53 protein-coding genes and 1 riboswitch (2 of these 54 cut by a window edge) are annotated in these 57671 nt (G+C 41.5%); of the genes, 6 read left to right on the forward strand and 47 right to left on the reverse strand.

Translation table 11 applies throughout. From position 1 onward, the window contains the following. A protein-coding gene (locus AB4298_RS03685) for a D-hexose-6-phosphate mutarotase (RefSeq protein WP_371985773.1) crosses the window boundary here: on the forward strand, positions 1 to 266 show its 3' portion. It extends 583 nt beyond the left edge of the window; 266 of the gene's 849 nt are visible here — the last part of the coding sequence; its start codon lies beyond the left edge, outside the window; its stop codon occupies positions 264 to 266. Between the two features lie 87 nt (positions 267 to 353). On the opposite strand, the gene AB4298_RS03690 is transcribed toward AB4298_RS03685, so the two are convergent. Further along, positions 354 to 704, reverse strand: coding sequence for a hypothetical protein (locus AB4298_RS03690; RefSeq protein ID WP_248998414.1), 351 nt, complete (start codon positions 702 to 704; stop codon positions 354 to 356). Positions 705 to 1051: 347 nt separating this feature from the next. Between AB4298_RS03690 and AB4298_RS03695 the strand changes: the two genes are divergently transcribed. The 3 genes from AB4298_RS03695 to AB4298_RS03705 all read left to right on the forward strand — a co-directional run bounded on the left by AB4298_RS03695 (position 1052) and on the right by AB4298_RS03705 (position 5017). After that, the gene (locus AB4298_RS03695; RefSeq protein WP_371985774.1) at positions 1052 to 4330 is read left to right on the forward strand and encodes an intermembrane phospholipid transport YdbH family protein; all 3279 of its coding nucleotides are present in this window, start codon (positions 1052 to 1054) and stop codon (positions 4328 to 4330) included. A 181-nt stretch (positions 4331 to 4511) separates the two neighbouring features. Further along, positions 4512 to 4673 carry a YnbE family lipoprotein gene (locus tag AB4298_RS03700; protein ID WP_248998544.1) on the forward strand — a complete coding sequence of 54 codons (162 nt, stop codon included), beginning with the start codon at positions 4512 to 4514 and terminating at the stop codon, positions 4671 to 4673. A 23-nt stretch (positions 4674 to 4696) separates the two neighbouring features. Next, positions 4697 to 5017, forward strand: a complete 321-nt coding sequence (locus tag AB4298_RS03705) for a YdbL family probable chaperone protein (RefSeq protein ID WP_248998412.1) — start codon at positions 4697 to 4699, stop codon at positions 5015 to 5017. A 161-nt stretch (positions 5018 to 5178) separates the two neighbouring features. On the opposite strand, the gene AB4298_RS03710 is transcribed toward AB4298_RS03705, so the two are convergent. The 25 genes from AB4298_RS03710 to hinT form a co-directional block, all read right to left on the reverse strand. Next, positions 5179 to 5763 (reverse strand): GDYXXLXY domain-containing protein, encoded by a 585-nt coding sequence (locus AB4298_RS03710; RefSeq protein WP_371985775.1) that lies wholly within the window; start codon positions 5761 to 5763, stop codon positions 5179 to 5181. Beyond that, positions 5760 to 6905, reverse strand: coding sequence for a DUF4401 domain-containing protein (locus AB4298_RS03715; protein ID WP_371985776.1), 1146 nt, complete (start codon positions 6903 to 6905; stop codon positions 5760 to 5762). The genes AB4298_RS03710 and AB4298_RS03715 overlap by 4 nt, the downstream gene beginning before the upstream one ends. Next, entirely contained in the window at positions 6892 to 7956 is a 1065-nt protein-coding gene (locus AB4298_RS03720; RefSeq protein WP_371985777.1) for a DUF2157 domain-containing protein, read from the reverse strand. The genes AB4298_RS03715 and AB4298_RS03720 overlap by 14 nt, the downstream gene beginning before the upstream one ends. A gap of 188 nt (positions 7957 to 8144) precedes the next feature. Further along, positions 8145 to 9296, reverse strand: coding sequence for an AI-2E family transporter (locus AB4298_RS03725; protein ID WP_248998408.1), 1152 nt, complete (start codon positions 9294 to 9296; stop codon positions 8145 to 8147). A 10-nt stretch (positions 9297 to 9306) separates the two neighbouring features. Further along, complete coding sequence (locus AB4298_RS03730) at positions 9307 to 9975, reverse strand: potassium channel family protein (RefSeq protein WP_248998407.1); 669 nt, start codon at positions 9973 to 9975, stop codon at positions 9307 to 9309. Positions 9976 to 10628: 653 nt separating this feature from the next. Further along, entirely contained in the window at positions 10629 to 11924 is a 1296-nt protein-coding gene (locus AB4298_RS03735) for a sensor domain-containing diguanylate cyclase (RefSeq protein ID WP_371985778.1), read from the reverse strand. A gap of 1151 nt (positions 11925 to 13075) precedes the next feature. Next, positions 13076 to 14272, reverse strand: coding sequence for an ABC transporter permease (locus AB4298_RS03740; protein ID WP_371985831.1), 1197 nt, complete (start codon positions 14270 to 14272; stop codon positions 13076 to 13078). A 101-nt stretch (positions 14273 to 14373) separates the two neighbouring features. After that, positions 14374 to 15555: an efflux RND transporter periplasmic adaptor subunit gene (locus tag AB4298_RS03745; protein WP_248998542.1), complete on the reverse strand. Its 1182-nt coding sequence runs from the start codon at positions 15553 to 15555 to the stop codon at positions 14374 to 14376. An 89-nt stretch (positions 15556 to 15644) separates the two neighbouring features. After that, positions 15645 to 16811, reverse strand: coding sequence for an efflux RND transporter periplasmic adaptor subunit (locus tag AB4298_RS03750; RefSeq protein WP_371985779.1), 1167 nt, complete (start codon positions 16809 to 16811; stop codon positions 15645 to 15647). Next, a complete protein-coding gene (locus AB4298_RS03755) occupies positions 16808 to 17977 on the reverse strand; it encodes an HlyD family secretion protein (RefSeq protein ID WP_371985780.1) in 1170 nt (389 codons plus the stop codon). Before AB4298_RS03755 ends, AB4298_RS03750 begins: the two co-directional genes overlap by 4 nt. Beyond that, a complete protein-coding gene (locus AB4298_RS03760) occupies positions 17967 to 18653 on the reverse strand; it encodes an ABC transporter ATP-binding protein (RefSeq protein ID WP_248998403.1) in 687 nt (228 codons plus the stop codon). Before AB4298_RS03760 ends, AB4298_RS03755 begins: the two co-directional genes overlap by 11 nt. 525 nt (positions 18654 to 19178) lie before the next feature. Then, positions 19179 to 19568 carry a hypothetical protein gene (locus AB4298_RS03765; protein ID WP_371985781.1) on the reverse strand — a complete coding sequence of 130 codons (390 nt, stop codon included), beginning with the start codon at positions 19566 to 19568 and terminating at the stop codon, positions 19179 to 19181. Between the two features lie 402 nt (positions 19569 to 19970). Next, positions 19971 to 20375, reverse strand: coding sequence for a hypothetical protein (locus AB4298_RS03770; RefSeq protein ID WP_248998401.1), 405 nt, complete (start codon positions 20373 to 20375; stop codon positions 19971 to 19973). A 455-nt stretch (positions 20376 to 20830) separates the two neighbouring features. Further along, complete coding sequence (locus AB4298_RS03775) at positions 20831 to 21439, reverse strand: GNAT family N-acetyltransferase (RefSeq protein WP_371985782.1); 609 nt, start codon at positions 21437 to 21439, stop codon at positions 20831 to 20833. A 180-nt stretch (positions 21440 to 21619) separates the two neighbouring features. Continuing rightward, complete coding sequence (locus tag AB4298_RS03780; RefSeq protein WP_248998399.1) at positions 21620 to 22168, reverse strand: NAD(P)H nitroreductase; 549 nt, start codon at positions 22166 to 22168, stop codon at positions 21620 to 21622. A 228-nt stretch (positions 22169 to 22396) separates the two neighbouring features. Continuing rightward, complete coding sequence (locus AB4298_RS03785; RefSeq protein ID WP_248998398.1) at positions 22397 to 22993, reverse strand: HvfX family Cu-binding RiPP maturation protein; 597 nt, start codon at positions 22991 to 22993, stop codon at positions 22397 to 22399. A gap of 258 nt (positions 22994 to 23251) precedes the next feature. Then, a complete protein-coding gene (locus tag AB4298_RS03790) occupies positions 23252 to 24097 on the reverse strand; it encodes a DUF6279 family lipoprotein (protein ID WP_371985783.1) in 846 nt (281 codons plus the stop codon). Between the two features lie 286 nt (positions 24098 to 24383). Further along, positions 24384 to 25514, reverse strand: a complete 1131-nt coding sequence (locus AB4298_RS03795; RefSeq protein ID WP_371985784.1) for a phosphotransferase — start codon at positions 25512 to 25514, stop codon at positions 24384 to 24386. Next, positions 25515 to 26174 (reverse strand): nicotinamide riboside transporter PnuC, encoded by a 660-nt coding sequence (gene pnuC / locus AB4298_RS03800; protein WP_248998395.1) that lies wholly within the window; start codon positions 26172 to 26174, stop codon positions 25515 to 25517. It abuts the gene before it with no gap. 121 nt (positions 26175 to 26295) lie between these two features. Further along, positions 26296 to 26556, reverse strand: coding sequence for a hypothetical protein (locus AB4298_RS03805; protein ID WP_248998394.1), 261 nt, complete (start codon positions 26554 to 26556; stop codon positions 26296 to 26298). Positions 26557 to 26630: 74 nt separating this feature from the next. Then, positions 26631 to 28769 carry a TonB-dependent receptor gene (locus AB4298_RS03810; RefSeq protein WP_248998393.1) on the reverse strand — a complete coding sequence of 713 codons (2139 nt, stop codon included), beginning with the start codon at positions 28767 to 28769 and terminating at the stop codon, positions 26631 to 26633. Positions 28770 to 28821: 52 nt separating this feature from the next. Next, positions 28822 to 28952: riboswitch (TPP riboswitch) on the reverse strand. Between the two features lie 132 nt (positions 28953 to 29084). Continuing rightward, positions 29085 to 29474 carry a YcfL family putative periplasmic lipoprotein gene (locus tag AB4298_RS03815; protein WP_248998392.1) on the reverse strand — a complete coding sequence of 130 codons (390 nt, stop codon included), beginning with the start codon at positions 29472 to 29474 and terminating at the stop codon, positions 29085 to 29087. Positions 29475 to 29532: 58 nt separating this feature from the next. Next, positions 29533 to 30006, reverse strand: coding sequence for a PaaI family thioesterase (locus AB4298_RS03820; protein ID WP_248998391.1), 474 nt, complete (start codon positions 30004 to 30006; stop codon positions 29533 to 29535). After that, the gene (locus tag AB4298_RS03825) at positions 29996 to 30499 is read right to left on the reverse strand and encodes a PaaI family thioesterase (RefSeq protein ID WP_248998390.1); all 504 of its coding nucleotides are present in this window, start codon (positions 30497 to 30499) and stop codon (positions 29996 to 29998) included. Before AB4298_RS03825 ends, AB4298_RS03820 begins: the two co-directional genes overlap by 11 nt. Further along, positions 30496 to 30852, reverse strand: a complete 357-nt coding sequence (gene hinT / locus AB4298_RS03830) for a purine nucleoside phosphoramidase (RefSeq protein ID WP_248998389.1) — start codon at positions 30850 to 30852, stop codon at positions 30496 to 30498. Before hinT ends, AB4298_RS03825 begins: the two co-directional genes overlap by 4 nt. A gap of 195 nt (positions 30853 to 31047) precedes the next feature. On the opposite strand from hinT, the gene AB4298_RS03835 reads away from it, so the two are divergent. Next, positions 31048 to 31461 carry a helix-turn-helix domain-containing protein gene (locus AB4298_RS03835; protein WP_371985785.1) on the forward strand — a complete coding sequence of 138 codons (414 nt, stop codon included), beginning with the start codon at positions 31048 to 31050 and terminating at the stop codon, positions 31459 to 31461. 541 nt (positions 31462 to 32002) lie between these two features. Here the strand turns inward: AB4298_RS03835 and AB4298_RS03840 are convergent. The 21 genes from AB4298_RS03840 to bioB all read right to left on the reverse strand — a co-directional run bounded on the left by AB4298_RS03840 (position 32003) and on the right by bioB (position 56527). Then, positions 32003 to 32359, reverse strand: a complete 357-nt coding sequence (locus AB4298_RS03840; protein WP_248998387.1) for a hypothetical protein — start codon at positions 32357 to 32359, stop codon at positions 32003 to 32005. A 257-nt stretch (positions 32360 to 32616) separates the two neighbouring features. Further along, positions 32617 to 33465 (reverse strand): CsgG/HfaB family protein, encoded by an 849-nt coding sequence (locus tag AB4298_RS03845; protein WP_248998386.1) that lies wholly within the window; start codon positions 33463 to 33465, stop codon positions 32617 to 32619. A 2-nt stretch (positions 33466 to 33467) separates the two neighbouring features. Further along, entirely contained in the window at positions 33468 to 33881 is a 414-nt protein-coding gene (locus AB4298_RS03850; RefSeq protein ID WP_248998385.1) for a curli assembly protein CsgF, read from the reverse strand. Between the two features lie 12 nt (positions 33882 to 33893). Next, entirely contained in the window at positions 33894 to 34352 is a 459-nt protein-coding gene (locus AB4298_RS03855; protein WP_371985786.1) for a curli production assembly/transport protein CsgE, read from the reverse strand. After that, the gene (locus AB4298_RS03860; RefSeq protein ID WP_248998383.1) at positions 34349 to 34984 is read right to left on the reverse strand and encodes a LuxR C-terminal-related transcriptional regulator; all 636 of its coding nucleotides are present in this window, start codon (positions 34982 to 34984) and stop codon (positions 34349 to 34351) included. The genes AB4298_RS03855 and AB4298_RS03860 overlap by 4 nt, the downstream gene beginning before the upstream one ends. Before the next feature lie 128 nt (positions 34985 to 35112). After that, positions 35113 to 35664 (reverse strand): curlin, encoded by a 552-nt coding sequence (locus AB4298_RS03865; protein ID WP_248998382.1) that lies wholly within the window; start codon positions 35662 to 35664, stop codon positions 35113 to 35115. A gap of 296 nt (positions 35665 to 35960) precedes the next feature. Continuing rightward, a complete protein-coding gene (locus AB4298_RS03870; protein ID WP_371985787.1) occupies positions 35961 to 37106 on the reverse strand; it encodes a tetratricopeptide repeat protein in 1146 nt (381 codons plus the stop codon). Positions 37107 to 37313: 207 nt separating this feature from the next. Continuing rightward, positions 37314 to 39179 (reverse strand): bifunctional protein-serine/threonine kinase/phosphatase, encoded by a 1866-nt coding sequence (locus AB4298_RS03875; RefSeq protein WP_371985788.1) that lies wholly within the window; start codon positions 39177 to 39179, stop codon positions 37314 to 37316. Positions 39180 to 39183: 4 nt separating this feature from the next. Beyond that, complete coding sequence (locus tag AB4298_RS03880) at positions 39184 to 40650, reverse strand: NarK family nitrate/nitrite MFS transporter (protein ID WP_371985789.1); 1467 nt, start codon at positions 40648 to 40650, stop codon at positions 39184 to 39186. Position 40651: 1 nt separating this feature from the next. After that, a complete protein-coding gene (gene nirD, locus AB4298_RS03885) occupies positions 40652 to 41038 on the reverse strand; it encodes a nitrite reductase small subunit NirD (protein ID WP_371985790.1) in 387 nt (128 codons plus the stop codon). Beyond that, complete coding sequence (nirB, locus tag AB4298_RS03890; RefSeq protein ID WP_371985791.1) at positions 41035 to 43644, reverse strand: nitrite reductase large subunit NirB; 2610 nt, start codon at positions 43642 to 43644, stop codon at positions 41035 to 41037. The genes nirD and nirB overlap by 4 nt, the downstream gene beginning before the upstream one ends. A gap of 385 nt (positions 43645 to 44029) precedes the next feature. Beyond that, positions 44030 to 44593 (reverse strand): ANTAR domain-containing protein, encoded by a 564-nt coding sequence (locus tag AB4298_RS03895; protein ID WP_220781997.1) that lies wholly within the window; start codon positions 44591 to 44593, stop codon positions 44030 to 44032. Beyond that, positions 44580 to 45944: a glycosyl transferase gene (locus tag AB4298_RS03900; protein WP_371985792.1), complete on the reverse strand. Its 1365-nt coding sequence runs from the start codon at positions 45942 to 45944 to the stop codon at positions 44580 to 44582. The genes AB4298_RS03895 and AB4298_RS03900 overlap by 14 nt, the downstream gene beginning before the upstream one ends. Beyond that, positions 45937 to 46995, reverse strand: a complete 1059-nt coding sequence (gene cobA / locus AB4298_RS03905; protein ID WP_371985793.1) for a uroporphyrinogen-III C-methyltransferase — start codon at positions 46993 to 46995, stop codon at positions 45937 to 45939. The genes AB4298_RS03900 and cobA overlap by 8 nt, the downstream gene beginning before the upstream one ends. Then, positions 46992 to 49958: a nitrate reductase gene (locus AB4298_RS03910; protein ID WP_371985794.1), complete on the reverse strand. Its 2967-nt coding sequence runs from the start codon at positions 49956 to 49958 to the stop codon at positions 46992 to 46994. The genes cobA and AB4298_RS03910 overlap by 4 nt, the downstream gene beginning before the upstream one ends. 500 nt (positions 49959 to 50458) lie before the next feature. Further along, positions 50459 to 50806: a tetraheme c-type cytochrome CctA gene (cctA, locus tag AB4298_RS03915; protein ID WP_220781994.1), complete on the reverse strand. Its 348-nt coding sequence runs from the start codon at positions 50804 to 50806 to the stop codon at positions 50459 to 50461. A gap of 292 nt (positions 50807 to 51098) precedes the next feature. Beyond that, the gene (htpX, locus tag AB4298_RS03920; RefSeq protein WP_220781993.1) at positions 51099 to 51962 is read right to left on the reverse strand and encodes a protease HtpX; all 864 of its coding nucleotides are present in this window, start codon (positions 51960 to 51962) and stop codon (positions 51099 to 51101) included. A 661-nt stretch (positions 51963 to 52623) separates the two neighbouring features. After that, positions 52624 to 53289, reverse strand: coding sequence for a dethiobiotin synthase (gene bioD, locus AB4298_RS03925; RefSeq protein ID WP_371985795.1), 666 nt, complete (start codon positions 53287 to 53289; stop codon positions 52624 to 52626). A 26-nt stretch (positions 53290 to 53315) separates the two neighbouring features. Beyond that, positions 53316 to 54086 carry a methyltransferase domain-containing protein gene (locus AB4298_RS03930; protein ID WP_371985796.1) on the reverse strand — a complete coding sequence of 257 codons (771 nt, stop codon included), beginning with the start codon at positions 54084 to 54086 and terminating at the stop codon, positions 53316 to 53318. 49 nt (positions 54087 to 54135) lie between these two features. Further along, the gene (gene bioF / locus AB4298_RS03935; protein ID WP_371985797.1) at positions 54136 to 55329 is read right to left on the reverse strand and encodes an 8-amino-7-oxononanoate synthase; all 1194 of its coding nucleotides are present in this window, start codon (positions 55327 to 55329) and stop codon (positions 54136 to 54138) included. Positions 55330 to 55474: 145 nt separating this feature from the next. Next, positions 55475 to 56527 carry a biotin synthase BioB gene (gene bioB, locus AB4298_RS03940; protein ID WP_371985798.1) on the reverse strand — a complete coding sequence of 351 codons (1053 nt, stop codon included), beginning with the start codon at positions 56525 to 56527 and terminating at the stop codon, positions 55475 to 55477. A 248-nt stretch (positions 56528 to 56775) separates the two neighbouring features. On the opposite strand from bioB, the gene bioA reads away from it, so the two are divergent. Beyond that, positions 56776 to 57671 carry the 5' portion of an adenosylmethionine--8-amino-7-oxononanoate transaminase gene (bioA, locus tag AB4298_RS03945; protein ID WP_371985799.1) on the forward strand. The gene runs 445 nt beyond the window's last position, so only the first 896 of its 1341 coding nucleotides appear in the window; the start codon lies at positions 56776 to 56778; its stop codon lies off the right edge, out of view.

Below are 57671 nucleotides of genomic sequence, written 5' to 3' on the forward strand. Positions count from 1 at the left end.
GAGAAACCGATCGAGTTTATACTGAACTAGGCAATGTACAAGAGCTTCATACTCCTGATGGTGTAATCGAAGTCAGCCGCGAAAATAGCAAGAGTGCTGTACTTTGGAATCCATGGATTGATAAATCAGCGCGGTTATCTCGCTTCAATAGCGATGACTACCTGACGATGGTTTGCCTAGAGGCTGCAAACGTATTAGAAGATAAAGTGGTCTTGGCACCTAATGAAAGTCATACGCTAACCACACATATTCGCTGGAAAGCGTAAGCCCCTTCTGTTGTGATAGCCAGTAAAACATTGTCTTTTCTGGCTATCATAAATGCGTTACTCGCCAATTATTTAATACTTATAAAATCATTCTCTAGCCAAGTCCAAATCAAGCTGTTGACCTAAGACAGGTGTATCTAGTTGGCTATTCTGTTTTTGTTCGTGATGTTGACAATCATGAGTGTTTACAGTGGCAATCGAAAAAACAAAAATGATGAAGAACAATAGATTACCAAATAGAAGGTAAGGAAGATTACCTGAGGTTTTTAATCCTATCGTCACACATCCCATTAGATTCAGCGCCAGCAATGAAAACATCAAACCAACTAAAATCTCGGTGCTTTCGATAATATGAAAATAATGCAAGATGACCATAAAGACTAATGAGCAAGTACAAAGCGCGGGAATAAAAATTAACAACCAGCCTAAGTTTTTCAATGTGAACCTCTTTTTCTGTTAAATACTGCTGGCTAAAGCATTCCTAAACGAAATAAAAATGCTTTAGCCAAAAGAACAGCGACACGCCGCTCAATATTGAGCAAGTCAGTAACAAATGGTTCAATATGTAACGATAAATATAAAAAACAACACTCGGTTATTTGGGCTAACTCACAAGATTGTCATTGTTGAAAAACATGACCTTGTCGAAATAACAGTCTCCTTGTTCATCTATTCAGGTATTAAGTTAAGGTGTTAGAATCGTCTGACTATACTAAAAGCCAGCAAGCTAGCTAAAAATCAATAATGGTTGCGGTTTTTAGCTCACAACAGATGGAACCTTGCGAGTGCAACAGGCAGTACCAAAAAGCTGGCGACAGAAAGCCACCCGATATTTAGCGTTCTCCTTTATCAGCCTAGTAGCGCTTGTTGCTATCGCCGGTCTTGTGGCGCTTAGGTATTATGAAAGAGTCACAATCGATGTCGCAAATCAGTTTTTATCAGCCTATAACACCCAAGTACACCAACTTAGCTTCAAACCACAAAGCTTAACCCAATGGCACGTAACCAGCGCTGAACTCACCGTCGATAACACGGATATAACCCTTAATGACCTCAACTTAGTCTTTGATAAAAATACAAAACCTTGGGCTTTTAATGTCTGTGATTTAAAGGCGTTATCGGTTGAAAATGTACAGGTAAGGCTCTCATTAAATTCATTAATGCTTTCAGATAAAGCACCGAATGAAACAGGCCCTGCCATCGGCCTTAACTTTGATGCATTGCCAGATATTAAGCTCAAACAAACTCACATCACGCTAAAAGGCATTGAAGACGCGGCGCTATCTTTAACCCTGCATGATCTTAGTTTGAATAATTCCGGCGAGCTCTCTAGCCGAATAGATGTAAATCAACAACGGCTACTCACTTTAAATGCCGAACTTGATGACAAAAACTGGCAAGCTAAATCCAACATAGATCTAACCTTATTACAGGATTTCACTCGCAAGTTAGCCGCCAGCGAACGCGCCATCTTGCAAAAAAGCGACAAAGTGCTGTCAATGCACGCACAGCATAGCCTGCTGACGCCACTTTATGATTTGGTACAAACTATCGACGATAAAAATTTGAGTCTTAAAGCTACATTAGACTCACAGCTCGCACTTGATCTCAAAACTGCGCAGCTAACATCTACACACCACTTACATGGGCTCAGCCTTACGCTTGGGGATTTCGCGGACCTAACGCTACAACCCGTTGCTTTAGTAGCAACAACTGAAAGTGCAGAGTCCCCTGACTCGATTGAGTTTGCTATCAATGGCAATATTGCACAGCCAGAGCTGACGTTAGCCCCCTTAAAACTGCCTGTGACGTTTACGACAAAAACTGCAGCTAAAACGACAGCGCCAAATAAACAAGATAGCCAGTTAACCCAAATCATTAATAAGCTTAATGACAAGCCCTTTGAAGCTGCGCTGCTAAATCTCTATCAAGCGCTTAAGCGAAACAATCATAGCTCGCCTCAGTTACTGATAAGCCTCAACCAAGCATTAACGTATCAATTAGCCACAAACTCATTGTTAATGCCTGAAATTGAGATTGCCATCATAGACAGTAAAATTGATGCAAAACTCAAGCTTGATAATACGGCGTATCAAATACTCGCAACTAATGACTTTACGGTATCTAGCCAGTGGCAACTTAACGCGCACCACCAGCAGCAGCCAATAATCATTAATCAACTATGGCCAACCTTACAAAAACTTCCCTATCAGGTAGAAATCGACAGCGCATTACTTGAACTTAGTGGCGATGTGAGTGTGAGTAAAAATCAGGCTGAGCTTACCTACGCAATTAACGTTAATCCAGCATCGACACAACAAACCCAGGGAATAAGTATCAGTCGCCACCCAACCTTAATTGCCCAAGAAGCCCAAATAGCCAAAGATGCCAAAATATCTGTAATCAGCGGCGTTAAAAACAATCAGCCAACTGTAGCTAAACGTCAAAACCATTCCCAGCTACTAACCCGCATTGGGCAGACCCAAATCAATATTGATTCGCCATTAACTTATCAATATGAGCAAGGCGATACTCACCTAACAATTCCGAGTGTGAGCTACCAATTAACCAATCTTGCAGGCGAACTCGCGTTAAAAAATAACTTAGATTCAACCGCAGATGAAACCTACAAGCTTGCACTGAATAACGCCGATTTTGCACTTTTAGCACCATTATCACTGAACTTAACCACTAACTTATTGAATGGCAAACCGCCTAAGTCAATATTGAGCCAAATATTAGACCATCAATTAAGCAATCAATTTACCCTAAACTTAAATCAACTCAGTCTTGATAAAACGACTTATGCTCAAGGCAATAGGGTAAACAAAGGTCATTCCATTAAACGTAAAAAACATACTAAACAAAAGCTGTTCAACTTCGATAACATAGAATTGTCGCAATCACTCGCCTTAAATAAACACCAACTCACTAGCGAAGAAGTCTGGCAAATTAATGACCTGCTGTTTAACAGCCAACATCAATTCCTCACGTCAGCCGCTAACTTTAGCCCATTTACATTAGTCGGAGATTGGCAGTTTAATAGTGAATTTGCACCCATTCTTCGTTTTCTCAGTCAGACAGATAGCTTACCTGATGCACTTGAGATCCAAGGTAATGCAGAAATAAACATGCATTACCTGCTGAGTAAAAATAAAAGCACACAGTTTGAATTAACTTTTGACCCAAAAGTGAATGACATTAAGGGCAGTATTAACTTGTTACCTTTTGAAGGTGGCAATATGGACACCCAATGCCAGTTTAATTGGCAGCAAAACCAAGACCATAAACGAGCTAGCCAATTCAACTGTGATAACGTCACTTTATCGTTAAAAGCCTTTAATCCCGGTGTGTTAATTACAGATATAAACGCAGAGGCAGCAGTTGCCTTTAGCAGTGAATCAAAAGTAGCGCCGTTAACTGACTCAGGGGCTAAGTCAGGGTCTAAGTCAGGAGCGGATCCTGAATCAAATCAGCAAAATTTAGCCTTAGCCCAACAGCTACTCGGGGTCAAACAAGCTTCTGTTAACCTCACGGCCAAGGGCGATCTACTCGGTGGGCAGCTGCTTATCCCTCAATTTGAAGTAAACTTAAATAAGCCCTCTTCTGCCTATTTTGTACTGCAGAGAATAGATCTAGCAGAGTTACTGGCGCTGCAACCACTCACTGGAGTCTATGCAGATGGCATTTTTGATGGAGTTTTACCCGTTCGTTTAGAAGCTGGCAAAGCCAGTGTCAACGGCGGTAAGCTTGCCGCACGGGCACCTGGCGGCTTGATCGCTATAGGCAATAACCCAGCTGTTGAGCAGATGCGCCAAAGCCAGCCTTACCTAGAGTTTGCCTTTGCAACGCTAGAACATTTAGATTACACAGAGCTTTCAAGTACCTTTGATATGACAGCTGCAGGTGATGCGACATTGAAAGTTAATGTTAAAGGCCGCAGTCAAGGTGTTGAACGACCGATTCACTTCAACTATTCTCAAGAAGAGAATATGATCCAATTACTTAGGAGTTTGCAGATTGGTGATAATTTGCAAAATCAGATAGAAAAAGCAGTGAAATAGCTTGTAGTTCGCGCATTGAGTCACTTATCAATTGCCTTGTTACAAAACCGTTTAGAAAGCCACTTAAGGAAAGGATAAGCCAATGAAAGCATTGCATGATCCTATAAAACGAAACTCTATAGCTCAACGCTTGAAAATATCAGGCTCTAAGGTAAACAGCCCGAAAATTTTATTAAGCATAATGCTGGCAATGTATGCCATAGTCGGTTGCAGCCCAACTGTCAAAATTGAGCCACCTGATAAACCAATTGTGATTAACCTCAATGTAAAAATTGAGCATGAAATCAAGATCAAGGTCGATAAAGAGCTAGATCAACTACTCGCCAACGATGAACTTTTCTAAGCAGAGCCATTAAGGAGAACCCCATGAAGTCAAAAATTCTTTTACTGGTTGCGAGTCTTATTCTCAGCTTTAATGCCTTTGCTATTTCTTTGCAAGATGCCAAAGCTCAAGGTTTAGTCGGCGAACAAGCAAATGGCTATTTAGGCGTAGTCAAAAACTCTGCAGATGCCAAAGCCGTTGTCAGTTCAGTCAATGCCAAACGCAAAGCTCACTATGAAAAAATAGCAAAACAGAATCGAATTTCGGTAAATGATGTGGCCAAGTTAGCCGCTGAGAAAGCAATCAAGGCGACTAAAAAAGGCCACTACATAAAAAACCAGTCAGGTAAGTGGATTAAAAAGTAACCCCTCAAAGCACCAACTAAATGCCGTTTAACTTTATTAACGGCATTTTACTTTAGCCTATTTTAATTACTGTGTGCTCAAAGCTATACCGTGATACATTCATTATCGGCGACAAGAATATTGTACCGACCAAGCCTATTATGCTTTGGGGTTTCCCAGCTTTAAAGCACGTTAAAGCTCTTATCGAGTAACGATTCCAATAAAAGGCTACCTTGCTCATTTACTCTAAATTGACCATATTCGGCCTGCTCGTAACGCTCTCCTTGTCCTTCTTCAAAAAAATACCCATTACTAGCAAATTTGACTTGATGATTGCGAATACGGTATTGAATAGACATCGTTGTTAGAGCTTGAGCCTCTGCCACAATATTACTGTAAGTCGTCAGCGGGATTTCATCGACACTAATTAAGCTTGCAACTTGGTTTTCATCTAGCTTGACTTGCATCGTTCCGTCAGTAGTCCCCTCAGGTACAAAAGCACTAACCTGAGCAGCGATTGCATAATTCAGCACCATATAATCCCCTTGCATTAATGAGCGAGGATCAACAGGTGCTAATGCTAATCGAATGACTTTTCCTTTAAGCAGATGTTGCTCTTTTTGGTAGATATCAAAATTTACCAGAGTAAGCACAGCCAATAGAGTTGCAATAATGACATAAGCACTTAGTGGTAATCCAAAGCTATGCTTAGATTTATTTTGCTGTTTGTTAGTCGTGTTTGCTCTGGTATTTAAACTATTCATCATTGGCAGTCAGCTTCGTTTTCAATAGAGGTTGCTTCTTGAATAGCAGTAGCAGGAAATACTTTGCTTGAAACAACTTTCACAACCAGTAACCCTATACCAAGCGCTATTAGCCATATAGATTTATCTAATAAGGGCAATTGTAAGCTGTAATAATACCAAGCAATGAAACTTATAACGCCTAGTATACCTAAAATGAAAATACCTCTTTCTCCCACATAAAAGCCAACAATCAAGATCAGCACTGCAGTCAATAGCCCTGTCATTGGTAAAGATAATAACGCCAATAAAACTAAGCCAAATATACAGAGTACCGATTGCTTGCAGTTTAACTGAGTCGTTAATGACCTTAAAATATTGGCAAATAAAGCCACCGCAATGATCAATGTGGTAATGATAGAAAGTGGGTTAGACCAAGTAGCTAAGATTGGAAAATCACTGTGTTGCAATAAAAGCGTATCGGCAAGTAAAAGCGGGAGTTGAATTAATACTAGCCAAATAGCTAACATGTACCCTAGTGCATTCAGCCGAGAAAGCAACGCGGCATACTTCGTATCATTAAGCCAAATAATGGTAAATCCAAGACTTAACACCGCCGGTAAGATCTCGAGCAACCGCAATTCATAACTCACACCTACAGCGCAGGCTATCATGCCAAAGCTCGTAATGAACTGATGGCTATAGTGTTCAACAATTAGCCAATTCATGAGTAAAACACTAAAGAAAACCAAGTACCAACTTATGCCATTATCAAAATCAAACCATTCAGTAAGGCCATAAGCTAACGATAATAAACCACAAAGACTTAGTGCCAACGCCATTTGGTTGATAAATAGTCGCCGCCCAATATTATTACGATAAATGACTATCGCAGCGCAGTTATAAACGACTCCGACTAACGTCGCAAAAAGCGTATCGAGACCATCAAAAAATAGCCCGAAGAAAGTAACCGTAAACGCTAAAACAAATAAAGATGCAACCCAAGCGGCTATCGATTGCATGAATTGGATATACCAAGGGCTTCTTACCACTGTATCTGGTTGCACGGTATCAACTAGCCCTTGCGATGCCATAGTAGCCCAAAGCTCTGTTTGCACCATCTTATCACTAGCCGTAAATCGTCCTTTAAAGTTAACTAATATCACTTAGCCCTCCTTGGCTAAAGGCTTTATGACGTTGTTTAAGCCATAGGGTCACCGCGGTAGTGGAACCTATAATACTCACACCTAACACTAAAAACATCCCAACAGGTTCGTCTCCCTCTAAGGTAGCTCTTATCAATAAGCTATTTGCTACGGCCACTAGGCTAAAGCTACCAATAGCAAGCACAAATATATCTTGCAGATATCGGTTATAGAGAAAGTAACCTGCAGTAATCAAAGCAAAATAAATCATTAACCAAATGCTATTTTTCCAGTCAAAAATAGCTTCAATAGATAATATAGTCACGATTGAAAGCGCCGCTAAGATTGTCAATTGTCTTAACAAAGGAGCAAAGAAGCGTTGTTTATGAGTAAACTGTGCTACTGGACTATTTGTAATCTCACCGCTTAAAAATAAACAAGACAGGTGCAAAGCAAGATTTAATACAAATAACCATGCCATGGCTGAGTTTGCCCCCCAAACTAGCCCTCCTGCCCCAGGAAATGCATCAAAATAAAGCAATAATGCCGCATTAACCAAGAGCCCAAAAAGCAGCCACAAGAGCTCAGTTCCTGCGACGAGTGCTAACGGCAGAACAAACAATCCCCAAACAGCAAAAAGCTGCCATGGATCCGCCCCTGTTTGATAAGTTTGACCAACTAATGCAAATAAACTACCAATAATCAAACAGATCAACAGGAGTAGCGCATTAGCGGTGGTATATCCAAACCCAAGTAAGTCTCCACGATTTAAGGCGCGCTTACGCATAACAAGGTATACCGATAAGGTCAGTAACAAACAGGTTTCTACTAACGCAAAACGCACAAACTGGCTCATATCTTGCCAATTAGCAGCAACAAAGAAAATAATACCTGAACCTATAAGTAATCCAGCTAACCAGATTAGCATAAGGTCAAACAGCGAACACCATTGCAATGAGGTCGGAAAACGGGTTTTATCTTGGTGTATTTGTGTTAATGCTGCCTGTTGTGCTTCCTTTGAAATAAGGCCATGCTCGAACCAAACCCCTAGCATAGATTTTTCGTTATTCACCCACTAACTCCCTTGTGATGACCTTAAATCAAGACCTTGCAGATTGCGATCTACTACGCAGTTTGGATTATTAAAACACAAACGGTCTTTCGCTAATATCAAACACTATAAGAAACTAATTGAAATAAATAAAAAAGGTGCCTTATAGCACCTTTTTTTATCCGCATATAGTACCGACTCAATCGAAATTAGTCGTCTGCGCCCTCGTGAGCTGGAGCGCTCACCAATTTATCGTCTTCGCCACCAGCAGCTTCCGCTGGCTTCTTTAATGCTTTTTCTGCTTTTAGCCAGGTCATAAATAGTTCATACCATATAGCTAAAACCACAGCACCTAAAAATAACCCAATAATACCAGCGGTTAACATGCCACCGATCGCGCCTATTAGAATAACTGGCATTGGCACATCTACACCGCGCCCCATCAGCATAGGTTTTAACACGCTATCAGAAATACCAGCCACTAAAACCCAAATAGTAAATATAGTTGCAGGCGTTGAATCATGTGTTGAAAACACATAAAAGATCAGTGGTAACACCACTAACAGCGGCGGTAATTGTGCAATTCCCAATATAAACACAATAAAAGTAAATAACCCTGCAGCCGGAATACTAAAAGTAAACAACGCTGAGCCAATTAAGATGGATTGAATAAAGGCAACACCAACAACCCCTAATAACACACTACGGATAGTCGCAGCAGTTAAACTCGTCCACTCTTCACCGTGAGTCCCCGCCACTTTGACGGCCACCGTACTAACGGCTGCTGCAGACTTTTCTGCATGAGCCATAAAACCACCAGCAATAGCCAATGAAATAATAAACATCACCAAAGTACCTAAGCTACTGCCCAACATACCAGCGGCAGCGCTCACACCGGTTTTAATTTGTGGCAAAAAATGTAGCACAGCCTTCTCTAAATTAGTGGCAAATAATGCCCATATTTCATATAGCTTATCGCCAACTAAGGGGAGATCTGCAATCTTTTGGGTTGGCCCTGGGATATCAACATCACCAGATTGCAAAACTTCTATTGTGTGAGAAATCCCTTCAAAAAGAGAGCTCGACACAATCCAAAATGGTGCAATAAGTAGAATAATCCCAGCTAACGCTAATATGCTGGCAGCAACACCACGCCGCCCTTTAAGCGCACGCTCAAGTCTTTGTGTCATTGGCATTAGCGCTACCGCAATAATCGCTCCCCAAAGCACAGGAATAACAAAAGGTTTAATGATGTCGTACGTCCAAACAACCAATATAAACAGTAAGCCAATCCGAATAGCGGACTCCATCATGTTATTGATAAACAACTTACTTTGACTATGTTGCATAGGGTTTTCCATATTAAGCTTCCTATTGGGTTTCCTTATGAGCCAATCCTGAACTCACCAAACTAGCAACGACAATCGCCATGTAAAACACGCCAGCAATTGCCTCCATATAAACTGCAACTTGTGCAAAAGGGGTATTTGGGCTGATATCGCCATAACCTAGTGTGGTTAAAGTGACGAAACTAAAATAAGCCATTTGAGAAAAATTTTGACCCCACGCGCTATGCTCAATACCAGTAAAAGCAAGAGGCGAAAGCGCCAAAATAAGTAAATAAACTAAAGCCCACATTAGGCCAAGTAACAAAAAAAGTGCAATCGAACCAACAACCTTATTGCCATCGACAGAACCGGAGAAAAGTATTTGCCGAGCGATTGAACTAAATGTCCCCCAAAAAAAAGCAAACATAAGCATCAGCATAAAGAGATCAATATAAGGAAGAGAGGTAAATCGTTTCACCATTGCTGCTATCAGCCAAACAACAATCAGCCCTTGCATAAAACGCTTCCAACTTTTGTCCACGCCTAGGCTGATCACACAAACTAAAAAGGTTATCGCAATAACCCCATCGAGCAGTGATTCAAGCATGCCATCAGCAACAGATTTAACTAAAGAAGCACTTAATAACAACACCACGAGAGCGGCGGTCATATAGTAAAAATTATTGTGTTTAGTTATTATTTTTTTTATCAAACTGGCGATTCCTTGTCAGCTCTCATTTTTCCGCCATAACACTTATTAGTTATTAGGCTAACACTTTCAATACAATAGCTTAGTTTAACTGCAATTGCTGATATTTTTTAACCGCCTATCCTCTAATTAAGCTGTAAAGAGTATTAAAATTGATTAGCAGTCTATTGATATGCGAGAACGTTAGCTTTGAATAACGGCATCCTTAATACCAAGCAACAACACAATGCAATGCTCTAAAATGGGTTAAGGCCCGCTACCTGTTCGCCCTTTTATCAACTACCTCAGCTGTATCACTACTGTGTATTTGCTGTATAAATTAAGGGGGAAGACATTTGATACCTAACTTTGAAATACCTTAAACCTGTCCCCGTACTTTATGCAAGATAGTCGTTACCGCAGTGTCAGTGTATCTGCGCCACGCAGCTATTGATCCAATGGCACCTAATCCTATCAATCATATTGTTAAATCTGCTAATAGACGCAAAGTCAGCGATTTTTTACAAACAATCTCGTATCAGCAAGCGTGAACCTATTAAGGGGCCTAGTTAGTTTTTTCAAGTGTGTTGCTTTCCACCAAAAAACGTTCCTGCGAAACCATTTTAGCGGTGAGTTCAAACTGTATTCATGGGGGCCAAGTGTTATTTTTTAGCGGATTATAAGGTTTTACAGCAGACGCGAACCTGATTGCGTCCTTTATCTTTGGCTTCATAGAGAGCTGAATCAGCTCGCTTCATGGCTGTTTGAAAACTGTCATTGCTGGTAATATCGGTTATGCCGAGAGACAACGTGACGGACGTTTCTTGTTCAACTCGTAGCTGAATTCGGTTCGCGATAGCCATCGATTCTTGAAGCGGCATCTCAATCAGAACGAGAAATTCATCACCGCCCCAGCGAATAAAATGGTCGCTTTCTCTTAGGCAGTTACGCACAACGGACGCCACCTGCTTTAACATTTTGTCACCTTCTAGATGACCGAAACTGTCATTAACGTGTTTAAAATGGTCAATATCAAACACCAACATCGAGCATTGAGCTTGGGTCAATTGGCGCCAAAACGGCCTTAATTTAATCCTGTTCTCTAAATAATTACGATTGTAACAACCGGTAAGTAAATCATAAAACGCACTCTTATTTAGACGCTTATTTTGATAGAAAATATAAAACAGGTTAAGGATAGCAACGGTAAAAATTAATGCTAGGCCGATCAAAAATGAGACAAAGTATTGCTTTCTCGAATTGTTGTAATAATCCGTGTTGTCCATTTTAAGCAGTAAAATTCGATTGATGTCTGCTAAGTAATGAAAGTAAACCAAATAGTTTTCACGGTTGCCATTGCTCCACAAAATTTGGTCCTGCTGTTCGATTAAGTCAAACTGCTGTTTTGATAAATTGGGATACAAAGAAAATACAGATTTGCCTTTATTATTTTTGGGCAGCCGAATGTCTCCGTCTAAATTCAGAAAGCTGATGTCAATGTTATTATCAAGCCCCTGAATACGCTGATATAGGTCTTCATAGTTTAAGCCTATCCCAAGGATCCCTATCGTCTTTCCATGGTCGTCTTTGATCTTATGGTCATAGTAGAACGAATACAGGCTCTCATATTCAAGCTCGTCTGGATCGTACAAGGCATAGCGATAGTCGGCTTGGCCATCAATAAACTCTTGAACCCACTGATCTCTTGCTGAACTGATATCAAGCTGAAGAACTCGACCAAGGGTGTCGAGATAAAGGCCATTACAGGAGTCCACTAAACCAATCTGTTTAACACCAATGGCGCGTTGCTTGCTTTGCAATTCGAGCAATAGTTTATCTACCTGATAACCATCGGCTAACTTTTCGGCATATAGCTCTGCTAATATTTTGCTGGTATAAGCGTAATTTTTATTAATTTCTCGAAGCACATTGGGAATGTGGTTAGTCGTCTCCTCCAGCGCGGTTTCGACCATGCTTTCCCGGAACGATTTAAGGTTCATGTACTGAAAGGAAAAATTGACCAACGAAAACACAATGACAATCAGCAATGTAATTTTGATTGTGCTAAGTAGGTGAGCATCTATGCGCTTGCGGTTTAGTTTCACTAGAGCCTCAAGGTGCCGTCGCAAGTAAGCTTGGGGAGCACCTTGCGCAGGCGCTCACAGTATTGTGACCTAGCTTAACGAATTTAGGTTATTGATGGGAAATGTCTTTATTAAGTTGTGACGCATACCTCTTTTAGAAAAAAGAGAGCCAAAAGAAAAGACAGCTATACCTTTGTTCTATCGTCCCGCTCTCAAAAACTTTTAGTAACCTGATCACTACTGCTAGTGAAGAATTGCTATCATGAGCTCTGCAAGATGTCCCCTAATCGATGCTGAAACAACGCGCTTATCACATTATCAATCTCGGTGTATTACTTGTCTGGCGAAGGTATATGATAAACATCTACACGGCTGAATTGTTGATGAAATAGAAGCATTATCCGATATTTTTTGGACATATGCGCCTTTGCTGTCATACATCATCATTCGCATTTAGGATAGATATGAATAAGGCGAGGTCTTTAACAAATCATAACATCATTACTCTATGGGTTCTGGCAACTAATGTTCATGACCTCGCTACTAAGCATCTCAATAATCACACCTTAATAAAATGCCGCTTGATGGTTAAGTGGCTTGCTCGCTTGTCGAGTATCTCTTGGTTTATACCTTGCCTCAATGAAGGTATTCCTCTCAAAGCAAATCACGAAGATGGGTTACAGGTGCTTTCAGGGAGAACAATTTGAATCGCAAGCACAACTTAATTGATAAGCGCTATTAGCTTGTAGATTTGAAGCCAAAAAGAGCAGCCATAACCAATACTGTAAAAACATCTGATTTCACTTCGACTCAAGAGGAGTTACAGAACTTAAAACAATCAAATAGTTGAATGCTTAACGCAGGTTCATCAACCATATGACTAAGCCAATCTAAATTGCATGAGTCAACACGCTCTTCCTATACGAAGACATATGGGTATCACTAAAAAACAACCCGTGGCGAAACCACGGGTCATGTTACTTACAGATTGCTATTTCAACCCTAATGTATAACTGCTACCGAAATGACTTCCCCGGCCATTAATCTCGCTGTAGGGCAACAATCGGATCCAGTTTGGCAGCTTTATTCGCTGGGTATAAACCAAACCCCACGCCTATCGTCATACACACGCCTAGTGCCAATAAAATAGCAAACGGTGACCAAGCAACAGGCCAACCCGCCGCCGATGAAATGACGAGTGCTAATAGTAAACCCACACCTATTCCAATAATGCCGCCTGTAGCCGAAATTGCGATACTCTCAATTAAAAACTGACGCGCTATATCTTTGCGTTTTGCCCCTAAAGCTCTGAGCAAACCAATTTCTCCAGTACGTTCTAGAATGGTCGCCAGCATGATATTCATAATACCTATGCCCCCAACGAGCAAAGAGATCCCTGCCACACATGCCATCACAATATTGAAGATCTGCTGTGTTTTTTGGTGTTGTGCAAGCAAGTCTGCAGGTACGACTACATCGAAGTCTTTTTCACCACCGTGGCGCCGATTCAACAGATGTTGCAAACTTTTAGCCGCTAACGAAGGCTCAACGCCATCAGCCAACGCCAGTTTAAATGCATCAAGCTCACTTTCTAAACTGTTAAACTGCATTTTTTTTAACGCTGTGGTTAACGGAATAAACACCTGATTTCGTTCCCCGCCAAGCTTAACCCCTTGAATGCTCGACTTACTGCCCTCTTTTTCAGAAAGCACGCCGACCACAGTAAACCACTGATGGTTTACCTTTATAAGGCTGTTTATCGCGTTACCCTGCGGAAATAAACTTCTCGCGGCTTCAGGCCCGAGTACCGCAACTTGCTGATAATAATTCTCATCACTAGGGTTTAACGTACGCCCCTCACCTAACGGCAATGCGCTCAGGTCAAAATAGCTTGGCGTAACACCAGATACTTTCGCGTCACTACGGCCCTTTAAACTAAATAAACTGAAAACCTTAACGTCTTTCTCTGCGCTCCAGTTCTCAACAAATGGCAAAGTATCGCGAGCACTTTCAATATCACGCAAACTTAAGCCAATGCTATGTTCGCGCTCCGATTTTAGTGCTTCACCTTCAGCGCTACGAGCATTTACTACAAGATTATTTACACCCATCGACTCAATCATTTTTAATGCTTCACGCTCAGCCCCTTCGCCAACGCTTAGCATGGCAATAACCGCACCAACACCAAATATCATGCCGAGTAATGTCAGCGAAGTTCGCAGTTTATGATGACGCATTTCATCAAAAGCTTGTTTTATACCTTCCCAATATACAGCAAGTGGAATTGAGCTTTTGTTAGCGGAAAGGTGAGTGAGATCCGCCAAGGGTCTATTCTGGGTCATACTCGATTCCTCTTTGGCGGAGTCGTAAGCGCAACGGTATCACCTTGCGCTAATCCTTCTTTTATTACCGTGCGGTTTAAACTGCGATTACCTAAAGTAACACTCTGCTTAGCAAAGCCCTTTGCTGTTTTTAGATAAACCCAGTACTCACCTGACTTTTGGAACAAGGCTTGATTAGGCACAGTAATGACATCTTTGATGTCTAGCGCATGCACCATGGCGTTAATCTGTCGGCCGGGCTGCATAATTTCAACCAAAGTTTCATCTAGACTAACTGTTATTTGAAAATAGTTAACCGGGCTATCTTGCTCCTTTGCTTTGGCTAACGCGTCGAGTTGCGTTAGCGTCCCTGTTAGCGCGAGCTCTGGATACGCATCAAGATATAAGGTTACAGGTTTGCCTATCGCTAAACCTAACGCCTCGGATTCAAGTACAAATAGCTTAGCTTGCATCTTAGAAGTGTCGGGTAATAAGCCTATAGCCATCCCCGACCACATCATGTCTCCCGGCACAGGTAAAGCACCATTCCAACCTGGCTGAGCAACAAATAAGCCGTCGTGAGGCGCGACTATCTCCATCTGCTTAAGGTTGTTTGAATAGCGATTCATTTTCGCTTTATGGCCTTTTTGCTTTAATTTAATCAGCTCTTGCTCAGCTTCTGCTTGAGAGCCATGCTGGCTAATTCCCCACCCATAAAAATCCATCTTCGCTTCAAGATAATCTTGGTTACGCATCTGATCAATAATATCTATTTTGGTATAAACACGTTCATCTTCACTAAAAAAGCGTTCAGCTAAATCTTGCTCTTGGGCAGTTAACTTTGTGTCGGTGCTCAGTGACTTATCAATGGTTTTATCTTTTTGCGATTGGATCTGGCTATCAAGACCTAAACGGTCGTAATCGAGCGCTTCCATCTCCAATCGAAAACTCTCTCGAGTACCATCCATCCTTGCTACAACGTCACCCGCTTTAACGCTGCTAAAATTATCCATAATCCACGCCAGTGACTGTGGACCTCGAAGACCTGTCGGCACATTTACGGTAGTGGAGTTACTGGCCTCTAACTCACCTGTTGCAGGGATATCGACTTTAAAATCAGAACGATTCACTTCAAAAGTTAATACGCCGTTGCTAGCAGGATCGCTACATGCCGTCATCAGCAATACTGCGCTCAGCATTAAGCTACTAGCAATCAATTTACTGTGACTTTGTTCTTTTTGCTGTTGCACTTTATAGCAACTAACAAAGGACTTTACTGTTTTTTTTATCATGGCAGTAACACCTCTTCTCCTTTGCTCAGCCCTTTGCTAATAACAACTTGTTCTTTGCCCATGGCGCCTAAACTGACGTATTGTTTACTATCACTAAATAATCCAGGCTTAATCACATACGCCTTACCGCTGTCATAATGAACGGCGTCTAACGACAACAATAATTCTGCCGCTTTATTAGCGATATCGATACTTATCTTGGCCGTCATGCCTGGTCGCATTAATTCAGAGTCCACTTCATCAATACTGGCAACAGCATCAAAAATAACCAAAGGAACGTCTTGGTTCTTTATTCTAAAAACAGCACCTAGCTCAATGATTTTACCGTTAAAACTTTTCTCAGGATTAGCATCAAGACGGATTTTTAGCGCTTGGCCGACTTTTACTCGCCCAGCTTCAACTTCAGGTATCGTCATATTGACCTGCATATGTTGCAGATCTGGAATGCTTAATACCGAGTCGCCGCCAAAAATATTCTGCCCTTCAGCAAGCTTATTACCTTGCTGGTCATTGCCATACACCACCATCCCGTCACGTGGAGCAATTAAGGTTAGCGACTTAATGCCTTTTTCAAGAGCTGCGACTTCTGCTGCAAACTTTTTTTGGTCGCCGGCTAACATCTTCATGCGCTGCTCTGCGCCTTTTATTTCAAGCTGGATCTTTTGGTTAATCAAAATGACGCGATCTTTGGCAATCACCGCATCTCTCAAATACTTTTGCTGATCGATAACCGAAACGGTTTCATCCGAGATATCAACTTTCATCTGACTTTTTTCTTGAGTCATTTTAGCTTCAGCTAATTCAAGTTTTAACTCTTCTAACTTTTTAGCATTACGCAATTTAGAGGTTTCAATGTCTTGTACTGTAGTGGCCAAATTTGCTGACTTAACCGACAAACGTTGAGTCAAGGTTGAAGTATCAAGCTGAGCGACCCTATCGCCTTTTTGAACTTGGCTGCCTTCCGGCGCTAACATTTTGACTTGGTATTGCCATACACGTCTTAATGCCGGCGGCTTTAAATTGACGGTATTGGCTGACACTAACTCTCCAGTTACTTCGATTTGTTGATCCAATATGCCAGATTCAACTTGAGTCACGACTTTGTCACTACAACCTGTAAACAAAGTCGATAGCAGGCATATTACTATGGCTGTTTTTTTCATGATGAGCTGGCTCCCGCTTCTACTAACACGCTCATACCGGGAATTATTTCAACCCGCTCGTCGGCAGTAAACTTAATCGCAATTTTAAACCAATTACTATTGCCCCAAGCAGCTTGTGTACGTGCTTGTCGGCTGACTTCATTGATGCTGCCGCTCAATAAAATTGAAGATTGTGAATCAAGGCGTAACTGCACAGGCTCGCCAATAGTAATGCGGTCGACATCGACTTCATTAACCCAAGCGACCACTTCTAAATCGTTTAACGCTGGAATATTAGCGACTTGCCTGCCTATCTGTACGTTGTCACCTACTGAGTATTTTTTATCGCTCCACGGGTCGCGACCATATAATACCGGTCCTGCGATTTTAGCGCGTAATTCGAGTTGTTCAAGACCTGAAAGCGCTTGAGATAATTCAAGTTCAGCTCTTTTTTTATCAATAGCTAATTGCGATAAAGATGCGCTGCGTTTATCTTCAACCTCGCTCAGAGCTTCTTGCTTTTTCGATAATTCTGATTCAGCTTTAAGCTGGTTAAACTGATTATCGGCATAGTCTTTAGCAGCAATAAATTCCGCAGGAATAGCCGCGTCGAGTTTCGCCTTTTCAAGTTCGAGCTTAGCCTGTTTCAAGTCGAATTTTGCTTGTAATAACTGGCCGTTAAGCTCAATAGCTTGACTTTGCTCCTGAGCAGTCACACGGAGTAAAGTGCCTTCAAGCTGTTCAATTCGATTATCGATTTCACTTTTATCGAAAATCACTACAACTTGACCAGGGTCAGCTAGGGAACCTTCCGGCATCATCCATTGAATTTGATAACGCCAGGAGTCACCCGCTTTGGGAACGACAAACGGCTGCGAGATCACCGAAGCTACCTGACCAGTTAATAATAGCGGCGCCAGATCTTTTTGTTGTAATGTAGCGATTGCTGAACCTGCAGAGGCTGTATTAGCGACAACAGCTACAGGAATATCAGTACTCACAGCGATCTCATTATTAGCCATCGCTACTGCAGAAAAACTGTTAAGCAGTAATACGGGGAAAACCCCCTTTAACAAGCGATATTGCGCTTGGCATTTGTGAGCAAAAGAGCGATTAACACTAACGTTATCAACATCGACGTTATCAACATCAAAGTGCTTAGTGTTTATAGACTTATTAAGCAGCATTGTTACCTCGCTCTTCAATCTCAACGATATCGCCATCACGCATACGAATAATCCGCTGCGCGTAGGCTGCGACTTCCTCTTCGTGAGTCACCAGAATAATGGTTTGCCCGGCCTGATGAAGCTCGGTAAATAACGCCATAATTTCTATAGAGGTTTTACTGTCTAGCGCACCAGTTGGCTCATCGGCAAGTAATATTGCAGGACGATTGACTAACGAGCGCGCAATAGCCACGCGTTGTCTCTGGCCGCCTGATAACTGGTTGGGACGATGATCATATCGAGTCCCAAGTCCCACTCGCTCTAGCAGTTCATGGGCGTAGTCGGTATCTTGTGTAGGTTCAGCAGCAAATCTCAGCGGTAATAATACATTCTGTAACGCAGAGAGACGCGGCAATAAATGAAAGCTCTGAAATACAAAACCAATTTCTTTATTACGTACTGCAGATAAAGCATCGTCGTCAAGTTCTGCAACCTCTTGCTCGTTTAAGCTATAGCTACCTGATGTTGGTTTATCGAGACAACCTATGATATTCATCAAGGTTGACTTACCTGACCCCGACGGTCCCATAATGGCAACAAACTCATTTTTTGCGATAGAAAAGCTGACACCATTCAGCGCTTTTACGCAGCTATCCCCCATAGGGTATTCTTTAGCTAATTGCTGGACTTTAATCATAACAGGCTCGTTTAGCAGGGCTAACAATCATTGATACCGCTTATCATACCGTTAAGTAAGATAACCGTTGACCAGTTGCACTGCAAAAGTTTGTAAATAAAAATAATATAAATCTATTACTCGTCAGACAATATTATTTTGCTAATGTTCGTTAGCGATTAATTATCTTTTTCGATATATAAGATGATTGAAACAGGAGTGGTGATTGAGGAGGAAAATAAAGTTTATGAATAGGTAACATCTTCAGTCCTTGTTAATAATGTTTCAATCCATTTAAACATTGAATACAATATACTTAAGCTAAGTAAAAAATACAAGCTAGCCTGCCCTAAGCGAAAATAGCAACTATAATCCACTCACTTACGACAACTAAATACCAAGAAAAACCTTAGCCTGCATGCAGCTTAGCTATACTGCATAAATGGCGCGGTGTTCCATGCATAGCTCCGCGCAAGTTAATAATTAATATGTTCGTACCTGATTATTACTCTTAGCACCAAGGCTTATTTAATAGCTCCCCTAGCGCTAACCAAGAGTCGCTCCGGCTAAAGTAAAAACGGCGATTAAGACAAATAAAATCCATTGAAATAAGCGCTTAAATGACACGTTTACGTCTGTCATAAAACCAATATACAACTGCCAAATAGCAAAAAGACCAAAATTAACCGCAATAAAAATTAACATGCCAAAACTTTGCATTAGCGCTACGGCTGCAAACGCACAAGCGATTAGTACTACGCTAGATAACAATAAAAATACTGACACATAATGAAAAACACAGTGCATTATTGCTTTTGCTGTAGGGTCATAGTCTGCCCGCAGCATCGGCAGTAAAAATTCGCGGCGCCCATAACTCAAATGACCAATAAAAGTGAGTACCGCTATCATCCCTGCGATCAGTAAATAAATATTCATCTATCCCCCTGTTAAGCATAATCACTTAGCTATTACGGCTAAAACAGATACAGTGACTGTTTTAACCGTTCTGTAAAATTAGGTTTTCTAGTTTGCTCGGTAATGCCTTAGTAATCTAACACCAAAGCCTAGTTGCATAAGAGACAGGCTGGCCGCCAACATTCTTACAAAGTTAGATGGCAACATAATACGATTGATAAGATTAAACCAAAGCATCAGTCTCAAAATCGACTGTTTAGTCATAAAAGCAGTTAGCAAAAATAAAAAGAGAGTCCTTTTCAGGTACTCCCTTTTGAATCACTCTTTTGACAGTATGCTGTTTCTCAGTTTGCTATCTGTTGCCGAGAATAAAAAAACGCACTATTTCACCTCTTCTAGCAAACAAACTGACTCTATTAGCAATTACATGGTTGTCATGGTCCAATAGTCCAAACGTTTATCCGGCTGAGCAATTATCGACTGACACGTTTCTTTATACTTGCCCATTAATGGACCTAAACTCTTAGAGTTTGGCATTGTAGCTCTATGCTTCTCAGTTGCGGCGACAATAGCAGCAGAAACCTGATCTTCTGTATGGTATTGCTTAGCCAATTGCTCTGCTTGTTCACCAGAAACCTTTAAACGATCAACTACCGCCGCCATTTGCGGTGCGTTCATAGCGGAAATCGCATCAGAAGCAATATGATAGTACGCAGCGCAATCTGCTAGCTCACCGACAAAAGCATCTTCAGCTTCTCCCGCGAAGCTATTGAAAGACAATAAGCTTGCACTTACTACGCAGATGGCGAGATTAACCTTTGCAAACATCGACAATATTCCTTTTATTTTTGTTAGCTGTTCGTATCTAGCTCATATTGAAATGTAGACATGACCTCAATTTTAACCAACATATACATTATAGATGATGTTTCTATTGGCAATAGACGGTTAATATAGGTCACTCAACATAAGCTAACTTATATATTTCTACTTTAGCTTTTATTGAATATCAAGCGTATAGCGAAAAAACGTCTCATATTTTTAAATGCCAACACCTCACAATGTGCTTGAGTATTGCCGTTTTGAGGATGGACCTCAAAGTCATGACCACTACTGCAGAAGATTTTGTATCATCAATAGCAGCAAATATTGATCTTGCCCCCTCCTTTTTTTAGATTGCTTTCAAAAGATACATGCCATTGGGGATAAGACTTAATGATGATATTTAGTTATTAGGGATAGTTTTCGTTAGGCGCAGCTTACACCTAACGAAGTACTAGAGATTAAAGTGTTATTGCTTGATGGTTCAGTAGCTTTTGTTTCAGACCTTGCTTAATATCCGGCCACTCGCTGTCAATAATCGAATAAACCACCGTGTCCCTAATTGTGCCATCTTTGAGTAATTGATGATTACGCAAAATACCGTCTTGTTTAGCACCTAAACGGCTGATTGCTAGACGCGAGACTTGATTTTGAATATGCGTTCTGAACTCAACCGCCATCACGTCAAGCGTTTCAAACGCATAGCTTAAAAGAAGTAGTTTTACCTCGGTATTCACAGCTGTGCGCTGAGCACTTTTGGCATACCAGGTATATCCCACTTCTAAACGACGATGTTCTTGATACCAGTGACAAATACGGGTACAGCCAATAACTTCACCGGAATGGCGGCATCTCACCACGAACGCTAGTGTTTCTCCTCGAGCTTCAGATGCTAATGCCGAAGTTATATAACTTTTCATGTCATCGGGATGGGGAACCTTGGTATACCATAGTTCCCACAAGTTACCATCAGAGACAGCAATACTCAGCGCAGCTTGATGCTCTAGGGTCAGTGGTTCAAGGACGATATGCTCGCCAGTTAAGCTTTCCTGTTGTAGTTCTTTGTTCACCATAACCTCCTGTCAAATGCTTGTCTAAGCTAGCATGCTTATCAAATCGTTATAAGCTAACTTTTATGAAACTTGTTCAACACCTATAAGGATAATTCTTAATCACTGTTGAAAGCCACTTACATGCCAGCAATACCACACTAATGGACTATTCAGCGCTTTAAACCTGTCTGCAATCTTCTATAAATATCGAGCGAAAGTCATACCATCTTTTAATGTTTTAGTTGGTGCGCTCAATGCTGGCGTACCTAAATAGAGAAAACCGACAATCTGATCTTGCTGCTCCAAGCCAAGTAATTGATGAACATTGGCGTCAAAAGCCAGCTCTCCAGTGCGCCAAATTCCACCCAGACCTTGAGCAAAGGCAGCTTGTTGCATTGCCATTACGGCGCAGCCTGCTGCAAGATGTTGCTCTAGCTCTGGTACCTTTGGATGCTCGGTGACTTTGGCGACGACAGTAATGACCATAGGTGCACGCAGCGGCATATTTTTAGCTTTAACGATCAAATCTTCATCTGCCCCCTTAGCTTTAAGTGCACTAACAAAAATATCACCAAGGCGAGCTAAACCATCGTCTTCGGCAATAATAAACTCCCATGGAGTCAGACCCGCATGATCTGGGGCGCGAGTGGCTGCATCTAAAATATGCTGCAGCTCAATAGGTGATGGGGCTGGTTGAGTTAATCTCGGAGTTGATTGACGAGTCAATAATAATTCTAATGCGTCCAAATGATTGTCCCTTATAAACATTTTCACGAAAAAAGGATTACCCATATTCGAGTGTCACTTGAGAATATCAAGCGCACATAAAAAATCCCACCTATTTAGTGGGATTTAATAAATTAGCTATTTTGTTTGGAAAAGCATTAGTCTAATTAGCTTAATTAACTCTTTTGGTGATACTTTAATAATATTACTGCTATAGCTTAGTTCGCTTGTTAACTCATGAGCTAGGTTCTAGTTAACAACACCGTTTCGTTTAGCGATATAATAATCAAGACTGGTATAACGACCTCCCCCCATAAAAATAAGAGCAAGCAACATCAGTAAATAAGTAATCGCAAACTCAATACCATTGTTTAATATGACAAAATTGCCAGAGCTGGTCAGCCATTCATAATTGCCATTTTCTTGTAGGATCTCTTTAGCACGAGCCAGTTTATCCGCAGAGGCTAAAACATTTTCATTCGCTAACCATGAACTAGCATCCGCAATCGCTAACCAACCATTATCAATGTGGACGCTAAAAGCAGCGACTAACATGGTGAATGCTAACGGTATAGCGATAAGCCGAGTAGCCAAACCAACGATAAGTAATGCTCCGCCAAAAAATTCAGTACCTGCGGCAAGTGCAACCATGACCTCAGGAAAAGGTAAACCCAACCCCCAATCTGGATTACCAAACCAAGCTGCTGTATCGCTAAAGTTTGATAGTTTATTGTAACCAGCCTGCATTAATACCGGTGCAAGATAAAGCCGTAACCCCAAAGGGGCTATGCCTTCAACGAATTTAAACCCATCTAATAATCGTTGATACAGTTTAACTAATTGCATGTGCTTCCCTCTTAAAGTTATTCTCTCAAACTTGCGTCTTTTGTCGCTAAATTGAATCTTGTATATGATTTTTAGCTGCGCTAAATCAGTTGCCTTAACATATCGCTTTGATGACGCCGATGGCTTTCTGACATAGCATACTGGGCCCTTTTGCTAATGACCCGATACAGTAAAAATAGTTGTCAGCTACAGATTTAGCTATATAGACCATTGTAAAGTCGAATAACTTTCATTCTCATTAAAAATAAGCACAAGCCGTTATTCATCCGATTCACTAAGCTCTATCAAATCTTGTTGTAATCCGGAAAGTTTATTTTGAAAATGGCGCCTTTGTTTTTCGGTGGCTTGTTGGTTTAATAAGATAAGCAGCTGGCCAAATTCATTGGTATTTTTATCAAGCGCAGCTTGGTAGGCATCAGATTTAAGGCTATCAGGCTGAGTCATTAGTACAGAAAGACTGTGGGAAAGGGCCGCTGTATTGTGGCGATTTTTCAACGTCTGAGAAAATAAACGGATCCACTCGTGACGGTACTCTAGCCACATATCAAGTGTACTACCGCGATTAACGTTATATTGATGAATTGCTTGCTCCTGCTCGGAAGATAACTTACCTAACCACTGCTTGACGCGCTTAGTGATCCGCTCGTCAGCCATTTCAACCAGTTCTTGTTGATCCTTATTTAAATACTTTTGATTTAATTCAACTTCATCCACTTTTAACTGGGCAATAATTTGCGCAACTTGTTGGTCGCTAAATGAAGCAACCAAAGGTACTAACTTAGGTTTTATAAATTCAAATGTACGTAACCAATGACCTTTTGCTTGTTGCACATGCTCACGCCACAATTTAGGTGTTAAACTTTGTTGTTGTATTTCTATTGCTATTTTCGCTAAATGTTGTTCATAACGCACAAGTTCATCATTACGGTGCCAACGCAAGAATTTATCTAACAATGTGTCAAATTGACTCTGCTGGCTATCATTAAGACTGACATACTCTTCGAGTTTCCATTCAATCGCCCAATCTAAAAAATAATAACCAACCTTAGTCGAACAACCTATAAGGCAAGCAACGAGTGTTATCCAAATAGCACATTTCTTCATACATCCCCAATTCGATTAATTAGACTACTTAGACTTTCAAAAGTAGAAACGCTTAAAATGGTTAAGTGCCACAATATATGAAGTTAAACGACTCAAAATGTACTAAATCTAGAGATGATAAAGATGAGTACACTTTAACGAACGCTAAATACCTATATAGATTGTTATAACCTAGCATAGAACAATGGAGAAAGTTCAGAGCGATACAAATTGTTATACGGGCGAATAACAACAGCAATATTAGATATCAAACAAAGTAAGGATAGAGCGAGGAATCAATAGACCACTATGTACAGCTGGAGATCAGTTTAAAGTATTGCTCAGCACAATCTAGATACTCGTACACAGAGTGATAATCGTCCCTTTTTAGTGCTGCAGCATTTGAATCTTCTCCTTTAGCGAAAACAGTTTGTTCTGTTAAATAGGTCTCTAGTTCTAAACCTATATCAAAATCAGCTAGTAAGCTATCAAATGCCATTTGTAACGCCCAACAGACTGCAAATACCCAGTAAAGATCAACTGCAGACTCCACGCCCTTGTCCGCCGTTTGGTTTAAATTTGGATTATTTTTTAGATACTGACTTATCAACCAGTGCCGCTGAGTAGATGATAATGAATGACTGGCAATAACAGCTGCAAGATCGCATAGCGGATGTGAGCTACAGGCATATTCAAAATCAATACACTTTAGTTTATCGTCTACCACCAATACATTATATGGGTTTAAATCACGATGACTGTATTGCAGGTTTACCATGCAACCGGCTAAATTGACCAACATATTGTTAATTGAGCATCCAGAGTCGCACAGGTTTGTATAAAGGTGCTGCCAACGTTTCAGTATCACTAATAAACACGACTCAGGAACCTCACTAGGCCGTTGACTACCGTGTTGTAATATCGGCAATATCTTTGCTTGCATACCTGCTAATCGTTCTTGGTATATGTGCCACTGCGAATCAAGTGTTATCTCATTATGTGGCAAAGGTAAGCTTTGTAATCCATTTAGTAATTGTAAAAGTTTCCGCTCTGCGCCTGGCCAGCTTTCTCGCGTACTTTTAATAGGGTGAGAGCTATTTGCTGCCATTAGCTCACTCCAGCAGCATTGCTCATTTTGAGCAAAAAACTCACTCACATAGAAAGTATTACCTAAGCTCACATAGACAATTTTTGGCGCTAGATTCGCATCACTCGCCAAGCGCCAATTGGCCACTTCACTATCACGGTTGCAGATCTGTGAGCTAGCCCAACTGTTAAGCCTTAACACCCACTCAGCTTCTTGAGCTTGACTAGGATGTCTGGCTCGCACATAGTAATTGTCATTACTTAACCCCTGAGTTAGAGGCGCAATAAGGCTTATATTTGACAGGTTGGCCTCTTGAAAATATGGGCTTAATTTAGCTAGTAAAGCGGGCACTTATACAGCACCTGTCGAAAAGTTTAGTCCTGTAGCAGACTGTTGTTGCATCGTTTTGCGCCACATAAAGTAGCCGAAAACTACCATACCTAAATAAAGAATGAATAAAACGGCCGTTAACATCAAACCTTTACTTACATACAGATAAATTGAAACGGCATCAATAATAAACCAATAGATCCAGTTTTCTAAAACCTTTTTAGCCACCAAATAGGTAGTCATTACAGCAAAGCAAGTCGTTGCGGCATCTAAGTAAGGCAATGCGGCTTGTGTTTGCGTCGCCATAAAATGACCGACAACTAGAGAAATCGCTGCGGTTACGCTAATTAACTTAATATGGGTCGTTAAGCCCCAAGAAACGATATTAACACCGGCATGTTTATTCCCTCCCCTTGTCCACATCCAATAGCCATAAACCGCCATGGCCATATAATAAACGTTCAGTAGCGACTCCATTAACAAAGCCACATTCCAAAAAAGCACGGTATATATCGCGGTACTGGTGAATGCAGCAGCCCAGCACCAAATACTGCCCTTCATGGCAAAAACAAGGTACGCCAAAGCTAATAATACGGCTACAGCTTCCCATGCGGTCAAAGCTTGTGCTTCACCAAAAGCGCTAGTAAAGCTGTTGACTAGAGTCAGCCAAAATTCAGACATGTAAAACGCTCTCCATCTAGTCGTAAACAATCACTAAATAGTTCTATTATTATGTAAAAAATGGTCACAGAACAAAACTGCACTGTGACCATTTTAGCGTGTGTATTGTAACAGTCGCCATTTACTCGCTATGGTTTAAATTTAGCTCACCACCAATAAACTTACACACAAATACGGCTTTGCCGAACTTCTCATGGGCTGCTTGCATTTCAATCGCTAGCATTGACATTACGTCGCTATATTCACCAACAACTTGAGTAGCCATCGCATTAGTAACACGTTGGATATTCTCGTAAGAGTCAACGCGACCAATAAACCATTTAATAGGCTCTAGATAATTATCTTGTAGCGGGTAACAACTGATCTCTGCAGTCAATTTCATCTTACTAACCTCAGCCGTCTTGAACCGACGGCTTAATAATATTGTTAATGAATTAAAGTGATTTAAATCTACGATTACAAAAACTTAACGTTAAACGTCATACCAATTTGTTGTGGGTCACCATAGCGTATATATTGCTTATCTGCCCAGTCCAAATCAGGCTCATTACCGAAGTAAAAACCACGAACGCCGTATTTTTCGTCAAACAAGTTACGTCCCCACAGGTAGACAGACCAAATATCGGCTTCATAGCCAACCTTTGCGTTAAAGACTTGGTACGCATCTGATTTTGACTCATTACTGTCTGAGTAGTAAAAGTCGCTCTTACCACTGGCGTTTACATTCGCGAACCAGCCGCTATCACTGCGGTATGTCGCCCCTAAACTAAAAGTAAAGTTTGGTGAATGGGCTAGCTCACGGCCCGACAAATCAACAACTGTACCGTACTTATCTTCATACTGATAATCACCATAAGCAGTTTCAAGCCAGCCTACACTACCGTACACCTGTAGGTTATCAGTGGCATACCAATTACCATCGAGCTCAGCACCATAGTTATGAGAGCTACCAGCATTTTCAGTAAACAAGATAAAGTTACCTTCTTGCCCTGGTACCGTTGATTGCTGAGACGCGGCAACTTGTTGATCTTGCCTATCCATATAGAATAATGCGAAGTTGGTGTTTGCTTGGCCATCTAACCAAGTCGACTTTAAGCCCAACTCATAGTTATAGAGGATTTCAGTGTCATATTCTTTTTTATCCGCGACTTCTTCTGGCAATGACATATTAAAGCCGCCAGCTTTATAACCACGTGCTATACGAATATATGATTCATGGTTTTCACTTAACGCTTTGCTCAGCGCAATATGCCCTCCCCACATCGTTTCACTTGGGTCGAACTCATCACCTGCAGAATCGCTATAATCACTATCGCGACGCTCCACACGTAAACCGACAGACAGCGCATAGCTAGAGCCTAAATCTGAGTCTAATTGACCAAATAGTGCATAATTCTGAGCTCGATATTCGGCAGATAACTGGCTGTAGCTATCAACAGTGTCGTTATCTTCTTGCAAATCCATACCATAAACACCGATTAACCAATCAGTGCTATCAGCAAAAATGCGACCTGATTCTGTAGAAGACAATCTAAACTCTTGAGTGACTGTTTTTCTTTCGCCTTTTTTATCCCAGTTATATTCATATTCACATGGGCTACCGTCACAATCTCGACTTGCCCAATAATCAGGGTTTGCCCAGTCGCCATCGTAGTTGTGGCGAGTGTCTGATTGTGCCAAAGAGGTTAATGAGGTCAACTCAAAGTCCTCGGCTCCTGTATAAGTGAACTTAAGCGATGAACCAGTTGTGCGCTGTTTATCAACACCTGGCGCATCGGTTAACGTATCAAAACCGTTATTATCCAATGTCCACGCATCATAACCATTATCATAATTTGCATGTAGTAGAGTTAAATCAATTTCTAAATCGTCTGTTGCGTACCAACGTAACTTAGCGCGCCCGGTAAACTCATCACGATTATTAGTATCACTTCGATCAAGGTAAAGGTTGTCGCGATAGCCATCTTGCTGATGTTGTTGCAAAGACACGCGATATAATAAATTCCCCGAATCGGTAACAGGACCAGAACTAAAACCACTAAAGGTTTGTAGGTTATCATTACCTAATGAAACCTCGGCGCCATGTTCAAACACATCTGTCGGATCGTTACTCTTAAGGTAGATAAGACCCGCTAGTGCATTAGCACCATAACGTGTGCCTTGCGGACCGCGCAGAACTTCAACTTGCTGTAAATCATACATGCTTGAAACCATGCCCAAGCCTGATAAATCGATATCGTCTACCACGAAACCGACCGAGGAGTTAGGTGCTCCTTGATACTCTTCTTGCTCACCGACACCACGGATTTGAAAATATTTTGGACGCGAGCTGCCACCAGACCAATTGAAGTTAGCAATATTATTCAAGATATCTTCGAAATGCTGCGCGCCTTCATCTTCAATTTGTTGCTGGTCGATAACCGTAACGCTTGAAGGCATTTTTTCTAATGCTGAACCACGAAAATCGGATGTAACTACCATCACTTCGATATCGTCAGGAGTTGAAGTTTGTTGGCTATTAGCAGCAACATTGGGAGATGAAATTACTGCAATTACCGCGAGGGCAATTGGCGAATAAGAATTTAGATTTAACATAGGACCTCAAAGTAAAATTTTGAGATCCGGCATCAGTAAAGAAGCGATCGGAAAATGAATTGTGGCCCATTCCTACGCCGGTATTAGCCGGATCAGGTTCAAAGGGTTCGTTTTGCAACATCTCAGTATAAATCTACAAATCCAACTTTCGATTGATAGACTTTAACACCCCTTGGCGAGCGCGATTATACATGAATTTTACAACTCAGTGACAGACTTCTTAAAAAACCTGAACGCTATGCATAAAAAAACGCCAGTTTAACTGACGTTTTTTTAACAGACGTATTTTTTGTCGCTTTCGTCGACTTTTAATTACTAATTAGAGAAAGCTTTTCTGACATAAAGCTCAAAGCGAGTCGCATTGGCATTAGGTGCAACAGCACTGACCTGCAACTGTTGTTTACCATGAAGTTTGACTGACTTCCAGCTAACCCCTTCATCATCAATCGTCATACCGTTTAAGTCATACCAGGTAAACTTGTATTGCAGTCTAAGGTCGGTAGAAACTTGGCTGACAATAGTGCCAGTACCACGTAAAAAGCCACCTTCAGGGCGTGCCATGATGTTGGCTACTTGAACTTCTTTACCAAAACTATTGTTATCAACACGCACTTGGCCGTCAGAGCCAGCCATGACACCGGCGGTATGTGGCGCACATGCGGTAATAATTAATGCGGTAAACAGCCCCAATAAAACCTTTTTCATATCCATCCCCTTTATTACTCATTAGCATTGCATTTATGCTTATCTGTATAATCTAGCACTAATCTATCAAAAAGTGCGCTCTTGCGGTGGCGATTAAATGCTTACGATTGGTTTGCCAACAATTAATGCTTACATTGGCCACTCGCCGGCCTTGACGGGTGATCTTACACTCAGCAAAGCTATCTTTATGGTAACCCGCTCTTAAGTAGTCAATTGAGAAATCGACCACCTTAGGCACCTTAGTGGTTTGCATAAATACCATTAACTGCACTATCGCCGACATTTCCATAAATCCCGCAATCACACCGCCGTGTAAGGCTGGTAAAATAGGATTACCTATGTTGTCATCTTTTGCGGGTAACTTGAACACCAACTCATCGCCAAAACGCTCAACTCCCATGCCGATGAATTTAGCATAGGGAACGTGCTCGAGTAGATGACCAAAGTCATTGAGCTCAGTCGCCTTTTTAACGATACTTTTAACGTCTAGTTTAGCGCTATCATCAACAAGCATGGCTTCATTAGAACTCATTTGCGTCTCCCATCAAAGCTTGCCTAAATTCTTCGCCAACCATCTCAGGACTAATACGCATGAATGAGCCAACGGCGTGGGCAATAGGATCATCAATAGAGTCTTGATAGGCAATTGCCCGGGTAAACGCCACGCTTGACGATAATTTATAACATTGTGCATGACCATAAACGGGTTTATGGGGCTCAGCAGGCTTCATGTAATCAACCCGCAAATCGAGCGTTGGCGAGATCTCAAGCAAATCGCATTTATCGAAGATTGAGCAAACGACTGCACAACCACTAGCTGTATCCATTAGCGTGGTAATGACTCCACCATGAATAACGCCGGTATCAGGATAACCAACTAACTGAGTATCGTAAGGCAGCTCCATTAAGACATGGTCACCACTGGCCTCTAATACCTGCAACTTTAGCTTTCTACATTGTGTCAGTTGGTCAACAAAACGCGTTGCCATAGCAGTTAAAGATTTTTTATCGCTGCCTAATTTCATGCACTTGGGCTCAGCATTCGCCCTAGTGGATGACCACCCACTAAATGCATATGAATATGAAACACTTCTTGCCCTGCATGTTGATTACAATTCATTATTAAACGGTAACCGTCTTCCGCAATACCCGCCTCTTGCGCTAGCTTAGCAGCTACAGACATCATGCGACCTAATGCTTTTTCATCCGATGCCTTAATATCATTGGCTGTTGGGATCAAATGGTTAGGAATAATTAAAATATGTGTAGGAGCTTGGGGGGTGATGTCTCTAAATGCAGTCACAAGCTCATCTTGATACAAGATATCAGCTGGAATTTCACGACGAATAATTTTACTAAATATGGTTTCTTCGGCCATTTATCTGCCCTCAATAGGAAATTACTAGCCATAGTATACTCGAAAATATTAACAAGGCGATGGTCGATTCATCTACGAATTCAATCAAATACAACGATACAATTTGTACACACTTTAAACAGGTGTATATACAATCTGGTTGACATTCCTCAGATAACCACATCTAATGAGAGAAATATTTGCAGGAATATGGCCATGCTTACAGAAAAAGAAACTGCGCTTCTCGACGCAGCGACAGAGTTAGTCAAAGAAAAAGGTATGATTGCCTTAAATATGTCTGACGTACATAAAAAGGCGGGATATTCGCGCGCAGCGCAGTATCAATCTTTCAGCGATAAAAATGCCTTGCTTGCGGCGCTTTGTATGCGAGAGTTAGTAAAAAATACCGAAGCGATTGTGCAAGGGCGTTTTGAAGATCTAACCGGTGAGTTTTCAGTTGTACTTAGACCTGTGGTCTACAGTTATTTAAAGCTGTCAGATAGACTGATGATCGACTCTGCTTTTGGTCTAATGCTGACCCAGGTACGCTCGTTACCAGACGAAGAAAACTTTTCCTTTATGAAGAGTGGCTTCGAGTTTTTAAATAAAGAACGCGAAATGCACAAGTAGCGTTAACGATATCATTAAAAGTGATGTAGAAGTGCTTTTATACTCATTAAGATATTAATAATAGCCGGTTAAACCGGCTTTTTTATCTCTAAAATAAAGCTAACTAGCCTTTTTAAAAGCTGGTCTATCATTTAAGTTCGACAATAATGTATTCCCCTTCACTTTAAGAAAAACTTGATAGCAATCAGAACAAACATAGCGCCCGGATAGAGTGTTCTTAGTCTCAAACTGGTTGCAAAAAGTACACAGCCCAAAATGAATCCCTCTATTTTGTCTTAGTACAAGCTGCGGCTTAATTGATGTCGAATCACCTCTATTGCTAGAATCTAAAATCATTTTGCTTAAGCCTATAATTAGTACTTTAAAACAGTATATCGATAACCCCGTAATAAAAGAGGCAATTAGTGCAATAATGCTTAATGTAGAGACCTGAAATATAGCGATGTTAAACAAGCCAAGTAGGCATATAAATACCGCAAGAATCGTTAATGCTTTATCAACAAAAGGAAGTTGAGACTTAAACTCATTGATTGCTACCATTCTAACCAAGCTCTTTGATCAAATAGACAACACCATCTTTTTCATAAACATTTTTAACTTCGCTTCCCTCACCTAGCACGACTACCTTACTGCCATCATCAGTTACAGCATTGCCAGCTGCATCTAAAACGATGGCGATGCCTAAGGTCGTTAATATTGGCGAATGAAAAGCATGATAGTGGCGGTGATTTTTAGGAATAACTATGACTTTGTTACGCTGATATGGCTTACGGACTTTTTGACACTTAATGCCACCAGAACGCTCACAACCAACTGTTGCAGCTTTAGCTTGCTGTATACCTAAGCCCCATGTACTGACTAGCATTACACTCAATAGCAACCTTGTTTTCGTTTTCATGTCATCACCTTTATTAAACTTGAATACAGATAAAGCATACAACAAAAAACAAACACCTGTATAGCATAATTAATACCCGCCACACTACACAGCAAAGGGTGCTATTTCAATACAGACCAATAACGCGTTAAAAATTGTTTTATTTAGCTTAAGTTGATAGATGAAATTGAGGTGGGGAACAAAAAAAGCACAAAAAGTGCCTTTTATAACGAGTTAATATTAATTCGGTATCATTTTCAATTTAACTCATTGCGCTACTAACCTTGGTTGAGTCTAGCTTGAACTCTGTCTACCGAATGCGCTTCAAGCCAATATTTTTTTAAGACCTCATTTTGTAAACCAACTTGGGTATCGGCCAAATTCCAGGCTCTTTTCCAAATGCCATCAGCAATCATATGGACCACTGCACTTTCTATTGCCTGTGCAACACATAAACTAACGGGTTCATTTGAGGTATAACCCACTTCAGATTCCAGTAGTTCTTGCGCATCGATAAATTTAAAAACACCTGCTGTTAGCTCTTTAGACAGAACTGACTTTGTCGTCGTCACACTGCTCAATAGACGACCCGTACGTATATCAACTGCTCTTAAATTGACAGTAATGCTATCAACACGAAATTGACTCGACGCCCCGATACCTAAGTAACGCGCCCCAGCTCCACCAGTACGAATATTTGTGTCATAAGCAACAATTCCTCCTTCCATTAGAATTTGAGCAGAATTAAGCTGAGTTAAACTCGCAGCATCGCCTTTTAGCCCTGCACGCACAATTTTACGTTCCGTAAGTAGATTCTGTAAGCCTTCACGTTCAACAGGTGTGAACCAACTTGAATCATTTAGCGCTTGCGCTAAAAATGCCGTACCACTTTGTGGAACTGCCGTGGAAAAGTTACTCGACGGAATAGGCTTATATTGGCCGGTTTGATCTCTAAAATCATAAACGGCCGCAACCATACTACCTTGGGGAGCAGGTAAGCCGATTAAATCGTAATATGTTTCACCTTTTGGCATTAAACTAGATGAGGCCTCTATCTGTTCTAGTTCACTGGTAGATGAGCAAGCAGATACAATAAATAATATTAACAATAGAATAAGCTTTTTCATTTTTAACCAGCTCCAGTGCCACTATCAACAATACCACCGACTTCAATAATGGTGGTTTCTCCGGTGACAACATCAGTAATATGTACTAACAAGGTGCCATCTTGATTGACGACTTGAATTTCAAAATCATCAGTCTTTAAATAACCTTCACCACCATTTGCTGCATCATTAAACAATTGACTCATCAAACGTGATTCTAAAGAACTGGCAAGACGATCTAGCGCAGTTGGCGGTACATAACTAGAACCACCTGTATGTTTATTTTGTGCTGAAGCATTAGACAAAAGGTATGATCCGTTTAAGTAACTACCACCAAAGTTGGGGTTAACTGGCGTATAAATCAACTGGGTCGCCTTAGCAGAACCAACCACTGCAATAAGTGCAGTAGCAGCCGCTATTTTCAGAGATATAGTCATAGACATTCCTTGTTAAAACTCATCAGGTGCTAGGTCGGGGTCCAAAAACTGTGCCCAACTTGCTTGTTTTTGATTTTGTGTCAGTTTTTGATTTACCCATTTGGCTGCAGCAAGTGCCTGTTCATCAATGTTACGACTCGCCGGTGATACGACAGTAATGTAAATAGGCTTCCTGTTATGCAAGATACTAATCTTACTGCCACTTCTTGCTGTCGCCTGCTCAACAACGGTTAAGCCTGAATGTTGTGCCATTCCGCCAATATCACGATAGTCAGCCACAAATTCTCGATAAAATCGGTGGCCAAACCGAGTCATTGCTCGATTCAAGATTAAGCCATCTATAAGATCTGTTTCAATTTTAGGCGGAATATCACTGGTGCTTTTTGCTTTTTTATCTTGATCGGCAAGTACCAGCTCCTCAGCTGCAATACAAGGTGCCAAAAGTAGTAAGCAAACCCACAAACGGATCATTGGGTAACTTCATGCAAGTTAGTCTGTGCCCACGCTATTGCTTGGCCTCTACTAGAGACTCCGATTTTTCTAAAGGCACGATATAGATGTGTTTTGATGGTGCTTTCACTAACAAAAAGCTTATTAGCAATATCGATGTTTGTGCTACCGCTGCGTAAAACTTGCAATACTTCACGCTCACGAATAGTGAGGGTTTCAACCTCATCAGTAACCGCATCTTTATTAATATTAGATTCAATTAATGCTTGTGGGATCAGCACTTTGCCTTTAACAATTTCAGTCATTCCCTCACCAATGTCTTCTAAAGACGCGTCAGAATAGAATACGCCTGCTGTTACAGAAGCTTGTAATAGGAATTTTGCATCGATTTGTTTTGGAAAATGTACAAATACAACCCGAGCGACGTTACTGCCTTTCTCAACTCGTTTTTGAATTTGATAGGCAGTTTGCACGTCGACAGTGGCTAAATCGATAAGTATGATCGTAATTCGGCTTTCTAATAAATCACCGTTGAATTGTTCTGGTGAGACCCGGTGTAATTTAACTAAAAACTCTTGCGGCCATCGGGTATTCAATAAGTCTGCAAATAAATGTGAGCGGGTGATTACGACCCAATGTGTAACTTTAAACATTAACTAACTCCGTGTTTGCTCTAATTCACCATCCATGTGGCCACCAGTGTAATACAATTTAACCATAAATTAACATCAAAACGATGAAGACTCTGTTTGCTGGCTAAGTAAAGCGAATTTTCTGGCGACTAGTTTGGCGCTTGCCCTTGCGTCACTTGGGTCGTTATGCCTTGTCCATACTGGACTACAGCGACCCCATTGCCACTGCCATTTTGGTAAATCGTGACACTATTTTCATTTCCAACCTGTAAGACTGAGGCCCAATTGTCGTTTCCCTGTTGATTGACATCTAAATTGAGATAAGCGCCTTGCTGGGAAGACACTAGGGTATTGTTGAAACCGCTTTGAAGAATGGTAGCCTCTATTTCAGCGCCATTTTGGTGGGCGACTAATCGATTACTCCCACCCACTTGGTTTACATCGACATGAGTAGAAATACCAAATTGACTGACATAAGCTTGATTAGATACACCTTGCTGATTGATCGATGCTTGAAGGTTGTCGCCGTTTTGCGTTATTGAAGCCTTATTATCATAACCATTGAGTTCATCAAACTGACTTAGGTCTTGGGCAATTGCAGCCGTTGATAAAATTGCGGCAATAATAAATGCAAATAAAAGCAAACATAATTGCGCTACGGTTGAATTGAAAAAAGCATGAGTCCTATTGTTATTGTTCATTGCAAATCATCAACCTTTTTACTGACCAAAATTAATTAACGCGGTCATTATGTCGATAAAGTGTATTTTCATCATCAACCCAGAGTATTAAAGGTCATACAACAAACTAGCTATTCACCACAGCAAACCTAGACCTTTGTACTACATCTCTTTTTATTCTTCTTAGCTTAGTACTACAAGTTGAAAAACAACCTAATCCATTGGTTTAAATATAGATAATGATAAATTCAAGATAAACTCTATTTTAAATCAGCTTTAACATGTCATACCAAAGTCATGCTCTGTCAGTAGATGGTTTACAAGTTTGAAAGCCTATCTATCTTGGTTTGATACAATGATCTATCCTGAGTACGCTCTGTATATTTCATCGCAAGGGCAAGCGACTCTTCTGCTAACTGATATTCGCCAAGTATCACCTGAACCTTAGCTAAATCGTAATAAGCTCTATGGTAGTAATGAGTATTTTGTAGAAATTTATTGAGGTAAACCTTGGCACTCTTATAGTCTTGCTTTGACATAGCATCTAATGCTTGCAGGTACCATGTATATGGACTTTGATCTTCAAGTGCCAATAATTGTTGTTTAATTCTATCAGCTTGCTCTGCTCGTCCATCTAACTCTAGTAAAAAGTGATAATTACTCAGTAAAGTAATTTTATTTTCAGCTATTTCAAGTCCGTAGCGATATAACTTTTCTGCTGACTCTTCATCACCTAGCTTTCTAAGCACCACCGCTTGCATATTTATAGCTGGCTCATAGTAAGGTGCAATTTTTAAGCTTTTATTTAACAGCAAAAAAGCATAATTCAAATCACCGATAAAAATGGCATCAGCTGCTAGATTACGGTAGAACATTGCTAAGAATTCCTCCTGATTTATTAGCTTACCGCCTCGATCATATTTATCGGGAAAATAATCGATTTGAACTCGACTTCGCCCAAATAAAGCAACCGATTCGTCTTCTGAAGCTTCATATAGAAAGGTTCGAACATGATCAGAGGTCACTGCAATTTCATCCGAAATATCAAGTAATACAGGCATGGTATGCATAACTTGAAACCTGAATTCCACATCCATTTCTTTAGCAATAGCGTAAGTTAACATTGCCAGAGCCATGCAATTTCCGCCATTATTTTCAAGCGATTCAGTCGCGGAATAATTTTCGCCTTGAAAATTAAAGTTCACCAATCGCTTTTTGAGATATGCATAAGCTTGTTTGTAGCGAGGTAAACTCGCGATATGTTCTTGCGCTACAAATTCATTTAGCGATTTAATTTGAGCCGCACTTAGCTGATAGAAATCCTCTGGCGCAGGTACCCCACCATCAAAAAGCTCTGCAGCATAATTTAACTGAGGTAATGTTGGGCGTGGCATTTGAGGTTTATCTGTTGCTTGACAGGCTTGCAGCAAGATCGAAAAAAACAATATCAACATTAATCGCATTAAACATTCCTTTGTATAGCTATTATCTAACCGAGCATTGAACTGATCTGTCTATTAACCTAAAAAACAGCTCACTACCGTGTAAACTCCCTAAATCGAGATAAGCAATCTAGTAGGCTGAAATCAAAAATTCTCACTACTGCAGGTGTGTTTAGTCAAGACTAAAACATACAACCCGAATATACAAAGTGAAAAACACTCACACTATTACAGACCAAACATAACAAATAGCAATATGATGCCCAATAATAACCCACTCATACTTTGCCAAAACACCAACGGCCTCCTTTGAAGAAATGATTGCTTGTCGGTAGGTTGGTACCATTGGCGTACAGGAGTATTCATTTCATAGAGCCATTCACTGATGTCGTTATGACGCGCATTAGGGTCAAAATGTAATGATTTTTTTAATGCGCTATCCATCCAAATAGGTACCAATGGATTTAATGCATAGCTAGGTGTATAACGCAGGCGCTTAAAATCTGTTTCTAACAAACACTCAGCTTGCTTCCCCCTAAAAGGCAATTGACTTGTCAGCATCTCAAACGCAATAACAGCTAATGAATATAAATCCGCTTGATGGGTCACGTTATAACGTAACAGCACTTCAGGAGCTGAATATTCTGCGGTACCAAGAACACTATTTCGTACTAACGGAGTTGAGATCTCAGCAATACCTTTTATGTAGCAAGCGCCAAAGTCGATGATCTTAACCTGTCCATCTGGGTCGATAAGTATGTTTTCTGGTTTCAGATCTTGGTGTAATGTCTCTTTGCGGTGAAAAGCTCGTAAACCAGCCTCTATTTGATTCAAAATAGCGAGTACGGCTTGTATGTCAGGCTTTGGGTTAAGCTGCATCCATCGCTGTAACGTTACTCCCTCTATATACTCAGTTAAATAGTACAGAGCAGACTTAGGTTGGCCTCTGTCTTTTATCGAGATAACTTGCGCACTATTGATCCGTTCACCCACCCAGCTTTCTAGTATAAAACGCTCGATATAAGCGGCATCATCTTGATAGTTAACTGATGGCGTTTTCATGCACCTCAGCTGACCCTGTTCATTATTAACAAGGTAAACTTGGCTACGCTGACTTTGGTACAAGGTTTTAAGCACTGTGTAACCATCCAGCTTCATACCTTTACTTAACGCAGGTGGAAACGGTAAATGAGTTAAACTTCTATACAAGTCATCGATTGATGCATCAGGCAATTGAGTTACACTAATGCACTGACAGCTAGCGTTATCCTTTGAACCTTGGATAATGGCATTGTTAACAAGCTGGTAGCTAATCACATCACAGTCGTTATCACTAACGTTATTGGAGGCCGATGAAAGCTGAGTATCTATAATCTTTACGATATCGTGATCAGCTAATACATCGTGCACGCCGTCAGTCATCAACAGATATATATCGTCAACTTGTAAAGATAAACAGCAGTAATCTACGTCAATGTTCAAGTCTAGCCCTAAGGCTCTTGCAAGGTACCTATCACTTTTCCCAACCAAACTAATATGATCGTTAGATAGCTTTTGTAAGCGGTCGTTTCGATATCGATAAATCCGAGAATCGCCTATATGTAGCATATGCAAATGATTCGACTTAAATACTAATGCACTAAACGTGCACACATAGCCCCGCCTTGCATCCCGATAATCTTGTCCTAATCCGTAAAGCCACCGGTTTAAGGCTGTTAGCACTTTAGCGCTTGCCTGTTTTACCGACCAAAGGTCTGGGGTTGAATAATAGTCAGCTAAAAAATTGCTCACACTTATTGCCGATGCGGCGCCGCCCTTTTCCGCTAAACTAACTCCGTCACTAATCGCAGCTACTGCGCCTTTTGTTGTAAGAACATGCCCTGTAGGGATCCGGATCCCGATAGCATCTTCATTTTCTGACTTTACGCCCTTATCTGAATATTGACCAACATAAAGCGATAAATTCGAATCAGGCATAAACGGCAGAGGTTGCGCCTTATTTATGCCAATGCTTGATTGGTTGTCGCCCGCTTTTTTCAACGCGAGCGACTCTCGAACAGGCCAGTTTTTTCCTGTAAAAGTGTGGTTTACCATTTGCTTAACTCACACTAATAAGTGTGACTTCACCGTTATCATTGACCTCCGCAATATGCCCTTTGGGCTCAGCCATAAAAAACAATGTAATAAAACCAAATACAGCACTAGCCGCTATGACATAGAAAAAAGTCTGTGTTGACACCATCGAGTAAACGGTTAAAAAAAACACCGCCCCCACATTGCCATACGCACCAGTCATGCCCGCTATTTGCCCTGTTAGCCGCCGTTTAATTAACGGCACAGCGGCAAACACTGCACCTTCACCACTTTGAACAAAGAAAGAGCAAAGCATGACCATCGCAATAGCAATAGGTAATCCCCAACTACTATCTATTTGTGCCACACCTAAGTAACCTAATGCTAATCCAGCAGTCAAAATCAGTAGTGTCGATTTCCGTCCAAAACGATCACTTAGCCAGCCCCCGCCGGGACGAGACATCAAATTCATAAACGCATAGGAAGATGCGACCATACCTGCTTGAGCCAAACCTAGCTCGAACGTCTCTGCAAAATACAAAGGCAACATGGATACAACAGCTAACTCTGAGCCGAAAGTTGAAAAGTAAAGGACGTTAAGCACTGCAACTTGCTTAAATTCGTAACGTTCAAATTCGGGAACGCCGCCTTTAAATACAGCCTTATTTACATTAAATGTTTGTAGCAAATCGGCAGCTAAAATCGCAAATAAGAATAGATAAATCCCATTGACCATATTTGCAGATAGCATTGCAACACCTGCCGGTGATAGTTTCCAGGCGAGGAGCGCTAAGGTGGCATACATTGGTAATTTCATTACCACCAGCAACACAAAGTCTCCTTTACTTGTAACCTCAAGAGCTCCAGCCCTTTTAGGTTTAAAATAGGTTGAGCCTTTTGGCGTATCGGTAACATTAAAATAATAAACAAAGGCGAAAGCTAGACTCATTAATCCACTTAAACCAATAGCGTAACGCCAACCATTTTCGCCACCAAAAGCCAGTGCCACAGCGGGTAAGGTAAAGGCTGCAGCTGCTGAGCCAAAGTTTCCCCAACCACCATATATGCCTTCAGCTACACCTAGCTCTTTCGCTGGAAACCATTCACTTACCATACGGATACCAATCACAAAACCAGCGCCAATAAACCCAAGTAAAAAACGAGCCAATGCGAGTTGCTCAAACGTGGTGCCTAAAGCAAACATAAAGCAAGGAATGGAACATAAACCCAATAGCAAAGAATAGACTCGTCTTGGACCATAACGGTCAGTGACCATGCCAATAATGACGCGTGCAGGAATGGTTAATGCCACATTTAAAATCAATAAGGTTTTGATCTGCGCAATAGTTAAGCCAATGCTTTCTGCAATCACACTCATTAGTGGCGCCGCGTTAAACCACACAACAAATGTGATAAAAAATGCCATCCAGCTTAAGTGCATCACTTTCATCTTGCCACTAAAGCTAAAGAGGCTGAAATTTTGGTTAGTCATATTATGCCTCCTTACTAAAAGCTGATTTAGTATCTGTTGGTCGTCTACCTTGCACTATTTTAGGTTTATTTTTTCGAACCATTACCTTACCTTGGTACTTTTTGACCTCAAAGCAATTAACGTTAAGCTCTGAATTTTCAAAGCATTTCCCGCTTTGCAAATGATAGTGCTGTTTATGGAGCGGAGATGACACGTAAAGCTCATTATTGAGCTCACATAATAGGCCTCTTGAAAGTACACTTACGCCCGTAGCTGGATCAATATTATCAACTGCGAATATGCCTTTATCACCGAGATTAAACAAGGCAATGGCTCTACCACAAAACCAAGCTGCCACACCTCGATTCGTTGGTAATACTTTTTCTTCACATAATGTTACCCAACTCATAGACTTGTCTCCTGTTCGTCTAAAATAGTGACGGCAATATTCCCTGCCCCTTTATTTGCTTGAGTGATTTCAGAAAATCGCTGTACTTGCGATTGGATTGGAAATTTCTGCTGGCGCAGATATTGGTAGGGGTTTTGACTTGGTGCAGGCGCATCTTTAGGGTTGACAAACTCATCGAAACGACTGAGAAAATGTTTATCATTTAAACTAGTCTGCCACTCACACTGGTAACTCGCCACCACTTTTTGCATCTGCGCTTCAAGCTCCGCAGAGAGTCCAAGTTCATCACTAATAATCACAGATTGCAGATATTCGAGGCCACCAGCTAATGATTCCATCCACACAGAGGTGCGTTGTAATCTGCCTGCTGTTTTCGAGTAGAACATCAAGATCCTATCGATATAACTGACCAACTGCTCTGTCGATAAGTCAGTCGCAAACAAGTCACCATGTCGTGGGCGCATGCCACCATTACCACAAACATAAAGATTCCAGCCATTTTCTGATGCAATCACACCAATATCTTTGCTTTGGGCTTCGGCACATTCACGCGTACAGCCTGATACGGCCATTTTAACTTTGTGGGGGGCCCGCAGGCCCTTATAACGATTCTCTAATGCGATGGCCAAGCTAACCGAGTCTTGTACGCCGTAACGGCACCAAGTATCACCAACACAGGACTTTACCGTGCGTAACGACTTACCATAGGCATGACCCGTTTCAAACCCAGCAGCGATCAGTTGTTGCCATATTCGTGGTAGCTCTGATAATTGCGCCCCAAACATATCAATTCTTTGGCCACCAGTGATTTTGGTGTAAAGGTTATATTTTTTGGCAATTTCACCTATCGCAATCAATTTATCAGGGGTAATTTCACCACCAGCAATACGTGGCACAACCGAGTAACTGCCATCTTTTTGCAAATTACCTAAGTAAGCATCGTTAGTATCTTGAAGTGCCACATGTTGCTCTGAAAGCACATAGTCGTTTTCTAGTGTGGCAAAAATCGACGCCGCTAATGGCTTACAGATCTCACAGCCAAGCGCTAAGCTTGACGCACCAGATTTAGCGTGTTGCTGATAAAGAGTGTTGAAATCTTTAATGCTTTCAACTTGGCACAGATGAAACAAGGCTTGTCTATCATATTCAAAGTGGCGACACACGCCTTGCTCTGTTTCTATCCCTTGCTCAACTAGCGCATCATCAATAATTTGCTCAACCACTGCAGCGCAGCCACCACAACCTGAAGCGGCTTTAGTACAGCTTTTAATATCACTTAGAGTATGATTCCCCGCTAACACTTGCTCACAGATCTCTGATTTAGTTACCTGATGGCACGAACAAACGATAGCGTTATCTTTTAATAGAATTGGAGCAGAATTATCTGCAGTTAACAGGCTGACCGCGGGTAGTTCTAAAGGCTCTGCGGCCAAATATAAACTCAGTAAGTGGCTATACTCATCAACATTACCAATCAGTACCGCTCCTCTTAGGTATAAGCCAGTTTCATCAAGCCATAACTTTTTATAAATACCTGCTTGTTGGTCTATCAATTCAACATATTGAGCATTCTCAAAGCCACGGCTTTCGCCTATCGAAGCCACATCTACGCCAAGAAGTTTAAGTTTGGTGCTCATATCTGCGCCATAAAATTGGCTTGGTTGATTGTGTAAATAATCAGCTGTGATTTGCGATGCAACGACATTTGCCATTTGGTAACCAGGCGCTACTAATCCAAATATTTTTTGTTGCCATAATGCGCACTCTCCAATTGCAAAAATATCCTCATTAGAAGTAAGGCACTGATCATCAATGATAATCCCTCCTCTATCTCCTACATTGATATTGGCCTTTCTTGCCAAGTTATCTTGAGGGCGGATCCCCGCAGAAAACACCAACATGTCAGCTTCTAGGAAACTTCCGTCACTAAAAGTCATTCGATGCCGAGCCTCTTCGCCATCAACAATCTCCGTAGTGGCTTTATTGAGATGAACCTGCACTCCCAGTGCTTCAATTTTTTCCTTGAGCAACTCACCACCTTCTTTATTCAGCTGAACAGACATCAGCTGTGGCGCAAACTCAACAACATGCGTATCGATACCGAGTGATAGCAGCGCGTTGGCGGCCTCTAGACCTAATAATCCCCCACCTACAACAACACCTGAGCGTGCGCGATTAGCTGCCCGTTCAATGGCTTTTAAATCATCAATCGTTCGGTAGACTAAACAGTCGGCTCTATCATTGCCTTGTATCGGTGGAACAAACGGATATGAACCTGTAGCGAGCACCAACTTGTCGTAACTAAAATCAGCATCTTGAGTAAAAACCTGCTTATTAACCACATCAATTTCTATGACCTCTTGGCCCAAATGTAGTGTCACACCATTGGCTTGATATTCAACCTGACTTGCCAACATCAAATTATCAGCGTTACCTACCTCAAAATATTTAGACAATTGCACTCTGTCATAGGCTGCAATCTGTTCTTGCCCTAACACTTGAATATCTAAATATTGACTCATATTTTGACGGCACAGTTGCTCGACAAAATAATGGCCTACCATGCCGTTCCCAACCACCAGCAGTTTTTGTTTTGTTTGTTCCATTTAGCGCCCCCGTATTCCAGAGTTTTAGAGTTACTGACTTTTAGAAAAACAAAAAGGCGCCACTTCCCTAAAGAAGATGGCGCCTTTGCCCGATATCCATTAAATTTTGATTACCGCTTTTTATAACAAGCTATTTTTAAATCGCATTATAATCACTAACTCAGTGTCACTCAGTTCGTACTGACTAAACTAATTTTACTAAGCTCGTGTCACTCTATCTTTCGCAAAGCTTATGCCAGCTTAAACACCCGTATTAAAAATTATACAACTAACTGTTTTAAATGAGTTAAGATGTTTATTATCTTGTCGTATTTTTTCTACTTTACTCACTGACTCACTTTACTTGCACTTATTTGGTTCATTGTAGAACATCGACAGTGCAAGGCTATTTACACAACGCTTTTGCCACAGCAATAAGGCTTGTTCCCTGCTGCATAGCATATTGCTGCAATTGTTGATGTGCTTGCTGTTCATTAAGCCCAACTGATTGCAACTTACTTTTCGCTTGATAAATAATTTGCTCAGTAGCTAATTTCTGCTCAAGATGCTCAATTTTAGATAATGTGTGATTAGCCGCTTTAAAACGCAGTAACGCCAGCTCTATCACAGCATTAATACGGCTCACGCATAATGTTTGCGGCGTATACGTTATGCGCCCACATTCCAGTAAACAAGTTAATTGGTTTTCGCTAATCTTCTCACTACAAACAATCAAGCTCACTGGGGAGAATTCCATTAAGCGAGCAATAAACGCTAAATGACTCTCAGTGATTTTTTTAAGGTTTAACAGCAACAGATCGGACTGTGCTTCAAAATGAATACGTTCACATTCTAATAAACTCGTTACTGGCACTAGTTGATGGCCTGCATGACTTAACTCGCTCACATAGCATTCGCCGCGATACCTTGACTTAATTTGTTGCGATTCCGTAAAGCTAATAATGCGCATTTGCAGGCTCCTCTTGCTTATTACGACTCGTTAGCTTTTGGTATTGCTTGGTTTCAGAGCGATTTATACTGTCAGAACTGTCTGTCTGCTCAGGGCTGTTTACCTGCTCAGGGCTGTCTATCCGCTCAGGGTTATTTACTTGCTCAAGGCTGCAAATTTCTCGAATTAAATAGGCAAAGATTTGATCAGTTAAATGCTCGGCCTGGCTACGTGCATCATTTAAGACAAGTGATGGATTTTTTAGTAAGTTAAGTGCGGTTAGCGTACTTTCAATGGCAGCCTTTGCACGTATGCGCTCGTTTATATCAATAGCACTTTCGATCATTGAATCAAGACCGTCTACTTTTGCAGGCAAGTCCCCTGTATTGCTTCCAACCAACGCTGTTAACCAGTTTGCGCACAAGTGTTTAGCAAGTAACTTGTCGCCTTGCAGCATATCTAGCCTTGTCGGTATATTGATGCTTAAAACCTGATTAGCGTCATTAACGCCAAAAGATTGAGAATCAATATCCTGCCACGGACTAATAAACAGCTTAGTACTGCACCTTGGGTTAATTTCAGCTTCGCCTTGATAACCTTTAAAAATCAACACTCTTGATGCTGGCACATGCTGCGCCAAAAGTTGCGCAACCTTAATGTGTTGCGATGCGAAACCACTGTGAAAATAGCTGCGTATGCCTAATTGAGCATTAGCGGGATTCAAACAACGTATCGCCGTTTGATAAAGGCTTCTTAGTCCCAATTGTTGATGAAGCTCTCTAAAGGTATCGGCAAACACGGTGAGCTTGTCTGCATTGACATAACAAAGCCCATCGCGGTCTAATATAACTTGAGCCTCAGCAGCTGAGTTGACCTCCGCTATGCCTAAAGCTTGAATGACATCGCCCACATGATGACGATGACGCAATATACGATTATCACCATGGATAAGTATTCGCTCACCTTGCTGTGCCAAAGCTTTGGCACAGAAGAGCATATACGGTAACTGATCGCGTTTACCTGCGTAACAAGGCCAATCAAGGGTAATATTTAACGATTGCCACTGGGGGTCAACGCTTTGCTTTAGCGCGAGTGTTACCCCTGCTATCTCTTCGGCAGTTTCACCACGAACTCGCATTAACATAAGCGCCGCACTTAATTGAGCGGTCGTACCAACGCCAAGTTTACATCCATGTATAAGCTGAAAACTTTCATTAACGGTTAAGCTTCGCGAGCCTTTTTTTCCGCGTCCCAGCGCCTTAATAAGTTTTATATAACCGGCCTTATCAATATGGTTATCGAGTTTGCTGCTACCTATATGTCCCATTAGTAACTTGCTTGTGGATGCTGCACTTAGGTTTGCTTTATCCATATAGACTCTCATTAGCTGCAATAGATTGTGAACAAAACGCCAGGCAATGCTCAAGCTCTGCACCAATAGTGACCACTTCTCCCACTATGATGAGTGTCGGCCCAGCTTGCTTGAGGCTTAGTGCATCTTGCGCCATTTGATCAACACGACTGAAATTTATTGTCTGTGATTGCCTTGCACCATTGGTAATAAAAGCAACAGGTAAACTGCCTACTGCGCCAGCTAACATTAATCCCGTTGCAATTTCTAATGCCTTCTCTTTACCCATATAGAACACTAAGGTGCTATTAGCTGAAAGTAAGCCTTGCCATTCATCTATAACAGCTTGCTCTCTTTTGTTATCGCAGGTTCTGCCAGTGACAAAGGTGACGCTTCTGGCCACTTTTCTATGGGTCAGTGGGATGCCACTACTTGCTGCGCAGCCCAAAGCCGCCGTGACACCCGCGATGAACTCGCTCTTAACACCCCGTTTAGCTAGAAATAGTGCTTCTTCACCTCCGCGACCAAAAACATTTGGGTCGCCGCCTTTGAGTCGTACCACTTTTACCCCTGAGATAGCCAAATGATAAAGTCTTTGGTTAATCTCATCTTGAGTACGACTTTTTTGTGCAAAACGCTTACCCATGTAGATAAGACGGCAATGAGTAGCTGCCAATTGTAAAATCTCCGCACATACCAAATTGTCATAAACAATGGCATCCGCTTCAGTTATCATCTTTGCCGCTTTTAAAGTGAGTAACTCAATGTCACCACAGCCTGCTCCTACAATTTTTACAGTCTGATGTTGGTTATTGATGACTTTATTTTGCTCAGTGCTCTTAAGGCACTGTAAAGCAAATTGCTTTAGTTGCTGAGTTCTTGTCTCTGTGTTTATCTTTTCATCGCTAACTCGCTTGAGCGAGCAAAACTCGTCAGTGTTCAGCTGCCCACTACGTTGATAAGTTGTCAATTTTTGAGCGCTAAAGTCCTCGACCGTCTCAGGATTAATAAATTTCATACTGCTCAGAGGCTTAAATAGCATCTGCTTGATAAATTCTATTCCCTGCATCATGCCACCTCCTGTGTCGCCAGATCTTCGGCCGTTAGCAACGCTCTCGCAAGCTCAGTGACTTGATTAAGGCAACTGCCACAAGCAGCGCTACAGCCCAGTGCTTGCTTAGCATCATTTACCAATTGAGTTACTCCAAGTTGCTCACTGCCAAGACTTTGTATTGTCTCAAGCATATTGGCGGAGATCGCAGCTTCGGTTACGCCGTTGCAAGCACAAATTAACGGACTCCCTCCCGCTCGAATAAGCCTATATAGCTTGCTAAGCCAATCATTATCAACGCACTGATTAAGCAGAGCTTGTACTGCATTAACATCTACTTTGACTTCTCTGCTATCACTAATGCATAGACCAATGACAGAGCCTTGCTTGAGAAAACAGGTAATTGTGTAACCTGAAAACTGCCACTCCAATATTTGCGCAGGGATATTTGAAAAGCCAACCACATCGCTAAATGCTTTACTAACAAGCTCAGCCTTTGCCGCCGCAAAATGATGACAAACGCCATCATTAATGGTTTGCTTTACACACCAAATATGCTGTCTGAAATCCACAACAGACGTCCCCCAGATGATCCCTTGAACCACGACGGGATAAGCCTCAATTTGCACCCGTTGGTGCTTAAACCCTGGTTGCAAAGACCAAGGATCTACATGACTTTCCAGTAGCTGATTGACACCCGCACTGTTACTAAATTGAGTTGACCAATGCATCGAACAGAAAGCTGAACCCGGTAAAATAGCCTCATCAGCAACCGTTCTTGCTAACATGTTTTCATTTGAATTAAGCCCGGTAAGTTTGACGAGATCTCCAGAAGCAATCTGCAATTGCTCCAAGGTAAAAGGGTTAAGCAAAACCGTAGGTTGATAATCACTTGCCGATAGGCTGGCAATATGACCCGTTCGCGTCATGGTGTGCCACTGATCTCGCGATCTGCCAGAGTTAAGCCATATTCCATTTGGCGCAGACTTTTTATCCACTTCTTGTGCTAACAAAGGAGTCGCGATGAAGTTGGCAAGACCATTGGTCGTTGAGAAGCGACCATCTTGATATAAGCGTTCTTGAGATAAATATTGAGACGATTGCAGTGTTTTTTGTTCTAGGAGATTATTTGGCAGATCTTCAGCCTTATCTTTAACTAACGCCTTAGTTTGCAAGCTATTAAATTGCTCGCACCTTTTGGCAATAGGCCACTGGATCGGCTCAAGCTCGTCGTACTCCTGCTCGCTAATATTGCTTAGACCAGCTAAGGTATATTGCTGATTGGGAAAGTGACTAACCACTTTGTCGGTAAGCATCGCGTGCTCGGTAAAAATTTGATGACTATTGGAAAAATTGAAACCTTGTTTGAATCCAAGCGCTTTCGCCACTTCACAAATGGCCCACCAGTCTGCTTTTGATTCTCCTTGTGGTGTAACAAAACGACGCTGACGACTAATGGTACGTTCACTATTGGTCACCGTTCCAGACTTTTCTGACCAACCTTGGGCAGGCAAAAGTAAGTCTGCGTATTTAGCTGTATCGGTGTCAGCAGTAATATCTGACATCACCACAAACTCACAGCGCTTAAGTCCTCGTTTAACTAAAGCCGTATCGGGCATTGACACTAATGGATTAGTACCCATTATCCATATGGCCTTGATTTCCCCCGACGCCATCTGGCTGAAAATTTCTGTCGCGGTGAGTCCTTTGCTTTTTACTACTGACTCTGATTGCCAAAACTCACTTAGCAGACTTCGCTCTTGCAAGGTAAATCCCATATGAGCTGCGAGCTGAGTTGCCATGCCTCCGACTTCACGTCCGCCCATTGCATTTGGCTGACCAGTTAATGAAAAGGGTCCACAGCCTGGTTGACCTATATCCCCCATTGCCAAGTGACAATTAATAATGGCATTACTGGTGTCAGTGCCGATGAGTGATTGATTCACACCTTGACCACTGGCTGTAACAACTTTATTTGTGACTGGAACGATGGGATCAGTTGCAGTATAGAGCTGATAAAAGTTGCTAATATCCTCAACCGACAATCCTGTTTTAACAGCGACTTTCTCAAGAGAATCACATGCGTTTACAGCGTAAATTGCTTCTGAATACCCTCGGGTATTGCTTTGAATATAATCAAGGTTTTGCCGCTTCGAGTGACTAATTGCGCTTAATAATCCATTGAATAAAGCGAGATCGGATCCCGGTAGTAATTGCAGATGCAGATCTGCATAAGACGCCGTAGCTGTTTTACGTGGATCGACAACCACCAACTTGGTTCCTTTTTGTTCTCTTGCTGCAAGAATGCGTTTAAACAATACCGGGTGTGTCCAAGCGGTATTGGCACCAACAAGTACAACGACATCGGCCAATTCAAAATCTTGATAACAGCCAGGAATAACATCTTCACCAAAAGCGCGAATATGCGCCGTTACCGCTGAAGACATGCACAAGCGTGAATTGGTATCGATATTGGCGCAGCCTAAAAAACCTTTAGCCAATTTATTTGCTACGTAATAATCTTCTGTAAGCAGTTGGCCCGATAAATAAAATGCCACCGAATTACTGCCATGCTCTGCAATAATACTGTTAAATTTCGATGCAACTTTATCAATCGCCTCGTCCCAGCCAATCGTTTTGCTGGCATTGACTTGTACTGTTTCAGTGTTTGCCTTGTCATGGTCTCTAGAGCTCAGCCTTTGGTTCAACCTCGGATAAAGCAGTTTATTCGGGACCTTTACCCCTTCAAGCAAACTCATGCCTTTGAGGCATAACTCACCAGCATTTGCAGAATGGGTTACGTCACCACATAGCTCGATATGCTTGTGATTGCTCTCGTTAGCCTGCGGTACACTAGCGTTTTGAATAAGCTTATCCGCTTTAACAATCGAAGATTTTTGCATAATTTCGTCAGATGTCCCGCGGTGGATCTCTATCCCGCAGCCGACACCACAGTAAGCACAAGTGGTTCTACAGCTTGGCATTTGCTCGCTCCTCCATGAAAGTCTTATAAGAGATAAAGCAAATACCAAGCCAAAATTTAAACAACTGTTTTAATAGTAAAAATTTGCTGCTGAAGGGTGACTGATAAGAATACAAACTAAATAACGCCCAAAAAAAGTGCATTTATATGCACTAAAGGCGCACACAGCTTGTATTTTTTTAGGCGGGAGTTCGTATTCTAATCACAAATACAGGCGGGATAAGGTGAATTTTAGTACAAATAGCCGGAGTAAATACGCGATTTCACGCCGTAATATCGCGTTTCACTACTCTTCAATGGTTGGTAAATAAGCTAAAAACATCAAAAATGGCGAGATATAGAGCAGCATAATTGCTCAACACTAACACGCAAAATAGTGGTAATCACTTAAATTTTTTCAAAAACTTGAGCGCCTAACGACTTGATATAATATGCAAATTTTAGCCACAAAAAAGCCAGCTATTTAGCTGGCTCAATTTAGAATTCTGAATTAATTCAAAATTACTTAAGTACTGACTCTGCTGTACGGCCGTCATCGTGACAGCTGTCACAAGTTGGCTTGTCACCCACGTTCATTTCATGTGGCGCGTGACAATCTGCACACATTAGCATGCCATCATGTGGTTGGTGAACTGCGTCCATTTCTGCCAATGTACCGTGGCAAGCTTGGCACTGCTCAAACTCATATTCGCCGTCTGCAGATGGAGAACCGTCAGCGTGACACGCTTCACAACCGTCCATTTCTGCATGCATTTCAGCAAGTTCTTGACCTTCAGCGAAAGCTGATGGAGATAGTGCTAGCGCAGCGAAAGCCGCACCAAAGATTACGCTTAGTAGTTTATTGCTCACAATTGTATCCTCATTAGATGTTCACATAGTGAAAACTTATATGTCAGGTTTGTTTTCATCTTGCGATCATTATTTTTTTAGCACGACTTAGATTAATTTAGCTAAGCATTATCTAATTCGCAACTAATTTAGCTGAAAGATCATATCATTGTGGATTTTCGCAAAACGTGCGCTCAATCAAATTAACTCTTGGAATTTGCTCGTTTTCACCATTTATCGCTTTGATTTTGAGCAATAAAAAAGCGATTTGAGCTTTATAAGCTCAAACCGCTTTGTTTAGTAAAACGTTATATTAGCTAGCGCGTAATGCTGCGATACGCTTTTCTAATGGTGGATGACTCATCATCAATTCCGCCATAGACTTTTTACCATTGATACCAAGTGCAGACATAGATGCTGGCATTGCACCAGTTTCTGGACCTTGACGTAATCTATCAAGTGCAGCAATCATCTTCTCTTTACCTGCAAGTTTTGCTGCGCCTTCATCCGCTCTGTATTCACGAATACGTGAGAAGTAAGCAACGATGATTGAAGCCAAAATACCAAATAACATATCAAGAACGAAAACCACTGCCATATAGGCAAACATGCCTAGGCCTTCACCTTCTTCATCATTACTTGCAACGAAGTTATTGATGATGCCTGCAACGACGCGAGCAGCGAAAATGACAAATGTGTTCACTACGCCTTGAATTAGCGTCAATGTCACCATGTCGCCGTTGGCAACGTGGCTGACTTCGTGAGCTAGAACCGCTTCAATCTCGTCTTGGTTCATGCCGTATAGCAAACCACTACTGACTGCCACTAAAGAGTTATTCTTGCTTGGGCCTGTCGCAAATGCGTTTAGCTCTGGTGACTGATAAATTGCCACTTCAGGCATTTTAATACCAGCTTGCTCAGCTTGACGGGCAACCGTTTCAACTAACCAACGTTCAGTATTATCACGTGGTGTTGTGATCACTTCACAACCCATAGTCTTTTTAGCCATCCACTTAGAGATTGCTAAACTGATAAATGCGCCACCAAAACCAAAGATCGCAGCGAATACCAGTAAACCACCCATAGTAGAGGTGTTAACACCTAAAATAGACATCACAATTGATGCCACTAATAAGATCGCCATGTTGGTGGCAATCAGTAAAAATATACGCTTCATTTAAGCTCCTGTAGGATACAAAGTACCTGATATACACTCTTAAAAGACATAATATGTCCGGCAAACGAGATTTCAAGGGGAGACGGCAAAAATTTTGCTTTGTCGCTTCAATTTATGGCTTATTGCTTCAATAATAGACGACTCGAATCCACTTTATATCAAGTGATGCCAAGTCTAGGTCGGTTTCATTAATCCAAGATTAATTTAATTGCCTAACGGGGATAATTGTAAAAGACGTGAGATTAATCTTTTTTAACAAAAAGATAAGCCTAATTAACCACCATAGACAAACGGCATAACTAGGCTTTGCTGAACTAGATTAATAGGGATAGCTCGAACGAAGATTTATACCAATCAGTACAAGAATTTGATCTACTCAGAGTGTTTTTGGCAAACTAATTCAAGGCGAATAATTGAAAGAATGGTCGCTCCCTTTTGAAGTTATTCAACGTAGAAGTAGGCAGCCAAAAACGCTCCAGAATGGCGAGTTTTAGCGGCTTTGATGCTGTGTTAACTAGCTTGAACGTAGAATAACTATGCTCTTCACTCGTTGCAAACCACATGGATGTGGTGAATGTCATTAAAGCAAGGAGCACTTAATGACCTTGCCTCAAAGCCGCTAAATTCTCGCTGAGCGACCAAATGTTTATACTGATTGGTATTAGCCAAGAACGCTTAAATCTAGATGACTGGCTACTTGCTCTGCTGTTGCTTCCGATAGGTGTGGTACAAAACCTAAGAAAGGCGCTGTAATTGCCGTTTTTAATGTTGCTAGGTTTTCTTCTGGATGCGCCATGTCAGGATCAACCTGATTAGCGACCCAACCAGCAATGTTGAGGCCATCAGCTTTTATCGCTTCCACGGTAAGTAATGCATGATTTAAACAACCAAGCTTCATACCAACCACTAAAATAACCGGCAGCTGCATCATTTGCACCACTTCAGATAAGTAATGCCCGTCCCCTAATGGTAAACGCCAGCCACCAGCACCTTCTATTAAGCAAAAGTCCGCACCGACAAATTCAGACATTTTCATCATAGCCGCAATGCGGTTAGGGGCTAACTGTACGCCCATTTGCTCGGCTGCAATATGCGGAGCAATAGCAGGTAAAAATGCAAAAGGGTTAATATCTTCATAAGGAAGCTTAATCGTTGATGCAGCCATTAATGCTAACGCATCACTATTTCGTAGACCCGCTTCTGTTTCAGTGCAACCCGATGCTACAGGCTTAAAACCAACAGTTTCGCCTTTGGCAGCCGTCAATAATGCAGATGAAATAAGCGTCTTACCGCAATCAGTGTCGGTACCGGTTACAAAAAATGTCATGTTATCTCCAAGTCGCTCAGCTGCAATTAGCGCTTTTTGCGCGCCTTAATAAAGCAAATATTATAAGTTAAAGGAAGGCCCTCTGGGGCTCGGCTCAACTCTGCCTTAGCTTGTAATGCTTGCCAATCTTTACGTCCTCTCAATGTGACCTGAGGCAAGTTAACATCTTGTTGTTGCTTAACAATTGATGCACCAACTCCTTTAATCGACTGCAACATTGATTTCAGAGTGTCAAAATGTAAGCTGATCGCCTGCGTTTCACACAGCTCGATATCCCATTGTGATTTATCAAAGCCCGCTAACAGTGTGCTCTGTTCAATAAACTGATTTATTTTAAAACCCAGAGCAGCCAATTGCTGCAAGCTATCTTTGGCGACGATGCTCATATTGAACTCTGCGCCCGCAGTTAGCACTCGATTAGCTTCTGTTATTGCTTGAGGCAGTTGTTGACACCATTGCAGAGCAACATTGGAGTAGATGCCGTCCACACTGTTGTCGAGCAAAGGCAGGTTTTGAGCATCTGCACATATCGCTTGGTAGTGTGGATAATTCGCAGTCAGAGTGCTTAACATACCCTCGGCGATATCCAGGCAAATGACCTGCTTAACGCTTGGTAAATGCGCAAAGCATGTGCCGGGGCCGGCACCAATATCCAATAATCGACCACTGACCTCAGTTTGCTTTAACAAACGTTGAGCCGTTTGTTGTTGCAAAACATCATAGGTGTGGTAGTTATCTGCTGCGGCTGAAAAACATGCCGCCACCTGCTGGCTTAGCCCATTTGATCCTTTATTCACAACATTGGATCCCGAACAATTAAAATATTGTTATTCATTAATTTGATTATTAATCGTTATTAAGGATATCAGCCAACACATTCACTAAGGCTGATATATCTTGTTGGCAATGATTGGCATTTAGCGTCAATCTTAGCCTTGCACTACCTTGTGGAACAGTTGGTGGCCTTATTGCACCTAACCAAAAGCCATGCTCTTTAAGGCGCTGAGCCACAGCCATCGTTTTAGCACTATCACCTAAAATAATAGGCTGTATTGCAGTTAACGAATCAGTTAACTCAATATTTTTACTTTCACACTGTTCGCGAAAATAACTGATGTTCTCTTTAAGCTTTTCCCTTAGCTCTGGTTGCTGCTCTATCACTGTCAATGCGGTAAAAGCTGCCACTGCACTTGCAGGAGATAATGCCGTGGAATAAATATAGTGCCGTGCATTAGCAACGAGAAAGTCAACTAACTCGCGGCTACCGAGAATTGCAGCACCTTGCCCACCGAGAGCCTTTCCAAATGTGACTAATTGCGCATCAATCTTAATATCGTCAGTTAGTCTCGTAGCGCCAAAGCCATCTTCACCAATCACACCAAAACCATGGGCATCATCAACAATAAACCATGCACCATGTTGCTGACAAAGCGCTGACATCTCTGCTAACGGTGCGATGTCTCCATCCATACTAAATACACTTTCGGTAACCAGTGCACTTGGTTTAAAACGTTCAAAGCAGGACTTCGCACTCTCAATGTCATTGTGACTAAAGCGCTTTAGTTTTGCACCACTGTCTTGAATACCATCAATAACAGATGCATGAATGAACTTATCTGCAACAACTAGATCGTTCGGTTCAAACAAGGTTTTCATCAATGCAGTATTAGCACTAAAACCTGAGCAGAATAGTAATGCAGCTTCGTGCCCCGTTACATCACAGAGTGCTTTTTCAAGCTTGATATGCGCCTCCGTGTAACCAACAACAAGAGGTGATGCAGTGCTCCCCACACCATAGTCTTTAGCACCTTGATGTAGTGCATCTATTAAAACGTTTGAAGTTGACAAGCCTAAATAATCATTACTACTAAAATTAACATAGGGTAAAGCGTCGACTTCAAAGTAGTTTGACTGACTGGGATCGAGTACTAAATTAGTGCGTTTTCTCAGTAAGCCTTGCTCATGAAGTGCTAGATTGCGATTAGCAATACGAGTGGCGAGAGTTTCGTTCTGATGTACTTGATTGGAACTTTCTGACATTGATTTTGCTCAATTTAAAAGCGTTTAGTCCTTATACCCTACAATGTGTAAGTAAGGCATAAGTGACTATTATGGTTAGATTGCTTCAGATTCTATCTATTTAACAAGTTGAACTTTATTGGCTTATTCACGTTTTATAGAATGCCTAGAGTGCACCAGCATCGTAAAATGCTGATTGCTTTTTATCTTGCTGTGCAGCCGCTTTGGCAAGCATTGCTTCATCTTGCTCTTTCGTTGCTGCTATGCCTTGCTCTGGATGTAAACCTAACTTTTTAAATAGTGCCATATCATCATTTTCTTCAGGGTTCGGCGTTGTTAACAACTTACAACCGTAGAAAATTGAGTTTGCGCCAGCAAAAAAGCACATTGCTTGCAACTCTTCAGTCATATTCTCACGGCCTGCTGATAAGCGAACCCGAGACTTAGGCATAGTAATACGTGCTACTGCGATAGTGCGCACGAACTCTAGTGGGTCGAGATCGTCAAGCTTTTCAAACGGTGTGCCTTCAACCTTTACTAACATATTAATGGGTACAGAATCAGGATGCTGTTCCAGGTTAGCTAACTGTTGAATAAGGCCAGCTCTGTCAGTTACCTTCTCGCCCATACCGACAATACCGCCTGAGCAGACTTTCATACCTGATGCGCGCACATTAGTTAACGTATCTAAACGGCTTTGGTAGGTACGAGTGGTGATCACATCGCCATAATACTCTGGTGATGTATCTAAATTGTGGTTGTAATAATCTAAGCCCGCATCTGCTAGCGTATTTGCTTGATCAGCAGAAAGCATACCTAACGTCATGCAGGTTTCCATGCCTAATGCCTTGACCTCTTCAACCATGGTCTTTAGGTATGGCATATCACGCTCTTTAGGGTTACGCCATGCAGCCCCCATGCAAAAACGTGAAGCACCTGCCGCTTTTGCGCTGCGTGCTTCTGTTAATACGGTTTCCATTGCCATAAGGCGCTCTTTCTCAAGGCCTGTATCGTAACGAGCGCTCTGTGGACAATACTTACAGTCTTCTGGGCAAGCACCCGTTTTTATCGACAGTAAACGACTAATTTGCACTTCATTAGGATCGAACTCTTGGCGATGGATACTCTGCGCCTGAAATAGAAGATCGTTCATAGGAAGTGCAAATAAGGCTTCAATCTCTTCGCGCTTCCAGTTATTTCTTAGCTGTACTTCAGACATCTTGTTCCCTTTTCGCTCACTCGTTCAATTTATTGTTTATTTTATTGGTACACCAGCCATTTAAACTCAGCTCTTATACCAACAACCGCATTGACAAGAGTTTGAGAGTGCAAACTATTTTATATAAAAAACAAGTAACTACAAATAATTAGTTAGCTTTAAAAGTAAATATTTTGCTTGCTTAGGATACCTGCAAGCCGTAACCTGTCAACGCCATTGGAATTAAAAGGTTTACTAACGGTTAATTTATGAACACACAAGACCAGTCTACGATAAACAGCATCGACCTTCAATTTGATAGAAAACACCTTTGGCATCCTTACACCTCAATGGCCAATTCACTGCCGGCTTATGGTGTAGTTGCTGCTGAGGGTGTTGAACTGCAATTACAAGACGGTAGCAAATTAGTCGATGGTACGAGTTCTTGGTGGGCATGTGTACATGGGTATAGTCACCCAAAAATCGTTGCAGCTATGCAGCAACAAACGGCCCAGCTCAGTCATGTCATGTTTGGCGGGATCACTCATCGACCCGCCGTTGAACTGGCGCGACTACTCGTCGAGCTAACCAGTCCTAAATTAACCAAAGTATTCTTAGCCGATTCAGGTTCTATTGCCGTTGAAGTGGCAATGAAAATGGCGTTGCAATATTGGCAAGGTAAAGCCAATACCGACAAGCAGAAAATTCTTACGATTAAAAATGGTTACCATGGCGATACCTTTGCCGCGATGAGCGTATGTGATCCAGAGGGGGGGATGCACACCATGTTTGGCGAGTTAGTCACCAAGCAGCTATTTGCCCCTGCACCGCAGTCTCGATTTGATGGTGAGTTTGATCCCGAAGAGCTCAATGAAATTGCCAGTATTTTTGAAGACAATCATCAGCAAATAGCGGCGTTACTGGTTGAGCCTATAATGCAAGGCGCTGGCGGTATGCGTTTTTACCACTCAGATTATCTAGCTGCGCTGCGCAAATTATGCGACAAATATAATGTGTTACTTATTTTAGATGAAATCGCCACAGGGTTTGGCCGAACAGGTAAGCTGTTTGCCTATGAGCATAGCCATATCGAAGCAGATATTTTGTGCCTTGGTAAAGCCCTTACTGGCGGTTATATTTCCTTAGCTGCGACTATGTGTAGTGA

The sequence above is a fragment of the Shewanella sp. 10N.261.52.F9 genome (genome assembly GCF_041471165.1).
Lineage (GTDB): Bacteria > Pseudomonadota > Gammaproteobacteria > Enterobacterales > Shewanellaceae > Shewanella > Shewanella marinintestina.

Coding starts and splice junctions, on each gene's coding strand:
- AB4298_RS03700 (WP_248998544.1), top strand. CDS start 4,512: ATGCTGGCAATGTATGCCATAGTCGGTTGCAGCCCAACTGTCAAAATT.
- AB4298_RS03705 (WP_248998412.1), top strand. CDS start 4,697: ATGAAGTCAAAAATTCTTTTACTGGTTGCGAGTCTTATTCTCAGCTTT.
- AB4298_RS03710 (WP_371985775.1), bottom strand. CDS start 5,763: ATGATGAATAGTTTAAATACCAGAGCAAACACGACTAACAAACAGCAA.
- AB4298_RS03725 (WP_248998408.1), bottom strand. CDS start 9,296: ATGGAAAACCCTATGCAACATAGTCAAAGTAAGTTGTTTATCAATAAC.
- AB4298_RS03735 (WP_371985778.1), bottom strand. CDS start 11,924: ATGGTCGAAACCGCGCTGGAGGAGACGACTAACCACATTCCCAATGTG.
- AB4298_RS03740 (WP_371985831.1), bottom strand. CDS start 14,272: ATGCGTCATCATAAACTGCGAACTTCGCTGACATTACTCGGCATGATA.
- AB4298_RS03745 (WP_248998542.1), bottom strand. CDS start 15,555: ATGCTGAGCGCAGTATTGCTGATGACGGCATGTAGCGATCCTGCTAGC.
- AB4298_RS03750 (WP_371985779.1), bottom strand. CDS start 16,811: ATGAAAAAAACAGCCATAGTAATATGCCTGCTATCGACTTTGTTTACA.
- AB4298_RS03755 (WP_371985780.1), bottom strand. CDS start 17,977: ATGCTGCTTAATAAGTCTATAAACACTAAGCACTTTGATGTTGATAAC.
- AB4298_RS03760 (WP_248998403.1), bottom strand. CDS start 18,653: ATGATTAAAGTCCAGCAATTAGCTAAAGAATACCCTATGGGGGATAGC.
- AB4298_RS03765 (WP_371985781.1), bottom strand. CDS start 19,568: ATGAATATTTATTTACTGATCGCAGGGATGATAGCGGTACTCACTTTT.
- AB4298_RS03770 (WP_248998401.1), bottom strand. CDS start 20,375: ATGTTTGCAAAGGTTAATCTCGCCATCTGCGTAGTAAGTGCAAGCTTA.
- AB4298_RS03785 (WP_248998398.1), bottom strand. CDS start 22,993: ATGCAATTAGTTAAACTGTATCAACGATTATTAGATGGGTTTAAATTC.
- AB4298_RS03790 (WP_371985783.1), bottom strand. CDS start 24,097: ATGAAGAAATGTGCTATTTGGATAACACTCGTTGCTTGCCTTATAGGT.
- pnuC (WP_248998395.1), bottom strand. CDS start 26,174: ATGTCTGAATTTTGGCTGACTCTAGTCAACAGCTTTACTAGCGCTTTT.
- AB4298_RS03805 (WP_248998394.1), bottom strand. CDS start 26,556: ATGAAATTGACTGCAGAGATCAGTTGTTACCCGCTACAAGATAATTAT.
- AB4298_RS03810 (WP_248998393.1), bottom strand. CDS start 28,769: ATGTTAAATCTAAATTCTTATTCGCCAATTGCCCTCGCGGTAATTGCA.
- AB4298_RS03815 (WP_248998392.1), bottom strand. CDS start 29,474: ATGAAAAAGGTTTTATTGGGGCTGTTTACCGCATTAATTATTACCGCA.
- AB4298_RS03820 (WP_248998391.1), bottom strand. CDS start 30,006: ATGAGTTCTAATGAAGCCATGCTTGTTGATGATAGCGCTAAACTAGAC.
- AB4298_RS03825 (WP_248998390.1), bottom strand. CDS start 30,499: ATGAAATTAGGCAGCGATAAAAAATCTTTAACTGCTATGGCAACGCGT.
- hinT (WP_248998389.1), bottom strand. CDS start 30,852: ATGGCCGAAGAAACCATATTTAGTAAAATTATTCGTCGTGAAATTCCA.
- AB4298_RS03835 (WP_371985785.1), top strand. CDS start 31,048: ATGCTTACAGAAAAAGAAACTGCGCTTCTCGACGCAGCGACAGAGTTA.
- AB4298_RS03840 (WP_248998387.1), bottom strand. CDS start 32,359: ATGAAAACGAAAACAAGGTTGCTATTGAGTGTAATGCTAGTCAGTACA.
- AB4298_RS03845 (WP_248998386.1), bottom strand. CDS start 33,465: ATGAAAAAGCTTATTCTATTGTTAATATTATTTATTGTATCTGCTTGC.
- AB4298_RS03850 (WP_248998385.1), bottom strand. CDS start 33,881: ATGACTATATCTCTGAAAATAGCGGCTGCTACTGCACTTATTGCAGTG.
- AB4298_RS03855 (WP_371985786.1), bottom strand. CDS start 34,352: ATGATCCGTTTGTGGGTTTGCTTACTACTTTTGGCACCTTGTATTGCA.
- AB4298_RS03860 (WP_248998383.1), bottom strand. CDS start 34,984: ATGTTTAAAGTTACACATTGGGTCGTAATCACCCGCTCACATTTATTT.
- AB4298_RS03865 (WP_248998382.1), bottom strand. CDS start 35,664: ATGAACAATAACAATAGGACTCATGCTTTTTTCAATTCAACCGTAGCG.
- AB4298_RS03870 (WP_371985787.1), bottom strand. CDS start 37,106: ATGCGATTAATGTTGATATTGTTTTTTTCGATCTTGCTGCAAGCCTGT.
- AB4298_RS03875 (WP_371985788.1), bottom strand. CDS start 39,179: ATGGTAAACCACACTTTTACAGGAAAAAACTGGCCTGTTCGAGAGTCG.
- AB4298_RS03880 (WP_371985789.1), bottom strand. CDS start 40,650: ATGACTAACCAAAATTTCAGCCTCTTTAGCTTTAGTGGCAAGATGAAA.
- nirD (WP_371985790.1), bottom strand. CDS start 41,038: ATGAGTTGGGTAACATTATGTGAAGAAAAAGTATTACCAACGAATCGA.
- nirB (WP_371985791.1), bottom strand. CDS start 43,644: ATGGAACAAACAAAACAAAAACTGCTGGTGGTTGGGAACGGCATGGTA.
- AB4298_RS03895 (WP_220781997.1), bottom strand. CDS start 44,593: ATGCGCATTATTAGCTTTACGGAATCGCAACAAATTAAGTCAAGGTAT.
- AB4298_RS03900 (WP_371985792.1), bottom strand. CDS start 45,944: ATGGATAAAGCAAACCTAAGTGCAGCATCCACAAGCAAGTTACTAATG.
- cobA (WP_371985793.1), bottom strand. CDS start 46,995: ATGATGCAGGGAATAGAATTTATCAAGCAGATGCTATTTAAGCCTCTG.
- AB4298_RS03910 (WP_371985794.1), bottom strand. CDS start 49,958: ATGCCAAGCTGTAGAACCACTTGTGCTTACTGTGGTGTCGGCTGCGGG.
- htpX (WP_220781993.1), bottom strand. CDS start 51,962: ATGAAGCGTATATTTTTACTGATTGCCACCAACATGGCGATCTTATTA.
- bioD (WP_371985795.1), bottom strand. CDS start 53,289: ATGACATTTTTTGTAACCGGTACCGACACTGATTGCGGTAAGACGCTT.
- bioF (WP_371985797.1), bottom strand. CDS start 55,329: ATGTCAGAAAGTTCCAATCAAGTACATCAGAACGAAACTCTCGCCACT.
- bioB (WP_371985798.1), bottom strand. CDS start 56,527: ATGTCTGAAGTACAGCTAAGAAATAACTGGAAGCGCGAAGAGATTGAA.